This window comes from Roseixanthobacter psychrophilus, from assembly GCF_043195195.1.
In the GTDB taxonomy this organism is placed as follows: Bacteria; Pseudomonadota; Alphaproteobacteria; order Rhizobiales; family Xanthobacteraceae; genus NCEH01.
In genome coordinates, this window is sequence record NZ_JBAFWT010000034.1 from 1 (window position 1) to 51,196 (window position 51,196).

The window sequence follows — 51,196 nt, forward strand, 5'->3', positions numbered from 1 at the left end:
AGGGTATGTTGAGCGTGAGCCAGGCCGCCCTCGCGGTCGCGGCAAATGCCCAGACCATGCGGTACGGCGACGCCACACCCGCGCTGACCTATGCCATCAGCGGCGGCAGCCTGTTCGGCAGCGATACGCTGGTCGGCGCGCTGGCCACCTCGGCCACGTCGGCCTCCGGCGTCGGCTCCTATGCCATCACCCAGGGCAGCCTCGCGGCCTCGTCCAACTATGCTCTGACCTATGTGGGATCAAGCCTCACGGTCACGGCGCGCCCCCTCAGCGTGGCGGCGAACAGCCAGACGATGGTCTATGGCGACGGGGTTGCGGCGCCTACCTATACGGTCAGCGGCGCGGGCCTGGTGAATGGCGATACGCTGACCGGCGCGCTGGCCACCACCGCCACCTCGGCTTCCGGGATCGGCTCCTATGCCATCACCCAGGGCAGCCTCGCGGCCTCGTCCAATTATGCGCTGACCTATGTGGGCGGCAGCGTCCTGGTGACGCCGCGGCCGCTGATCGTCACCGCGGACGACCAGAGCCGGGCGGTGGGGGCAGGCAATCCCGCTCTCACCTATCGGATCGGCGGCCGTGGCCTCGTCAATGGCGACCAACTCGCCGGTGCCCTGAGCACGACGGCCAATGCCGCCTCGCCGGCCGGGCGCTATCCCATCCTCCAGGGGACGCTGGCGGCCTCGGCCAATTATGCACTGACCTATGAGGCCGGCTTGCTGACGGTGATCGGCGCCAGCCAGCCGGTGCAGACCCAGGTCAATTTCGTGGAGACGAGCGTACCCGACCAGTTCGTCATGACGCTGGAGACTAAGGGCCTCATCGCCGTCCTGCGCGAACCTGCCGCCCAGACGCAGCCTGCACCGACCCAGTGCGGCGGCACCTCCTCTGGCGGGCAGTGCGCCTTCCTTCCCGTGGCCAACAACCTGCCGGCCGGCCAGTGGCTGAGCTTCCGGAGCCAGTGATCCATGCGTGGCCATAAGCGGGTTTTTACCATCGCCACCGGGATGGGCCGGATATCGGGCAAGGCGTTGTTCGCTGGGCTCCTCGCCGCTACGGCCGCCTGCGGCCCGGCCTTGGCCCAGGTGCGTGCGCCAGTGGAGCGCAACCTGCCGCCGGTGGTCACGGGGCAGGGGCGGCTCGTCATCGGGCCGCAGGATCTCGCCGGCAGCCCGGACGAGACCCCGCTCGGCGTCACCCTCTCCGGCATCGCACTGATCGGCGCCAAGGAGAGTGTGGCGCGGGCGGCGGCGCGCGGCATCCGCATCGGCGACATCGGCGACATTTCCCACGCCGCCATCGCGCAGGAGCTCGGCGCCTTCCTCAGCCGGCCGCTGTCGCGCAAGCTCATCGGCGACATCCAGGCCGCCATCGCCAAGGTCTACCGCGCGGAGGGCTATCCCTTCGTGTCCATCACCTTGCCGCCGCAGGAGGTCACGGGCGGCGTGCTCACCCTGCGCGTGGTGGAGTTCCGCACCGGTGGGGTGAAAGTGAGCGGCGCCGCTCCGGGCACGGAAGGCGACCTCGCCGCCCGGGTGCGCGCCGCGCCGGGCGGGCGCATCGCCGCCGACGCGCTGGAGGAGGACCTCGCCTGGCTCAACCGCTATCCCTACCATGCGGTCAATGGCGTGTTCACACCGGGCGATGAACTGGGTCTCAGCACGCTCACCCTGGAGGTGACGCCCCAGAAGCCCTGGCAGGTGTACGCCGGCTGGTCCAACACCGGCACCCACACCACCGGTTTCGACCGCTATTACGCCGGCTTCGGCGCTGCGCTCCTCGGGGTGCCGGAGAGCTTCCTGTCCTACCAGATCACCGGCAGCCCGAACTTCTGGAGCGATCCCGGCAGCGTCGGCACCGGCCCGGAGCAGCCGAGCTATTACAGCCAGGCGGCACGCCTGGTGATCTCCACTGGCGTGCGGCAGAGCCTCGAGATCGCGCCCAATTACGTGGCCACCCGGCAAAATGCCACGCTCACCGACTTCAGCTCTGGCGCCGACTTCACCTATGACAATGCGACGCTGGAAATTCCGGTTATCTACCGCACGGCGCTCTCCAATCTTGTACCGGGCCTTTATGCGGGCGACCTGATCTTTGGCGCCACCGGCAAGACGGTGGCGCGCACCAGCTATTTCACCGGGCAGGACATCGGCGGGGCGAGCGCGGACCTGTTCGAGCTGATCGCCGGCTGGTCGGTATCGCGCGCCGACCCTTACGGCACGACCAGCCTGGACGTGCGGCTCATCGGCAATCCGGGCGGGGTGATCGGCGGCAACACGGCCGCGCAATGGAACACCTATAGCGGCGGCCGGATCACCGACGTGAGCTATGTCTACGGCCTTGCGGACGCTGTGCGGATTACGCGGCTTCCGGCGGGCTTCAACTGGGTGAGCCAACTCACCGGCCTTGCGGCGGGCCAGCCCTTGCCGGACACTGAGCAATTGAGCTTGGGCGGGCTCTATGCGACGCGCGGCTACACGCTGGACGACGCCACGGTGGACACCGGCCTCGTGTGGCGTAACGAGCTGCGCACACCGACCTTCCCGCTTCTATCTTCCTTCGGAGTGGCGGGCGTTTCCGACCAGCTGTCCCCATATGCCTTCCTCGACCTGGGCTGGGGGCGCAGCTATGGCTATCAGGGCCTTCTAGGCGCGGTGCCACGCAACGACAGTTCGTTGGCCGGCGTCGGGCTCGGGCTCGACTACACGCTTAATCGCAACCTGACCGCCACCTTCGTCGCGGGCTACGCCCTGACCGACGCCATCTATACCCAGGCCGGCGACTTCAACGTCCAGGGGCGGATCTATGTGAGTTATTGAGGCGAGGAGTGCCGGTCGATGCCGGCACGTCGCTCCGGAGTTCGAGCTCCCTTCCCCGGATGGATAGCCGCCGGGACGCTCCGCGCCGGTCAATTCAGCGCCGCGGTGTGGATTTCTCTGACCGGGCCGGCGGTCACGGCATCATTGGCGCAGACCTCGCTGCGCAGGCGCGCGAAATCGCTGTAACTGCGTGCAAACTGGCGGAACGACCGATTCGTACGGACCGGCCTGCTGGGGGCTGGCTTTGCACCGCTGGCAGCGCGAGGGCGTCTGGGAGCGCGTCCACCACACCCTGGTCATGGCCGAACGCAGCGTCGCCGGGGCGGTCGTCGCAGCGATGAAGGCGAACGGTGCGAGGCGCGTCATCGTCATCAGCTCGTTCGGCGTCGGCGACTCGGCCGAGGCGGTGCGAAAACTACCACTTGGCGAGACCAACATGCCGAAAATAGCCATCCAGCGCTTCAAGATTGCGATCGGTCACGATAGCGCCCACGTAGCCATCGGGACGCACCAGCACCCAATTGCCGGCAGACAATGCATAGGCGTCCTGGAAATGGCCACCGTCGTCGAGTACGTCGCCGCGCTGACCGAATGTGTGGATATGCAGTCCGCGCCGCGGTGCCAGAGTTGGGCGCTCGACCTGATAGCCGAGCAGCGTCCAGTGCGGACCCTTGAATAGTTCGAACAAGCGCGTCGATTGACCGGCAATGCCCCGAACCGGCGCATCAGGCGCCCGGTCGCCTGCAAGCAGGCCGCCGCTTCGATGCGGCTTCTCCAGCGCGAGCGAGGATTCCGGATACCTGATATCGAGTTGACGCACTTCGCGACCACGCCGCATCTCGCCACGCTTCGCGGCATCGAGCAGCTTCGTGGCGAGGCCGAGCATGGCGGCAGCGACCGGGCGGCGCTCCGCCTCATAGCTGTCGAGCAACGTGTCCGGCGCGCCGGTTGCAACCGCCGCCAGTTTCCAGCCGAGATTATAGGCGTCCTGAACGCTGGTGTTGAGGCCCTGTCCTCCAGTCGGCGGATGGATGTGCGCGGCGTCGCCAACGAGGAAGACGCGGCCGACACGATAGCGGTCGGCAAGCCGGGCGTTCATGTGAAAGGCCGACGCCCAGGACACCGATTGGATACGGATGTCATCTCGCCCTGTTCGCTCTGCCACCAGAGCGGTCAGTCCGTCGGCGGAAAGATCGACATCGCCTTCCAGCGGAATCGGACCCTGGAGCTGGAACATGTCGGTGCCAGCCAGCGGACACAATGATATCTGCCGTTCCATGTCACCTTCCGCAAAGCGATGCCAGACATCCCGGCTCAGGCCGGTAGCCGTGACATCGGCCACGATGGCGCGGACACCGAGGGTCTTGCCGGGAAAACCAATACCCAGCGCATGACGCACGAAGCTGCGACCGCCATCGGCACCAACGAGCCAGCGTACCCGGATGGTCTCTTCGCCGCCCTTGCCAACCAGTTGCGCAGTCACGCCGCTGGCGCTCTGTTCGAATCCGACCAGTTCACAGCCGAACGCTGGCCGGTATCCAAGCTCAGCCAAGCGTTCACGCATCACAGCTTCGGTCAGGAATTGTGGCACCATCAGGGGCAGATGGTAAGGTTCCGCCGATGTCGGCTCTTCGTGCTCGACAACATCAGAATCGGCGAAGGTTCCGTCGGCGCGATACTCCCGCTGCTTCGGGTATACACCGCCGACCGCGACGACGCGGTCGAGAATGCCAAGATCCTCGAAAACTTCTTGCGTGCGCGGCTGGATGCCCTTGCCGCGCGAGCCACGGAACGGATCGTCCATTTTCTCGATCAACCGGAAGGAAATACCCCGGCGCGAGAGGTCGATCGCGAGCGTCAGGCCGGCCGCTCCCGCGCCGCAAATCAGCACGTCTGCCGTAAATTGCTCTGTCATTGCCGCCTCTATATGTGTATTATACACATAATAGGAGGCTTCGGCATGATGTCAACAAAGAAAGTGCAAACTACACATATCGGCGTGCAGATTCGCGAGCTTCACGGCGCGTTGATCGACATCGTCAGCGTCATGAACCGGCCCCACCGCGACGAGGCGATGGTTCGGGAGGCCGGCATATCGCTCGACCGGGCGCTGTTCCCCTTGCTGGTCATGGTGGAGCGGCTCGGCCCCATCGGCGTCGTCGATCTCGCCGATCGTGTCGGGCGCGACTATACGACCGTCAGCCGTCAAGTCGCCAAACTGGAAGGCCTCGGCCTGGTCGAGCGTCAGGGAAGCGCCGCCGACCGGCGCGTTCGTGAAGCGACGGTCACGCCGCAGGGTAAGGCAATGACTCAGCGTGTTGATCGAGCGCGGGAGAGAATGGGGCGCGCGATCTTTGCTGGTTGGGATGCGGCGGATATTGAGAATCTTGTGCGGCTCATGCGCAAGTTCGCGGACGATATCAACGGGGATACTCCCGCGGATCCGGAAGGTGGCCGATGACGCACATAGAAGGAGCCGATCGCCGTCAGGTCAGCCTGTTGCCCCCATGCGTGGAAGACTATGTCGGACCCGAGTCATTAGTCCGCGTCGTCGACGCCTTCGTCGACAGTCTCGACCTCTACGAGTTGGGATTTGCGCGTAGCGTGGCGGCTACCACAGGGCGCCCGGGATATCATCCTGGCGATATGCTTCGTCTCGGCGCTGGGCAGCTTGGTCGGAAATACCGTGCGCACGATCAGGCCGTCGCGTTCCAGCGCGTAGTTGTCGTCGGCTTCGTTCGCAAGCTGGGCCGATGGTTAAGAGGATGGCGCGCGCCCACTTCGCTTGCGGATGGCTTCCGCAGTTCTTGGGACGAGAAACGCAATACCGAAGCTCACTGCGTCCGCTTGCGCTTGCTCAATGAAGGGCCGAAAGCTCTCGTTGTATTCTTGGAACGCCAATTCACGGTCACCGCCGCATTTCTCGAACGCGTCGGCCAAGGCAGCCGCCCCGTCTATCGCCAGTGACCCACCCATCCCTGCGGCGGGTGACGCGCAGTAGGCAGCATCGCCCACCAAGGCCACCCTGCCTTTTGTCCAGGACGGCATTTTTATCTGGGACAGCACATCGAAATAAAAATTGTCCGATTGCTTTATTTCTTGGAGAATTTCTTGGGTTCGCCAACCCACCTTGGAAAATTGTTCGACAATAATGCTTCGTTTCTCCTCTTCATCACGATAATCGTAGGAAATTTCATTCTCGGAGAAAAATATTAAAATGATATCGGTTTTGTTGTTGTAAGCACTCAACATAACCGCCTTGCCAGGTTCGTTATAGACCTGTGACGTGTTCTCTTGAATCAATAACTTGTCTACAATCGAAACAGAACCGTAGGCTTCGAGAAAATGAGAAAATTCTCCCTCAGCGCCGAACCAATGCATCCTGGTGGTGGAATGGATACCGTCGCATCCGAAAACCAGATTAAATGATCGCCGCGCCATTTTTGTGAAAGAGACGTCGATACCATCTTTATTCTCTTTCAGCGATGCGATGCTGTCACCGAAGACAAATTCAACATCGTCTTTAACGGCATCGAACATCAAACTGAGCAGTACATCTCGTTCGATTTCATACTCTTCGTCTGCTGGCCGGTCGGTATCCTCATTCTCGCGATCCGACCGTTCAGCAACGCCATCCGAATTCACCAACTCGGTCGGCTCCATATGCAGCTTGTTCGATTCGATCTGCTCGAACAGGCCCATACGCTTCACGATGTCGATGGTATTGCCGCGGATATTGACAGGCGTACCCCCTCTCTTGAGACCTTCAGCGATCTCAACGACGGTTACGTCGTAGCCCAACCTTTTCATCCAGAAGGCGGTTGCGAGCCCGGCGAAGCTCGCTCCGGAGACGAGTACATTTCTGCGGCTGTTCATGCGCGTCGGCTCCGGCTTCGGGCCTTATGTGCAAGCCCGCTATTATGTACTTAGTACGCTATGGTACTTAGTACATAATAGCGCTTAGGTTGGACGTCAACGCTTATCAACCGCCGGTCCGGTCCCGTTCGCACGCCGATACGGGTCGGCGTCCAAGATGCTGCGCAAGCGCCTGAAAGGAGTTGGCGGGTCTGTCGAGCGGGTTGCACCGAAGCTGATGTCTCGCCACTTAGAGATTCTGCGGATTGGATCACAATCTTCGGGCTCCATGAGAGCAGGCGGAAGGCGACCGCTCAGGCGTAAGGCGTGCCTGCCATTGCGGCTTTTAAGCCGATGGTTGCCTTATCAACGATCGCGAGGAAGGCGACCTTCGCTTCAGCTTCGTCTCGGTTTTGTCGAAAGACCTCGTGACCCTGAATGAACGCCACAGTCCACGTAGCGAGGAGCAGGCCAGCCGCCAAATGGGCGTCAGGATCGGTAGGCTTCCTGCCCACGCATTCGGATAGCGCCACCGCCACGACTTGTGCGAACTCGTCGCGTACTGCCCTGGCCCGAGCCTTGAGGGTCTCGCTGCGCTCGATTGTCTCTTTGAAGCTCTGAGTCGTCGCAGAGAATTCAACAAAGCGGCTCTGTTCGGAAACCAACCGATGAGCAAGCAGACGCAGCGCCTCGATCGGAGCGACGCGGTGATCCCGCTCCCGCAAGGCTTCGCGCAGCAGCTCCATCCCCTCCTCGTTGCGATCGAAGAACATGTCCTCTTTGCGGGGGAAATGATTGAACACGGTCATCCGTCCGACGTCTGCCGCATCCGCGATCTCGTCCACCGTTACACGGTCGAAGCCGTGCTCGTGAAACAGGCGCGTGGCGGCGTCGGAGATGGCTTGTCGCGTGGCAAGGCGCTTGCGGGATCGCCGGTCGGGAGGTGCTGACATAGCCCGATAAATAGCGCAGAAACGGTACTTGGTACAGATTGGTATTGACTCAAGCGATTCAACATCTCTGTACCCGGTACGCCCTACCGTACGGTCGCGATGGACCGACGGAACAGCACCAAACTCACCGTGAGAAACGTCACTCCCATTACCAGGACCGTCACGAACTCTTTCCAGACGATGTCGAGGCCCGCGCCTCGATAAACGATCGCCTGCATGAAGCTCACATAGTGCCGTGACGGGAAAAACCACGTCACGTACTGGACCCATTGTGGCTGGCTCTCGATCGGTGACATACCGCCCGACAGCATCATCATCGGCATCACGGCCATCATCATCAGAAGGGCGAATTGCGCCATGGTGCGGGCAAGCGTGCCGAGGAAGATACCGATCGCCGCCGCAGCGAAGACGTAAATGACGGTTCCGAGCAGCAAGAGACCTCGCGAGCCGGCAATTGGAACGTCGAGGAGACCTTCGATCACGAATAAAAGCGAGAGGATGAAGGCGACAATGATGACCAACCCGTTCGACCACACCTTGGCGAGCGCAATCTCGAAGGCCGTCAGTGGCATCACCAGCAAGTGCTCGATCGTACCGTGCTCCCGCTCGCGCAAGAGCGCCGCGCCGGTCAGGATAATGATCAGCATCGACAGTTGATCGGCAAGGCCGACGATCGCGCGGAACCAGGATTGCGTGCCGTTGGGATTGAAGGCGCGGCGGATGACGAGATCGGAGGAAAGCCCGGTGGTTTGCTTCGGCTCCTGTCGGTAGCGAGCGACCTCGTCGGTCACTATGCTCTGGATATACCCCGCGCCCAAGGCTGCCTGCTGGACCGCGGTGGCGTCCACGTTGACCTGAACTTCGATATCGCGGCCCTTGCGCACATCGGCTTCAAAGCGCGGAGGGATGACGATGACGAAGGTGTAAAGACCTTCGTCCATGGCGCGATCAATAGCGGCGGCGCTGATCGTTTTGGCCGTCTGGAAGTACGGGGGATAGAAAAGTCCGGCGATCGATCGTGAAAGACTGGAATGGTCCTCGTCAACGATCGCCACGGAAACGTTGTTGACGGTTTCGCCGCCTCCGGTCGATTGCATATAGATGCTGATGCCGAAGGAATAAATGATGAAGAGGATCATCATCAGGTCCTTCGACAAAGTGCGCAGTTCCTTGGTGCCAAGCCAGAATATGTTGGAGAGGCTCCGCACGTTATTTCTCCTGTTTGCGCAAGAGGAGCGCGGACAGCAACAGGAAGGCCGGACAAAACAGGGTCAGCGCCAGCAGATCGGTAGCCATGTCGCTGAAGCCAAGGCCCTTGGTGAACGCTCCGACGCTCATATGCATGTAGTAGCTCGTGGGCCAGAAATACCCCATGAGGCGCGCGCCGCCCTCCAGCGTCGAGACGGGCTGCATCATGCCGGAGAACTGCATGGTGGGCAGCAATGACAGCACCGCTCCGGCGAACACCGCGGCGACCTGGCTCGACGTGAAGGTCGATATGAAAAGTCCGTAGCCGGTAGCTGCCGCCACATAGAGAAACGCACCAAGGGCCAGCGTGAAACCGGCGCCCTTGAGCGGGACCTCGAAGAGAAACACCACGGTCGCGGTCATGATGAGGAAGTTGATCATGCCGACGCCGATATAGGGCAGTTGCTTGCCGATCAGGAACTCCAGCCGGGTGGTGGGCGTGGCGTAGAAGTTCGTGATCGTACCGATCTCCTTTTCGCGGGCGATGCTGACGGCCGTCAGAATGGCAAGAAACATCATGAGCAGCATCGCCGGCACGGCCGGCCCGATCGAGTAGATGCTCTCGGCCGTCGGGTTGTAACGGTAGCGAACCGCGACGCTGGTCGTCGGATCTGAGTTCGCCGGGGCGCTGGACTCGCGGAGTCTCTGTTCGGAAAAGACATTGTGTGCCTGCTGGACATAGCCCTCAATGGTGCCGGCGCGCGACGTGTTGGCGCCGTCGATCCAGGCCGATACCTGCCAATCCGAGCCGCGCTTTACCTGGCGGCCGAAGTTCGGCGGAATCTCGATAGCAAGCGTGATGTCGTTTGACTTCAGTCGCTGTTGCATTTCATCGACGCTGCGGATCGGCGTCTTTTCGGTGAAGGATCGAGAACTCGAGTAGTTTGTGAGATAGGCCCGGCTCTCCGGCGTGTTGTCTTGGTCAAACGCCGCGTAGGTGAGATTGGTCACGTCGCTGGAAACGCCGAAACCGAAGATCAACAGCATGATGAAGGAGCCGAGGAAGGCGAAGGCGAGCCGCACCGGATCGCGCATAAGCGACAGCGTCTCGCACTTGGCATAGGCGAGGAGGCGTCGCAGCGGCATGAAGATCGAGCGACCGGGTGACGAAGCCTCGACTTTCTGCAGGGTCTCCGCCTGGGGCGCCGCCGCTTTTGGTGCGGACGAAGAGGCTTCTGCGTCCTCGATATACGCGATGAACGCCTCTTCGAGATCCGCGCTGCCTTTGGAGGCGATGACGTTTTGCGGGGTATCGCAAACCAGGACGCGCCCCGCATGCATCAATGAGATGCGATCGCAACGCATCGCCTCGCTCATGAAATGCGTCGAGACGAAGATCGTGACATTGCGGCTTCGCGAGAGATCGCCGAGCAGACGCCAGAATTCGTCGCGCGCCTGCGGATCGACACCCGACGTGGGCTCGTCCAGGATCAACAGCTCGGGATCGTGCACGATTGCCACGGCCAGGGAGAGGCGTTGCCGCATGCCGAGCGGCAGTGAGTTGGCTTCAGCGTCGACATAGTCGACAAGACCGACATCGATTAGGAGCTTGGCGATACGGTCCTTCACGTGGTCCGCGGCCAGATGAAAAAGGCGGGCGTGAAGAAGGAGGTTCTGCCGCACGGTGAGTTCGCCATAGAGCGAGAAAGATTGCGACATGAAGCCGACGCGCCGGCGGATCGACAGGTCGTTGGCATCGACCGGCTTTCCGCACACCTCGGCCTCCCCGTCGCTCGGCGCCAGCAGTCCTGTCAGCATCTTCATGGTCGTGGTCTTGCCGCTGCCGTTCGAGCCGAGAAAGCCGAAGATTTCTCCCCGCTCGATGGCAAAGCTGACGCGGTCGACCGCGGTGAAACTGCCGAAACGGCATGTCAAATTCTTCGCGACAATGACCGGAGCCTCTGTGCTCGGTTTGCGTGGCGGAATGACCAAGCGCTGAGACGCCGATTTTTGTCCCGGCTGCAGGGCGACGAAGACAGCTTCGAGGTCCTGTTCGCCGGTCTTCGTGCGCAGCTCATCGGCCGTGCCGGAGGCAAGCACTCGTGCGCGATCCATCACGATGAGCCAATCGCAATGGCTTGCCTCATCCATATAGGCTGTGGAGACAACGACACTCATCGTCGGCCGCTCGCGCCGCAGATCCCCGATCAGGTTCCAGAATTGTCGGCGCGACAGTGGATCGACCCCGGTCGTCGGCTCGTCGAGAATGAGAAGGTCGGGGTCGTGAATGAGCGCGCAGCACAGGCCGAGCTTCTGCTTCATGCCGCCCGACAGCTTTCCGGCAGGCCGATCGAGAAAGGGGAGCAGACCGGTCGCGGCCGCCAGGCGGCGCGTGCGTGCGTCACGCTCCGACGCGGACAGACCGAAGAGGGTTGCGAAGAAAGTAAGGTTCTCGCGGACGCTGATATCCTGGTAGAGGTTCTTGCCGAGCCCTTGCGGCATATAGGCAATGCGCGTGCATACGGAACGGCGATGCGGGGCATTTCCCATGTCGCCGCCGAGGACCGCGACCGATCCGGTCTGTATCTTTCGCGCTCCGGCGATCAGGCCGAGAAGCGTGGACTTTCCGGCACCATCAGGACCGATGACGCCTGCCATCCGGCCGCTCGGCAGTTCGAGCGATACATTATCGAGCGCTCGAACCTTGCCATAGAAATGCGTGGCGCCGGAAACCTCGGCGATCAGCGAGGTGGAAGCCACCATCGTCAATCCTCGGCATCGACAGGGTCGCCCTGAACGCGCTTTTGCAGGAAGTCCGGCCACTCCGGCGGGTTCGGGTCGAGGCGCACATAGCCGGTGCCACGGGTGCCCGTTTTCACCTGGTCGAGGTGACGTTCGATGAGGCTCGGCGGCAGGCGTAGCTTGACCCGGAACATCAGCTTGTCGCGCTCGCTACGCGTTTCGACCTGCTTGGGCGTGAACTGAGCGTCCGGCGACACAAAGCTCACTTTGGCCGGGACGGCGAAATCGGCACCGTCGAACACAATTCGCGCTGGCGACCCGATCGGTATGCGCATGGCCTGCCCGGAGGGGAGATAGATCTCCATATAGATCTCGGACAGGTTGACGATCGTCAGGACCTTGCCGCCCGCCGAAACGACTTCCCCGGGGTTGGCGAGACGATAAAGAACACGGCCCTGCACCGGCGCCATAAGGATGGTATCCGCGATCTGGGCGTCGATCTGATCAACGAGAGCTTTGCGCGGCCACGACCGACCGCTCGCGCGCGGTCACGATCCTCCCTGCAGCTTCAAGAACGGCGCGCGCGGAATCGTGTTCGCTCTGCGCCTCATCGCGGCTCCCCTCGCTGACGGCCCCGGTTACGACAAGCTTAAGGGCCCGGCGAAGCTTTGCTTCCTTGAGAGTCAATTCCGCTTGCCGTTGCATGATGGTCGCCTTTGCCTCGAGCACCGAGGCTTGTTCGTAAGCCACGTCGGCGGCATATTTGGCGCGTTGCGCCTGCAACTCCGTGGTATCAATGCGGGCGAGCACCTGTCCCGCGGCGACGAGATCGCCTTCTTGGGCCAGCACCTCGCGGACACGTCCGGCCGACTTCGCGGCGATGTCTACCTGGTCGGATTCGATGCGCCCGTTCCCCGATACAAGCCCCTCGGGCAGCTTGCTCTGCTGGCTCTGCCACCAGTACCAAGCGCCGCCGGCACCGGCTGCCAAAGCTATGACAAGGATTAGAAGGATCCTTGCGGCAGTACGCTGCCATGACGACTTTGAGTCGTTACTCGGGATGGTCGTCACGATCGGATCCTTGAACGTGGGGTGGGGACGTGAAGCGTAAATTGGGCCGCAAACACGCACCTGCCGGGTTGCGAGAAGGAAACCGGATCGCGCTCCTTCATCAGCTAGCTATGTCCTGTGAGAGGATTGCGAATTATTATACCAATGAACCGCCACGTACAGCGTTGATCTCAATCAATGCCGGGACCGGGAAAGCGCGGCGCCTATAAGAAACACTCCGCCGTTCAATGAGATGCGATATGAAAACTGTTCTGACTGCGCTTCTGATTGGGTTCGTTCTTTAGCCCATTGCCTACGAAGTGCTTTTGTCAATAGATGCGGTCCCCGTGGGGAGGCTTGTCGGGGGCGGTCTGGCTACGCGCGGATACAAACGCAATTGCTCAGCGAACCGACCGCGGCGTCGCTGCCAGCAGCGCGCTTCCAGGTGTTTGGCCGCCAATCACGATTGACGGCGAGAGATACATGGATGGTGGCGTCAGAAGCATGCTCAACGCCGATTTAGCATCGGGCCATACCGCCGTAATCATCGTGTCTTGCTTTACCCTGGCCCTGCCGGAAGGCCTTAAGAACGAAGACCACGAAACGCTGAAAGCGCGGCTCAATGCCGAGATCGCCTCCCTTCGGGAGTCGGGTGCCCGTGTCGATGTCATAACGCCGAGCGAAGGTTTTCTGGGCCTCACACAGTTTGGGGCCAGGATGCTTGACCCCAGCCTTGTCCCGCCGCCGTGCAATTGGGACACCAGCAGGCGCTCATGGAAGCGATTCATCTTGATCGTATTTGGTATCGAAATTGAATCCTGACGGAGTGGAAAATTGGCTGGCCGCCTGAAAGCGACCGGCATCCCTTACCGGAACGTGTGATCCCGGCGATGCCCTTCTTGAAGTTTCAAACGGTCTCTTACGTGGCAAGACGTACCGGGTCGACCTTCAGGGTAACCACGACGCCGTCCTCGGCCCAATCGTAGCTGATCGAGCCGCGCAGATGCCCGGTGACGCTTCGCTCTACCAGCTTGCTCCCATAGCCCGGCAGGCCGGTCGGGGCCTTGACTCTCGGCCCTCCGCGTTCGGTCCAAACCACCGTGACAGCTTCGCCTTGTGCCGAGCATGAGACATCGAGTGTGCCCGTATCGACGGACAAGGCGCCGTATTTCAGGGAGTTTGTTGCGAGTTCGTGAACAATCAACGCAAGGATGGTCGTGGTCGATTCGCCGACGCTCATCCGGGGCACGGATACCCGGATACGCCCGCTAAAGGCCCCGAGATCGTCATAGGGCGCGAGCAGCACGGTCAGCAAATCACCAAGGAGCACCGAGGGGTCCTCCGTTTGTCCCGGGATCGGCCGGACGAGATCGTGAGCCCGGCCCAGGGCCGTCAGCCGGAGCGTCAATTCACGAGCCATATCGTGGACGGTCGTCGTCGATCGCGACGTGATGGCTGTAAGGCCGGAGGCAATGGCGAGAAGGTTCTTGACCCGGTGGCTCATCTCGCCCGCCAGGAGTTCGCGGCCCTCCTCGGCCTGCTTCCGGCCCGTGACGTCGATGAAAATGCCGAACATGATCCGCTTGACCATCCCGGCGTCGTCGCCTTGCCCGCGTGCGGAGATCCACTTCAGCTCATCACCGATCATGATGCGAAAATCGATCTCATACGCGCCGATGATCGCACGTGTCGCGGTGAACGCCGCCCGGACCCTGTCGCGATCGGCCGGGTGAATGTGTGCGGAGAGATCTTCGAAGGTGACGTCTATGCCTCGTGGAATACCCCACAGGTCATAGGAATGGTCATCCATAGCAAGGGCGTCAGTGTCGACATTCCAAGACCAGAGTGTAACGCCCGCCGCCTCGATCGCGCGCACCAAATTCTTGTGCTCCCACAGAAGCGGCTTGAGTGTCTCGGGTGTCGTTGTCATCAATACTCCAGAGTAGTGCCTGCGTAATAAAAGTGAATAGCGCCCTATTCCTCCATTTTTAGCGGCCGGCTTCATCTATGGCAAGATTGGTTGTAAACGCTCGATTTTTGCCCGCGCCCGCCCCACAATTAAGTCGGCGTGGAAATCGCTGATCGCGATTGAAAAAGATCGCGCGCGAAATGGGGCGGAGTTTGCCGGCCTCGCCCCACTTCGGCCGATGGCGCTTGGGAGGCCGCATGCGCACCGCCCGCCGGGTGCGCCGGCTCGCTCGCTTACCCGCGGATCAGGCGCGGCAATTCGGAGAGCGAGGGAACGACGAAGTCGGGGGCCTCGGCATAGGTCTCCTCCTGCGTCCTCAGCGCCTTGAATAGGGTCAGGGGCGCGATGGCGCCGGATTGCAGTTCACCGGCCAATGTTTCGCCCGGCACGCGCGCGATGCGGGCGACGCGGAAGCCGAAACTCTTCGCTCCACCGACATCGAAGCCGTTGGCGGATACGAACAGCACCGCATCGGGCGTCACGCCGAGCACGTCCTCGACGAGTTGATAGGCCTGCGGATGGGGCTTGAACACGCCCTTTGCGTCCACGCTCATCACGGCCTCGAAGCGGTCCTGCAGGCCGGCATTCGCCACGAGCCGCCGCAGCATGTCGGGAGTGCCGTTGGAAAGGATCGCGAGCCGCAGCGGCGCGAGTTCCTTCAGGCACTGCGCCGCGTCGGGATAGGGTCGCAGCCGATTGTAGGCCTCGCCCATCTCGGCGAGGAAGGCCTCGTCCGGCTCCCGGCCGAGCGTCTTGAGCGTATAGGCCAAGGCATCGCGGGTGACGCTCCAGAAATCCTCATAACGTCCCATCAGCGAACGCAGCCAGCTGTATTCAAGCTGCTTCTGTCGCCAGACCTGGGTGATGTAATCACCATGTCCGGGATAGGCCCGCTCGGTGGCCTCGGCCACGGATTGCACGTCGAAGAGCGTCCCGTAAGCGTCGAAAACCACAGCTTTGATCATGTCATCGACCTCTTTTCGAAGGGGCGGAGCGGTGCCGACAGGGGAGCGGCGCCGCGCGCCGGCTTCCCCTCGATAGTCATGATTGGCCTGCGGCCAGCTTGTCCTGTGTCTTGGTGTCGAAGTCGGCCGCATCATGGCGTTCGTGAAGCTGGCTGGACGGCTCGCCCACCGTGCGGTTGACCTTGCGGCCGCGCATCACGGCGGGCCGCGCGAAGATCTGGTCCGCCCAGCGCACGACATTCTTGTAGTCCTGGACCGAGAGAAACTCGGCCGCCCCGTACTGCCAGCCCTTCACCAGCCCGCCGTACCAGGGCCAGATCGCCATGTCGGCGATGGTGTAGGTGTCGCCCGCGACGAATGCGTTTGTCGCAAGCTGGCGATCGAGCACGTCCAGTTGCCGCTTCACCTCCATGGCGTAGCGATTGATCGGGTATTCGAGCTTCATCGGCGCATAGGCGTAGAAATGGCCGAAGCCGCCACCGAGGAAGGGTGCGGAGCCCATCTGCCAGAACAGCCAGGAGAGCGTCTCGGCGCGGGCGGGTTGCTCCGTGGGAAGGAAGGCGCCGAACTTCTCCGCCAGATAGGTGAGGATCGCGCCGGATTCGAACACCCGGATCGGCGTCGCGCCGCTGCGATCCATCAGCGCCGGGATCTTCGAGTTGGGGTTGATCTCGACGAAGCCGGAGCCGAACTGGTCGCCCTCGCCGATCCTGATCAGCCAGGCGTCGTATTCGGCGCCCGCGTGGCCGAGCGCCAGCAGTTCCTCCAGCATGATGGTGACCTTCTGGCCGTTCGGCGTCCCCATCGAATAGAGCTGCAGCGGATGCGTGCCGACGGGCAGTTCCTTCTCATGGGTGGCCCCGGCGATCGGCCGGTTGATATTGGCGAACTGGCCGCCGCTGGCGCTGTCCCAGGTCCAGACCTTTGGCGGCGTGTATTCGGACGTGTCGGTCATGTTGCGCTCTCCGGGAGCTTACGCTGCGGGCGGATAGTTCGACGGGAAGAGCGCGTGCCTGGTCTCCTCGTCATTCACCTTCTTGAACGGATGGTCTTTGCCGACCCCGCGCGCGCGGGCGGCGGCAGGGCGAGCGTCGACGGTCTCGAACAGGCGCTTGAGATTGGGGAACGACGCCAGCGGATCTTCGGCGCCCTTTAGCACGCGCGACGCGCGGTCGAGCCAGCCCCAGGCCGAGATATCGGCGATGGAATAGGTTTCTCCGACAATGAAGCTGCGCCCCGCCAAGTGATCGTCCAGCACCTGATAGTGGCGCTCCGCCTCGCGCCGGTAGCGATTGACCGCATAATCCAGGCCCTCGGGCGCGGCGAACTGAAAGTGCACGGCCTGCCCGGAGAATGGGCCAAGGCCGGTGGCGATGAACATGAGCCAGGAGAGCAGTTCCGGCCGCTCCGTCGCGGGGCCCAGGAACAGGCCGGTCTTCTCGGCGAGGTAGAGCAGGATTGCGGTGGAATCGAAAACCCGGGCCTCGGTGCCGCCCGGCCCGTCGGTATCGACGATCGCGGGCACCTTGCCGTTGGGATTGATCGCCCGGAAAGCCGGCGTGTGCTGCTCGCCCTTGCTGGTGTCGACCGGGATCGTCTCATAGGGCAGGCCGGCTTCCTCGAGGAACAGCGCGACCTTCGCGGGGTTGGGCGTCGGATGGAAATAGAAGCGGATCATGTCATCCTCAGTCGGGTTCGCGACCTGTGAAGTGTGGCTTGGGCCTGCCGGAAGCCAACGGGACACCGGCGCCGATGACGGCAGTGCGACGAACTGAACTGGTGACGGCGAGCCTCATGGCAAAGGTCCTTCCCGATGCGGTCTCGCGATCCGACTCGCACGGCACCTTGTTTTTTAGTTCGATCGTTCTAGAATGCAACAGACGGCCTTTGATGGCAAGGTGTCGGCTTTCGGAACATCAGCGAGTAACGAAATGGCGAGACCGCGCGAATTCGACGAGGAGGCCGTGCTCAATGCCGCAGTCCAGTGCTTCTGGAGCCACGGCTATGAGGCGACGTCGATCCGCGACCTGATCGAGAAGACCGGCTTGACGGGCGCCAGCCTCTACAATGCGTTTGGCGACAAGCGCGCCTTCTTTCAGCGGGCCCTCGACCATTATGTCGAGGGAACCATCGCGAATCGCATTCGTCGCTGCGAGGCGATGGCGCCGCGCGAGGCGATCGGCGCCTTCTTCAGCGAGATCCTCAAACGGTCGCTCGACGACCGGGAACACAAGGGCTGCATGCTGGTGAACACGGCGCTCGACGTGGCGCCGCATGACCCAAAGTTCCGGGATGTCGTCGTCGAAGTGCTGGCCCGGATCGAAGCATTCTTCCACGGGTGTGTGTGCGCGGGGCAGGCGGACGGGTCGATCAATTCTTCCCTTTCGGCCGATGACCTCGCACGGCACTTGCTCGGCGTGCTGATGGGCGTGCGTGTTTTGGCCCGCGTTCGGCCGGACCGCGCACTGCTCGAAGGCGTCGTGGCACCGGCGCTCGCGCTCCTCGAACCCGGCCGGGCCGAGGCGCACGCGCGACAATGAAATCGTTCGCCGAGATTTTCGCGTGCGCAGCCGACCGACCCGCGCACGGACAAGGACCCGGTTGAGCATCTCGACGCGTGTTCGGGACGGAAGCCCGAGGCCCCGGAAGGAGAGACCTCAGATGACCCCGCCATTGGCACGCAGCACCTGGCCGTTGATCCAGCCGCCGTCGGCGCCGACGAGCATGGCGACGGTGTTGGCGATGTCTTCCGGTTGGCCGAGCCGTTCGAGCGGGGCGAGCTTGGTCAATTGGTCGATCACCGCCTGCGGCTTACCGTCGAGGAACAGCGCCGTCGCGGTCGGTCCGGGCGCCACCGCGTTCACCGTGATGTTGCGGCCCCGCAACTCCTTCGAGAGCACATGGGTCATCGCCTCGATGCCCGCCTTGGTGGCGGCATAGACGCCGTAGGTCGGCTGGTAGAGCCCGACCACGCTCGACGAGAGATTGACGATCCGCCCGCCATCGCGCAGCCGCCGGGCGGCCAGCCGCATCGTGTTGATCGGCCCCTTGAGGTTGACCGCGATCTGGCGGTCGACCAGGGCATCGTCGCCATCGGCCAGCGTCGCCAGCTTCATGATGCCGGCATTGTTGACCAGAACATCGACGCCGCCGAATGCCGTCTCCGCCGCATCCCACATCCGCGCCACCGCCTTGGGATCGCTGATATCGGCCTGCGCGGTCAGGGCCTTGCCCCCGGCCCGTTCGATCTTCGCCGCGACCGCCTCGGCTTCGTCCGCCCGGCCGGAATAATTGATCACCACCATATAGCCGTCGCGCGCGAGACGCTCGGCGATGGCCGCGCCGATGCCGCGCGACGCGCCGGTCACGAGCGCGACCTTGGGGCTGTCCATGTTCATGATGTCCTCCATTGCGACGCCGCCACGGTGGCGGCAGACCTAATTTGACACTTGAACGTACAGGAATAATCACTCAGCTTTTGGCATCACTGTCCAACATCTGCGAACAATGAGGATCGAATGGATCGCTTCGACGCGATGCGCCTGTTCATTCGGATCGTGGAGCGCCGGAGCTTCACAGAAGCCGCGCACGACACCGGCGTCCCACGTTCAACCGTCACCACAGTGATCCAGCAGATGGAGGAGCGACTGGGCGTGCGCCTGCTCCAGCGCACCACGCGGTCGGTGCGGCCGACGCTCGACGGCGAAGCCTATTACCGCCGCTGCCTCGCCATCCTCGACGACATCGAAGATGCGGAGGGCGCTTTAAGCGGCGCCGAACCGCACGGGCTCTTGCGCATCGACGTGCAGGGAACGCTGGCGCGCCATTTCCTGATGCCTGGCCTGCCGGACTTCTTCGCGCGCTACCCCGGTATCGAGCTGTCGATGAGCGAAAACGACCGCTGGGTCGACCCTGTTCAGGAAGGTGTCGACTGCGTGCTGCGCTTCGGCCAGTTGCCCGACAGCGAGCTCGTGGCGCGCCGGGTGGCCACCCTCCGGCGCGTGACGTGCGCGACACCGCGCTATCTCGAACGCTTCGGCGTGCCCGCTTCGATCGACACGCTCGAGGGTCATCGGATCGTCGGCATTCGATCGCTCACCACGGGCCATTTGCGCCCGCTGGCCTTCGTGGTCGACGGCAAGGAACGCCACGTCGCCGTACCGGCAACCCTCTCGGTGACCGGCCCGGAGAGCTATCGCAAAGGCCTTCTTCTCGGCTTGGGGCTGGCGCAGGTGCCTTGCTTCCATGTGGAGGACGAGCTTGCCGAGGGGGCGTTGGTCGAGGTGCTGGCGCAGACGCCGCCCCCCATGGCTCCGGTCTCGCTGCTTTATCCAAGAAGCCGGCAACTTTCGCCGCGGGTGCGGGTCTTCCTCGATTGGGCGGCACAGGAATTTGCCGCAAGGAACCGCCCAGCGGCGCCCGATGGCGCCTAAAGCGTCTCATGGAGCGCCCTGACCGCCACGGGTGATCGACCCGCCGCCCGAAGCAGCGGCCAAGCTGGCCAAGCGCGCCGGCCGCTCCTATAACGCCCGCGCGTGGCGCATGCTGTGCTGCCTCCCGTGGAGCATTCCGCAGTGTTCATGAATGATTATGTCCAGCGTATCCTGTCGGCCCGCGTCTATGATGTCGCCATCGAAAGCCCGCTTGATCTTATGCCGCGCCTCTCCGAGCGCCTGGGCGCGCAGGTGCATCTCAAGCGCGAGGATCTGCAGCCGGTGTTCTCGTTCAAGCTGCGCGGCGCCTACAACAAGCTGGTGAAGTTGCCGCGCGAGGTGCTGGACCGCGGTGTAATCTGCGCTTCGGCGGGCAACCACGCCCAGGGCGTCGCGCTGTCGGCCAGGCGGCTTGGCGTCAACGCCATCATCGTGATGCCGCGCACCACCCCCAGCATCAAGGTGGAGGCCGTCAAGCGGCTTGGCGGGACCGTCGTGCTGCACGGCGACGCGTTCGATGAAGCCCAGCTCAAGGCCAAGGAAATTCAGGCCGAGCGCAATCTCACCTTCATCCACCCGTTCGACGACCCGGACGTGATCGCCGGCCAGGGAACGCTGGGCATGGAGATCCTGCGCCAACATCCCGATCCCATCGCGGCGATCTTCGTGCCGATCGGCGGCGGCGGGCTCGCGGCGGGCGTCGCGGCCTTTGTGAAATTCCTCAGCCCGTCCACCAAGGTGATCGGCGTCGAGGCGAACGATTCCGCCAGCATGAGCGCGGCACTCGCGGCCGGCGAACGGGTCATTCTCGATCAGGTCGGCCTGTTCGCCGATGGCGTTGCGGTGCGTCAGGTGGGGGAGGAGACGTTCCGCCTGTGCCAAGCCTATCTCGATGAGGTCATCACGGTCGACACCGACGCCATCTGTGCCGCCATCAAGGATATCTTCGACGATACGCGGATGATCGCCGAACCCTCGGGCGCGCTGAGCCTTGCCGGCCTCAAGGCCTATGTGGAGCGCGGCGACGCGCGCACCGGCAGCCTCATCGCCATCAACAGCGGCGCCAATCTCAACTTCGATCGCCTGCGCACCATCGCCGAGCGGGCGGAAGTGGGCGAGCATCGCGAAGCGCTGCTGGCTGTCACCATACCGGAGCGGCCCGGCAGCTACCGGCAGTTCATCCGGGTGCTCGGCCCACGCTCCATCACCGAGTTCAACTATCGCCTCGCCGGGGCGGATGCCCCTGCCCGCATCTTCGTCGGCATCGCCCTCGCGCGCGGCGAAAAGGAAAAGCTGGAGGTGATCGCCCTGCTGCGTGAGGCGGGTTACGCGGTGGTGGACCTCAGCGACAATGAGATGGCGAAGGTTCACGTGCGCTACATGGTTGGCGGGCGCGTGCCGGGACTGGACAATGAATTGCTCTATCGCTTCGAGTTTCCCGAGCGGCCCGGCGCGTTGTCGCGCTTCCTGGAGAGCCTGGCGCCGGAATGGAACATCTCGCTGTTCCATTATCGCAATCACGGCGCCGATCATGGCCGGGTGCTTGCGGGAATCCAGGTGCCCCCGGAGGGCTCCGCCCGCTTCCGCCAATGGCTGGAGACGCTCGGCTATCCCTATTGGGATGAGACCGCCAATCCCGCCTATCGCCAGTTCCTCGCGGGCTAGAGCGCGCCCCGGGCCACAGATCGCCCTCCGCCAGTTCCGACGGAGGGCCAGCCCGGCGGGGCCGCGCAACGCCCATCGCAGGCCGTGGAAGCGAACGTGCGACAGTTTGCCCGTCGCTTATATATTCAAATATCTTAATTTATATTTTAGGAATGTCTAAATGTCCGGACGCCATATGACGTGACGGGAGCGGACGCCGTGGCCCGCCCGACCCCGTGGTTCGGGCCGGCCCCAATATGTGGGAGCGAACCATGAGAGCATGCTCACTTCGGGATCGGGTCTGGTCGCCTTATGTGGCGGGCATCCTGATCGGCCTTCTCCAGGTGCCGGCCTTCCTCTTGATCGACACCGCGCTCGGTGCCTCGTCCTCCTATGTGACCGTGGGCGGCTCCCTTGCCGCGCTGATCGATCCGGCGGTGACGCAGATCGCCTATGTCGCCAAGCACATCACGCCCACCGCGAAGAATTGGTGGCAGGTCGCCCTGGTCGTCGGCATCGCGCTTGGGGCGATGATTTCCATGTTGCTGTCCGGCGCAAGGCGCAAAGCCATCTCGCCGATCTGGACGCGGGCGCTTGGAACCTCAAGCCCGACGGTGCGCTACCTCGTCGCTTTCGGAGCCGGTTTTCTCATGCTGTTCGGCGCGCGCCTCGCCGATGGCTGCACCTCGGGACACGGCATCTCGGGCATGGCCCAGCTTGCGGTTTCCTCCACCATTGCGGTGGCCTTCATGTTCGTCGGCGGCATCGCCACCGCTTTCCTCCTCCTGCGCCGCATCTGACGCGCCACGGATAGGATCAGCCATGTCCCTCCTTCAAGCCATTCTCATCGGCCTTGCCATGGGCATCGTATTCGGCGTCGCGCTGGAGAAGTCCCGGGTGTTCGAGCCGGGGATGATCGTCGGCCAGATGCAATTGCGTAATTTCATCATGCTGAAGGTCTTCCTCACCGCGGTCGCCACCGGCGCCGTGGTCCTGGCGGCGCTGCACGGCTTCGGCCTCATCAAGCTGGCGCCGAAGGCCACCTTCTTCGCCGCCGACGTGCTGGGCGGGATCGTCCTCGGCGCCGGCATCGCGCTGGCCGGGGCCTGCCCGGGCACGGTCCTCGCCCAGGTGGGCGTCGGCTATCGCGACGCGATCTTCACCCTCGTGGGCGGCCTGTTCGGGGCGATGGCCTTCAGCTATGCCGAGCCGACCCTGGCGCCGCTGCTGCTGTCGGGCGGACCCGGCAAGCTCACCTTGATGAGCTTCATCGACGTGCCCTATTGGATGCTGGCGCTCGGGTTCGCCGCGCTCCTGGTGGTGGCTTTGGTCGGCTTGGAAAAATGGCGCCCGTGGCGGGCCGATCTCGGCGCCGACGTGGACGGGGATTTTTCCCCCGCACGGCGCGCGTCGGATGCGTCGGGCTCACGCTTCAAGCCGGCGGAATGAACCCGATGCCGCCGGTCCAGCCCGCCCGCATCTCCATCCTCGGGTCCGGCTTCGCCGCCCTCACCGCGGTTCGCGAGCTGCGGCGCCAGGGCGTCACCGCGCCGATAACGGTGATATCCCCCGACGATGCGCTCACCTATCTGCCGAGCCTGATCTGGATTCCCTCCGGATTGCGGGCCGGGGCAGACCTGCGGGTGCCGCTGGGCGGCTTTTTCGCCAAGCATGGCGTCATTCACCATCGGGCGCGGGTGGAAGGCGTGAGCGATGGCGGGCGCACCGTGCACACCAGCGCCGGGCCGGTGGCCAACGACATGCTGCTGATCGCCAGCGGCGGGCGTTATATCCGCAAGCTGCCGGGCATCGATCATGCCGCCATCCCTTGCGAAGGCGTGGCGGCGGCGGAAGGCATCCGCGACCGGCTCGCGGCCTTGAAGGGCGGCACCATCGCCGTGGGCTTCGCCGCCAATCCGCAGGAGCCCTCGGCGGTGCGCGGCGGCCCGATGTTCGAATTCCTGTTCGGGATCGATACGCTGCTGCGCCGCCAGGGACGGCGCGCGGCTTTCGATCTCGTCTTCTTCAATCCCTCGCAGTCGCCGGGCCAGCGCCTTGGCGCGCGGGCGGTAAGCGGCTTGCTCAAGGAGATGGAAAAGCGCGCCATCCGCACCCACCTCGGGCACAAGATGGTGCGTTTCGAGGCCGATCGGGTGGTCACCGAGGGCGGGGAAATTCCCGCCGATCTCATCCTCTTCATGCCAGGACTGACGGGGCCCGCGTGGCTCGAAGCCAGCGACCTGCCCCGCTCACACGGCGGCTTCGTCACCGCCGGCGCAACCTGCACCGTCCCGGGGCTGGCGCGGGTCTATGTGGCGGGCGACGCGGGCAGTTTCCCCGGCCCGGACTGGATGCCGAAGCAAGCCCATCAGGCGGATCTGCAGGCTGTCGCCGCCGCCCGCAACATGGCGGCCGAGTTGAAGGGGCAGCCGGCCACCTTCTCCTTCAAGCCGGAACTGGTGTGCATCGTCGATACCCTGGATGCCGGCATGCTGGTGTTCCGCGATGCGCGATTCACGCTCGCCCTGCCCCGCCTCGGCCTGTTCCATACGGCGAAGCGGATGTTCGAGCGGCATTATCTGAACGCGTTCCGCGCCGCCTGAGGCTAGTCGGCTAGAGGTGCCGGTCCGCCCGGTGCCCGAGGACCGCGCTCACCGCGCTGCGGGCGAAATCGGTGAGCGAGCCCTCCATCAGCAGGGCGATGCCGAGCCGCGCTCCCGCCGCCATGCCCAGCACCGCCAGCGGCCAAGACAGGGCCATGAGCGAGCCGGCGGTGATGCCCTGGCCGATGGTGCATCCCCCGCAGATGATTCCGCCCATCCCCATGAGCGCGGCGCCAAGCAGATGGCGCTTCATTTCCCGCGGATCGTCGAACGCTTCCCACCGGAATTCGTCGCCGGTCCGCGCCGCCGCCGCCGCGCCCAGCACGACCCCGGCGACGCTGGCGGCGCCGAATTCCGCAAGGCTCGCCTGATCGAACAGCATGCCGAACAAGGCGCGCGCGACCGGGGAGACGAAGGTGAGGCTTTGGGGTGCGCCGGGACGGGCGAATTCATCCATCAATTGGGTGGTGGCGAGCCATCCCGCCACCACGCCGAGGCCGAGCAGCACGCCGGCCGTCATCAGGCGGCGCGCGCGGCGCAGCCTTGCATCGAGAAAGGCGAAGCTGGAAAGCAGGACTGCGCCGGCCAGCGCCAGCCATCCCCGCGTATCGAACCCCATCAGGCGGTTGAACAAGGTGGGCAGATCGCCCTGCCCGCCCCCCGGCACTGGCACGATCAGCCGCTCGATCAGGTCCACGCGCACGGTGGCGAGGATGCCGCGCAAGGTCGCATAGGCCACCGCGCCGAACACCAGCAGCACCACGAGGCTGCGCAGGTCGCCGGCCCCAAGGCGCACCAGCGAGCCGAAGGCGCAGGTGCCCACCAGGGCCATTCCAAGGCCGAACAGAAGCCCGCCGAACGCAACGCCGAACCATGGCAGCGCCGCCGGCAGATAATTGGTCCGCTCGGGCGACAACAGCCCGGTCAGGATCAGCACTTGCGTGCCGGCAAGTGCCACGCCGAGCGCGAGGCCGAACACCTTCAGGCGGCGCATGTCGCCGCCCACCATGGCGTCCTCCAGGGCACCGAAGGTGCATAGCCGGGCGCGCCGCACGGCAAAACCCACCACGGCGCCGATCAGCAGACCTGCGAGCGCGCTCCACCACGGGCTTTCGATTTCCATGCGCCGATCCTCCCTGAAACGGCCGGAGCGGGGCTTATGGATGCCCCGTCGCCGGCCCGGCGCTGCGCGTCTTAAGTCTTCGGCGGGTCTACGGGCTCGCAGAAGATGTCGTAAATCACTGAAATCACGCGGCGCACGTCATCGCTGGCGAGGCTGTAGCAGATGGTCTTGCCATCGCGCCGCGTGGTGACGAGGCCATCCAGGCGCAGGCGCGCCAATTGCTGGGACACGGTCGGCTGGCGCAAGGAGAGGATGTTTTCCAGCTCCGTCACCGAGCGCTCGCGCTCCGCCAGCAGGCACAGCAGCAGCAGCCGGTTTTCATGCGAGAGAGCTTTCAGAAAGTCGCTCGCCTTGCGCGCGTTGCGCATCAACTGGTCCAGTTCGGCCGAGATCTCTGGGCCGTCGCGCAGTTCGTCCTCGATCCGCGATGAGACGATGGCCGACATATTTCCCGTATCCTCTTTCTGGCGGCGTCAGTGCGCCGCGCGCGGCGCGCCTATTGGCTTTGCGCCGGCTTGTGAATCAAGCTCCCGAGCATCCCCCAGAACACGTCATCCGACATATAGCCGGTTATGCGGCCAACTTCGCGTCCGTCCTCAACCAACACGAAGGTGGGTGCGAACCGCACCGGCGCCGCCAGCGCCAGATCGCCCGGCACGCCGGCCCGCATATTGACCCGCCGCAGAGGCGCCTGCCGCCCCTCGTCGGTCCGGTCGTAGACCGGTGACACTTCGGCATCGAAGCGCTGGCACCACGCGCAGCCGCTGCGTTCGAACATGACCAGTTCGCTCGCGCCGGACGGGCCGGCCAGCAGCAGAACGCAGAGCGCGGCGCATGCGCCAAAAGCGACGGCACGGCACGCACGGAAGGACAATGATGCCATGCCGAACCCTGATGGTGACAATGTTCCTTGGCACATATCATCGCATTCGAATATAAATGTAGCAAGAATGAAACCCGTGGCTTCGGCATGCGGGAAACGGGAGGGATCAATGTCCCTGGATATCAGCCTGCCCGGCGCCTTCCTGGCTGGCCTCCTCTCTTTTGCATCGCCCTGCGTGCTGCCGCTCGTGCCGGCCTATCTCGGCTTTCTCACGGGCGCGGCGGCGGAGACGGCGCCCGCCGGGAGCACGACACCAGAGGCCGCGCGCCCAGGAACTGCGCACCAAGGGGCTGCGCGCTTGGGACGCGGGCGGGTGATCGTGATCGCGGGCGCCTTCGTGCTCGGCTTTTCCACCATCTTCATCCTGCTCGGCGCCACCGCCTCCGGCATCGGCCAATGGCTGACGCGCTATGCCGATATCCTCGGCGTCGTCTCGGGCGCGGTGCTCATCCTATTCGGCCTGCATCTGCTGGGCCTTGTGAAGTTCTCCTGGCTCTACCGGCAGGCCAAGCTGGAAGTGTCGCAGAAGCCCGCCGGCCTGCTCGGAGCCTATCTGGTGGGCCTTGCCTTCGGCTTCGGCTGGTCGCCCTGCGTCGGCCCGGTACTGGCCGCAATCCTGATCGTCGCCGGCGCCGAGAGTTCGCTGTGGCGCGGCGCGCTGCTGCTGGCTTTCTATGCCGCCGGCATTGGCATTCCCTTTCTCGCAGCCGCCGCCTTCGCCGGTCCGTTCCTCATCTGGGCGCGGGCCGTGAAGACGCGGCTCGGCCTGATCGAGAAGGTTTCCGGTGCCCTGCTGGTGGCCACCGGACTGGTGTTCATGACGGGCCTGATGCCTGAAGTGTCGCAACTTTTGCTGGATGCAGTTCCCGCGCTCGGCACCATCGGCTGAGGCGCGCCAAACCGAGGAGGACGGGCCCATGGGACATGTTCAAATGAGCCGGCGCGTCATGCTCGCCGCCCTTCTTGCCGCCCCCGCCGCCCTGCCCCGGCCCGCGACGGCGGCGGCGCGCATCGGCGACGACGGCCTCTATACCGAGGACTGGTATGTGGAGAGCTTCCTCGATCTTGCGGAGGATCTCACCGCCGCCACCCAGAAGAACCGCCACTTCGCCCTGCAATGGAGCCAGCGCGGCTGCCCGCTGTGCAAGCGGCTGCATACGGTCTATTTCGCCGATCCGGCCATCGAGGCGCCCATCAAGGCGCAATTCGACATCGTTCATCTGGATCTGTTTGGCGCCCGTGAGGTCATAGCGTTCGACGGCGCCCGCCTGACCGAGAAGGCCTTCGGCGCCCGCGAGGGCATCCGCGCGACGCCGACGTTCCAATTCTTCGCGATCGAGAACGGCGCGGCGCGGGAAGTCGCGCGCATGCCCGGCCTGCTGGGACCGGAAGAGTTTTCCGCCATGTTCCGCTATGTCGCGGGCGGCGGCTATGCCGAGGGGTCGTTCGTGGAGTGGCTCGCACGCCAGAAGCCGCAGAAAAGCTGACGGCCGAGCGGGCTTGGACCAACGGCCCCGGTCCTTCGGACCGGAGCCGAGCGGGTTTCGCTCAAGCGCCGCGCGGGCTTGGACCAACGGCCGATGATCGAGCGCCATCGGCCGCGGGCCTCGGGGCTCATTTCGCCGGCTTGTTGACCGGCGATTCGGGATCGAACAGATAAGCGATCACGTCCTTCATCTGCTGCTCGCTCAGCACATTGTGCACGCCGAAGCGCGGCATGCTGGAGCAGGCGAACACCGCTTGGGGATCGAACACCCTGGCATAGGCCGTCTTCGCGTCTGCCGGGTCGAACTTGCGGTCTCGTCCGTAGTTCGTGAGGCTTGGCCCGAGCGTGCCATAGCTCACTTCCTTCGGGTCCATCTGGTGGCAGGCATAGCAATTGCCGCCGCTCACGGTGCCCGGCGGATCGGAGAACTGGCCGCCGCGTCCGTTCTGCGCGATTTTTGCGCCCTCTTTCCAATTCCCCATCACGCCATCGGCCGGGAATTTCACCCGCGCCGCCTCCCGCGCCAGGATCGCCTCCGCCTGGGCGGGCGAGGGCGTGTTGCGGGTTTGCGAACAGATCCGCATGGTTTCGTCCTGGGTCAGGCGCTCGGCCCAGCCTTCGGGAAGTTTGGTGAAGCTCTCCTTCACCACCGCATCGACGCGCGCGGCATCAACAACCGGCGGCTGCTGGGCGGCGGCGAGCTGGGGCAGCAGCAGCACTGCGGCGACGGCAATCAGATATCTCTTCATGGACCCTCTCCCCTCAGCGCTTGATGGAGGGGACATTGAGTTCGCCCCCCTTGGCCTGGGTATTGAGATAGACGGTCAGAGCGGTGATTGCCTCCGAGCCGTAGTCGGGCGCGGGCATGCGCATCTGGCGATAGCAGTCCCACAGGCGGTGCTGCATGGTGCGCAGGGCACTCTGCGAGACCCGGTAGGTGGGCCAGGATGCCATGGTCGCCTGGGCGTCCTTGCCCGGTGTGTCGAGCTGCGGCAGCCCCTGCAGGCGGATGCGCTTGCCGGCCTCGCCGTGGCAGGTGGAGCAAGAGAAATCCATGATCGAGGAGCGGCGGAAGAACAGCGCTTCGCCGATGGCATAAGCCTCTTTTTCCTTGGCATGGGAGAGTGGCACCGCAATCGGCATGCCGTTCGACTTATTGGCGATGAAGCCCACGAGATCCTCCATGTCGGAGGAGCGTCCCGGCCCCGAGAAGGGCTTGGCGACGATGCCCTTGGTGTCGAACCCCTGGATCTTCTCCATGCACCACAGGAGGCGCTGCTCCAGGTCCATCACCTTGTCGGCGTCGGCGAAATAGCGGGGCAGGCTCGCATAGGCCCCTTCCAGCTTGCCGGACCCCTCGCCGAGATCGCAGGTCTCCAGCGACACGTTCTTGGTGCCGCGCTTCTCGCTCCACAGCACCTCGCCCCGGTCGACATTGAGGTAGCCGGGATTGGCCATGGGATCTTCGATCATCTTGCGGTAGCGCTCGATCTCCTTCTCGCTGGCATCGTCCTGGGCCGTGGCGAAACTGCTCGCGAGGCACATCAGTGCGAGCGCGCAGAGGCCTGTGAGGATTGTCGCTTTTGGTGGCATAGGTCCTCCCCGATCTTGTTGCGCAGCAATCCCCGGCCGTCTTGAGAGGCCTTTACCGGAACCGCCGCGGCCAATGCTCCAGCGCTGCACTGCAGCGATGATCATCAGCTTGGAGCCACTTTACATTCAAAAAATTCGATATCACAATATGTGAAATTGATCGGCCGGGAAAAACCCGGTTCGAAACAAGAAAACAAATGACGCCAAAGTCCCGCCGCTCCTCGCGGGACTTTCAGGAGGAAACGGATGACGCCCAAGGGAAATGCCCCCGCATGGGGATTTGCCCCCACCCGACGCCAGGCGCTGCACTTCGCGGCGCTTTCGGCCTTTGCCGCCGTGCTCGCGCCGCGCCTGTCGTTCGCGACCGAGGCGCAGGTGGCTGACGAGCTGAAAAAGCTGTTCGGAAGCAAGCCGATGGGAGAGGGCAAGGTCAAGCTGGACCTGCCCGAAATCGCCGAGAACGGCCTCGTTGTGCCGATCAATCTCGACGTGGACAGCCCCATGACCGACGCCGATTACGTCAAGAGCGTCCATGTATTCGCCGACGGCAACCCGCTGCCGCAGGTGGTGTCCTATCACTTCACGCCGGCCAGCGGCCGGGCCGCCGCCTCCGCCCGCATGCGCCTCGCCCAGACCCAGAACGTCATCGCCGTGGCGGAGATGTCCAACGGCACGCTCTACACGACGAAGGCGCAGGTGAAGGTGACCATCGGCGGCTGCGGCGGCTGATCCCTTCAGGCAATACGGCGGCGACGAATCGGGAAGGACACATCATGGCCATCAAATCCGCACCTCGCGTGCGCGTTCCGGCGCAGGCGAAAGCCGGCGACATCATCGAGATCAAGACCCTCATCTCCCACGAGATGGAAAGCGGGCAGCGCAAGGATTCCGCCGGCAAGGCCGTGCCGCGCGACATCATCAATACGTTCACGGCCGCGTTCAACGGCAAGAAATTCTTTCAGGCGGACTGGTTTCCCGCTGTCTCGGCCAATCCCTACCAGTCGTTCTTCTTCAAGGCGAGCGAGAGCGGGGAATTCACCTTCACCTGGAAGGATGACGGCGGCGCCGAGCAGAAGGCCACCGCCAAGCTGACCGTGGGCTGACGGCGCCCGTTCCCGCTCCGGGACGCGCGTGCGTCCCGCCCTTGTCCGACGCGGCCCCGCATCCCTGAACCGGGAGGCGGAACGTCGCGCCATGTTCCGCAGGACGGTTGACGCTCATGATTTCGAGGCGCGATTTCCTCACCGCCGGCGTGGCCACGGCGGCCCTGCTCGCAGCCCACGGCCCCGCCGCCCTGGCGCAGGCGGTGCGGGGGCAGAAGCTGACGCAGGACGACCTGCTCCGGTTCGGCGCCCCCGGCACCGTGACCTTGCTCCATATGACCGATCTGCATGCCCAATTGATGCCGATCTATTTCCGCGAGCCCTCGGTCAATCTCGGCATCGGCGAGGCGAAGGGGCTACCGCCCCATCTGACCGAAGCGGCATTCCTCAAATACTTCAATATCCCCGCCGGAAGCGCCGATGCCTATGCGATGACCAGCGAGGACTTCGCCGCGCTTGCCAAGACCTATGGGCGCATGGGTGGCATGGACCGCATGGCGACCCTCATCAAGGCGATCCGCGGCGCGCGGGGCGACGACAAGGTGCTGCTGCTGGACGGCGGCGACGCCTTGCAGGGAAGCTGGACGTCGCTGCAGACCAAGGGCGAGGACATGGTCCGCGTCCTCTCGGCCCTCAAGCTCGACGCCCTGGTCGGCCATTTCGAATTCACCTACGGCACCGACCGGGTGCTGGAGATCAAGGAGAAGGCGCCGTTCGCCTTCCTCGCCCAGAATGTGCGCAGCGTCGAATGGCAGGAGCCGGTGTTCGAGGCGCGCAAGATGTTCGAGAAGGGCGGCGCGAAGATCGCGGTGATCGGCCAGGCCTTTCCGCGCACCCCCATTTCCAACCCGCGCTGGATGATCCCGGACTGGGAGTTCGGCATCCGCGAGGAGGATATGCAGAAGCAGGTGGACGCCGCCCGCGCCGAGGGCGCGGACGTGGTGGTCCTGCTCTCCCACAACGGCTTCGACGTGGACCGCAAGATGGCGTCCCGCGTTTCCGGCATCGACGTCATCTTCACCGCCCATACCCATGATGCCATGCCGGCGTCGGTGATCGTCGGCAAGACCGTGCTGATCGCCACCGGCTCGCACGGCAAGTTCCTCTCGCGCCTCGACCTCGACGTGACCGACAAGAAGGTGACGGGCTATCGCTTCCAGCTCATCCCGGTGTTCTCGGACGCCATCGCGCCCGACCCGGAGATGGCGAAGCTGGTGGCCGATATCCGCGCGCCGTTCGAAAAGGACCTGTCGCGCGAGATCGGCCGGGCGGAGAGCGTTCTCTACCGCCGGGGCAATTTCAACGGCACGCTGGACGACATGATCTGCGACGCCATGCTTCAGGAGCGCGATGTGGAAATCGCCCTCTCCCCTGGCTTCCGCTGGGGCGGGACGCTGCTGCCGGGCGATCCCATCACCTTCGACGCCATCGCCAACGCCACCGCCATCACCTATCCCGCCTGCTACCGCATGAACATGAGCGGCCAGCAGATCAAGGATGTGCTGGAGGACGTGGCGGACAACATCTTCCACCCCGATCCCTATTTCCAGGGCGGCGGCGACATGGTCCGCGTCGGCGGCATGGGCTATTCCATCGATGTGTCGAAAGGCGCGGGGCAGCGCATTTCCGGCCTCACGCACCTGAAGACCGGGGCGCCGATCGAAGCTGGAAAATCCTATTCCGTCGCCGGCTGGGCGAGCGTGAACCAGGGGGTCGAAGGCCCGCCGGTCTGGGAAATCGTGGAACGCTACGTGGCGCGCACCAAAGCCGTGCGGGTCGCGCCCAACACCTCCGTGAAGGTGACCGGCGCCTGAGAGGAAAGCAGCGCCGGGCGCCGGGACGTCCCAATCATATTCAAATCTGCGAATTAAAGAATGTATCGGAGGACATGATGTCCGATCACAACGCCAAAGCCCCACCCGCCGCCCTCAACCGGCGCCGCTTCCTTTCGGCGGCGGGCCTTGGGGCAGCGGGTCTTGGTGCCGGCGCCATGGCGCTTGGTGCCGATACCCTCGCTGCCAAGGCCGCCGCCGCCACGCCAGACCCCAATATCGTGCCGGTGCCCGACTGGACCAAGACGCTCGGCCAGGGCGTCAATGTAAATCCCTATGGCAAGCCCTCCGCGTTCGAGAAGGACGTGGTGCGCAGGGAGGTCGAATGGCTCACCGCCAGCCGCGAAAGCTCGGTGAGCTTCACGCCGCTCTATGCGCTGGACGGCATCATCACGCCCAACGGCCTGTGCTTCGTGCGCCACCACGGCGGCGAAGCGGAGATCGACCCGGACAAGTACCGCTTCATGGTCCACGGCATGGTGGACAAGCCGCTGGTCTTCACGCTGGACGACATCAAGCGCATGCCGGGGCGGGTGAACCGCACCTATTTTCTGGAATGCGCCGCCAATTCCGGCATGGAATGGCGCGGGGCCCAGCTCAACGGCTGCCAGTTCACCCACGGCATGATCCACAATGTGATCTATACCGGCGTGCCGCTCAAAGCCTTCCTGGATGCGGCGGGCGTGAAGCCCAAGGGCAAATGGCTGCTCGCCGAGGGCGCGGATTCCGCCGCCATGACCCGCTCCATTCCCATGGAAAAGGCGATGAAGGATTGCCTCGTGGCCTTCGCCATGAACGGCGAGGCGCTGCGCCCCGAGCAGGGCTATCCGGTGCGCCTCGTGGTGCCGGGCTGGGAAGGCAATATGTGGATCAAATGGCTGCGCCGGATCGAGGTGGGCGACGAGCCCTGGGAGCAGCGCGAGGAAACCTCGAAATATACCGACCTGCTGGCCGACGGCCGCTCGCGCCGCTTCACCTTCGTGATGGACGCGAAATCCGTCGTCACCAGCCCGAGCCCGCAGGCGCCGCTGCGCCACAAGGGCGCCAATGTAATTTCCGGCATCGCCTGGTCGGGGCGCGGCACCATCAAGCGGGTGGACGTCTCGCTCGACGGTGGGCGCAACTGGACCACGGCGCGCCTGGAGGGCGCCGCTTTGCCCATGTCCATGGCGCGCTTCTATCTGGATTTCGACTGGAACGGGCAGGAACTCATGGTCCAGTCGCGGGCCATGGACGAGACCGGCTATGTGCAGCCCACCAAGACCGCCCTGCGGGCGATCCGCGGCGAGAATTCCATCTATCATAACAATGGCATCCAGACGTGGCTGGTGCGGCCGACCGGGGAGACGGAAAATGTCGAAGTCGGCTGAAGCGCTCCTGCTGGCCATCGCGCTCGCCGCCCTCCCCGCGCTTCCCGCGTTCGCGGGCCCTCCCGTGGCAGTTCCTCCAGTGGCGGCTCCCGCTGTAGCAGCTTCCGCCGGTGTCGGCCGGCCCGCGCTGCCGGAGGAGATTGCCGCCTGGGACATCGACGTGCGCCCCGATGGACAGGGCCTGCCGCCCGGCAAGGGCTCGGTGAAGGAAGGCGAGGAGATCTTTTTGCAGAATTGCGCCGTGTGCCACGGCGAGTTCGGCGAGGGGGCCGGCCGCTGGCCCGTTCTAGCAGGCGGACAGGGCTCGCTGAAATCCGAGCGGCCGGAAAAAACCATTGGCTCCTTCTGGCCTTATGCCTCCACCGCCTATGATTACATCCATCGGGCCATGCCGTTCGGCAATGCCCAATCCCTGGAGCCGAACCAGGTCTATGCCATCGTCGCCTATCTCTTGAACCTGAACGACGTGGTCAAAGATGATTTCGTCTTGAGCCGGGAGAATTTTCCAAAGGTGACGCTGCCCAACGTGGGCGCCTTCTATGATGACGACCGCGAAACGGCCGAAAAAGCCTTCTGGAACGCCAATCCCTGCATGAAGGACTGCTCCGGCGAGGTGAAGGTGACCGGACACGCCCGCATTCTCAACGTGACGCCGAAGGAAGGCGAGGAACCGAAAGGCAATCTTGAGTGAAACTACGCCCGGCCCAGGCAAGGAGGGAGCAAGAACGCACCCGCCAAGCGCGCACCCGACATGCACGGCGCGCGGGCTGGGTGATGGCGATCCTCTGCGTCTCGGGCTGGCCGGCGCAGGCCGAGGGAGATCGTGAATATGGCGCCTATCTCGCGTCCTCGTGCGTCACCTGCCATCAGGCGACGGGCAAGAGTGCCGGCGGCGTGCCGGCGATCATCGGCTGGGCGCCGGACCAGTTCGCCGCGGTGATGATGGCGTACCGCCACAAGGAGCGCGACAACGAGGTGATGCGCACCGTGGCGGCCGCCTTGTCGGATGAGGAGATTGCCGCGCTCGCCGCCTATTTCGGGGATTTGAAGGCCGCTGGCGGGCCATAAACACAGTCGCAAGATTCAACGAGGCGCCGGAACAGGCGCCCGTCATCAGGGGAGAAGCCCATGGCCATTTTCGATCGCCGCGCCTTTCTTGGAAGCCTGGCGCTTGCCGGGGCGGCGCCGGTGGCGGCCTCCGCCGCGCAAAGCCTGCAATTGAAAGACATCGCCAAGGAGGCGGACAGTGCCTGCCTCTATCATTGCGATTTCGGCGAGCCGCCCCGCTTCGTGCAGACGCTGACCAATATCTCTAACCATTATTCGGCGTACGGCGCGGACCCGTTCGCCATCCAGATCGCGCTGGTCGCGCACGGACCGGGGGTGAAATTCTTTCTCGAATCCCTCGATGACACCACTTGGCGCGACGAAATCATGGTGCCGCAGATCTTCGAGAAGGTGGAGGGCGTCGCCAAGAACGGGCTCAAGGTCTATCTGTGCTCGATCACCTTCGAACGGCTGAAGCTTAATCGCGACAAGGTGCGCAAGGCCGATTTCATCGCCTTCGTGCCCTCGGGCGTCGCAACCGTGGCCGCGCTCCAGAACAAGGGCTTCGCCTATATCAAGATCGGCTGAGCAAACCAGGCCGGCGCGGGAGGGACAAACCATGCCCATCAATCGCAGAGACTTCATGATCGGCTCGGGTGCGGCGGCGCTCGCCGTTCCGCTCGGCGCCCCCGCCGTGCTTGGCCAGGCCAAGCCCCGCCTGGTGGTGGTGGGCGGCGGCGCGGGCGGGGCGACGGCGGCGCGCTATGTGGCAAAGGACAGTGCCGGCGCGATCGAGGTGATCCTGGTGGAGCCGAACCGCCAGTATGTCACCTGCTTCCATTCGAACCTGTATCTCGGCGGCTATCGCACCTTCGATTCCCTCGTGCAGAGCTACGACAAGCTGACGGCGCAGGGCGTGACGCTGAACCATCAGGCTGCAACCGGCATCGATCGCGAGAAGAAGCAGGTGCGGCTCGCCGATGGTTCGAGCCTCTCCTATGATCGCCTCGTCCTCTCCCCCGGCATCGATCTGAACTATCAATCCGTGCCCGGCTGGAGCGAAGCTGCGGCCGAACTCATGCCCCATGCCTGGAAGGCCGGGCCGCAAACCAGATTGCTCAAGCAGAAGCTGGATGCGGTGCCCGACGGAGGCCTGATCGTCATCATCGCCCCGCCCAATCCCTATCGCTGCCCGCCGGGGCCCTATGAGCGCGCCTCCATGATGGCCCATGTGCTGAAGACCACGGGACGCGGCAAGGCCAAGATCATCATCGTCGATCCCAAGGAGAAATTCTCCAAGATGGGCCTGTTCGAGGCCGGCTGGGAAACCCACTATCCCGGCATGGTCGAATGGATCGGGCCCACCATCAATGACGGGCTGAAATCCGTGGACCCCGCCACCGGGACGGTCGTCACGGGCTTCGAGACCTATAAGAACGCGGCCCTGGTGAATGTCATTCCCGCCCAGATGGCGGGACGCATCGCCCGCGACGCCGGGCTCGCCAATGCCACCGGCTATTGCCCGATCGATCCGCAAACCATGGCGTCGGCGATGGACGCCACCATCTTCATCGTGGGGGATGCCGCCATTCCCGGCGACATGCCGAAATCCGCCTTCGCCGCCAACAGCCAGGCGAAGGTGGCGGCCATGGCGGTGCGCGCCCAATTGACCGGCGCCCGCGCCTTTCCCGCGCGATACGCCAATACGTGCTGGAGCCTCATCGACACCGACGACGCGGTGAAAGTGGGTGGACGTTATGCCCCTGCGGAAGGCCGCATCAAGGAAATCGAGGGCTTCGTCTCCAAGACCGACGAAAGCGCCGACCTGCGCAAGCAGACCGAGGCCGAGAACATCGGCTGGTACGCCGCAATCACCGCCGACATCTTCGGATGATCGCCGCCGCTGCTGCCTTTCGGGCGAAGCAGCCGCTCTTCCCTTGCCGCGTCACACGCGGACGCCACAATGATCGAGGTCTTTAAAGATGCGCTTCAACACTCGCGTTCTTCTGCTCTCCCTCGCCACGCTGAGCGCGGCGCCCGCCGTGGCGCAGGATATTTCCGCAGGCGAGCGGGTCTGGAACAAATGCCGCGCCTGCCATCAGGTGGGGGAGACCGCGAAGAACGCCGTCGGCCCGACGCTGAACGGCGTGTTCGGGCGCCCGGCGGGCACGGCGCCCGGCTATAATTATTCCGAAGCCAACAAGCATTCGGGGATCACCTGGGACGAGACGGTATTCGCCGAATACATCAAGGATCCGCGCGCGAAGATCCCGGGAACGAAGATGGCCTTCCAGGGCATCAAGAATGAACAGGAGATCAAGGATCTCACCGCGTTCCTGGCGCAGTTCGGCGCCGACGGCAAGAAACACTAGCAGCAAGAAACACTAGCGCACCCCGGAAGCTGCGAAGGAGCACGGAGGATGCAGCATCGCGCATCCCCCGCCCATTCCTTGCCCCGCCCATTCCTTGCCCCCTCGCAGGCCCTGCCCTAGCGGCCGAGGGCCTTCTTCTTCTGGGCCTCGTCCTCCATCAATTCGAACCACATGGCGTTGAGTACGGCGAAGGCGGCTGCGAGAGGCAGGCCCAGCATCCAGGCGAAGTACCACATAGCTGTCTCTCCTCAGTAAGCGTGGCCGCCCTTGTCGGTGACCATGGTTTCGTCCACCTTGCCCCAGAGCACCCGGTACACCCAGGTGGTATAGGCAAGGATCATCGGCAGGAAGATCACCGTCACCACCAGCATGATGAACAAGGTCAGGTGGCTCGACGAGGAATCCCACACGGTGAGGCTCGACTGGGGGTTGATCGAGGACGGCAGGATGAAGGGGAACATGGACACCCCGACGGTCGAGATGATGCCGAAGATCCCCAATGCGGATGCCAGGAAGGTCGGCACCTCCAGGCGGGCGCGCAGGCCGAGGAAGGCACCGAACACGCCCAGGAAGCCGAGCGCCGGGGCGATCAGCAGCACGGGATAGGTCCGGTAATTGGCGAACCACACGCCGCTTTCCACCGCCACCGACTTCAGCAGCGGATTGGACGGGCCGAACGGGTCGATCACGCTGGTGATGCGGAAGCCCTGCACGAACAGGTACAAGGCGATGCCGCCGAGGGCGAACAGCACGAGCGAGGCAAGCGCGCTGATGCTGCCGATGGCCCGAGCCCGCGCCGCCACGGGGCCTTCCGCCTTCACCATCAGCCAAGCGGCCCCGTGCGTGACCAGCATGGCGACCGAGAGCAGGCCGCACAGCAAGGCGAACGGGTTCAACAGGCCGAAGAAGGTGCCCTCGTAGAAGATGTGCAGTTCGCTGTCTAAGCGGAACGGCACGCCCTGGAGCACGTTGCCCACGGCCACGCCGAAGATCAGCGCCGGCACGAAGCCGCCGATGAACAAGGCCCAATCCCAGGCCGAGCGCCACGCCGGGCTCTCGCGCTTGCTGCGATAGGTGAAGCCCACCGGCCGCAGGATGAGGGCGGCGAGGATCGCGAACATGGCGAGATAGAAGCCCGAGAACGAGACCGCATAGAGCTGCGGCCAGGCGGCGAAGATGGCGCCGCCGCCAAGCACCAGCCACACCTGGTTGCCTTCCCAGACCGGGCCGATGGTGTTGATGGCGATCCGCCGTTCCACGTCGGTGCGGCCGACGAACGGCAGCAGGGCGGCAACGCCGAGATCAAATCCGTCGGTAATGGCGAAGCCGATGAGCAGCACGCCCAGGAGCACCCACCAGATGAGCCGCAGGATTTCGTAATTGATGAGTTCGCTGAGGATCATGGCGCATCACTCCGCAGGGGCCAGACGGGGGTTGAGCAGGCCCGCCTCGGGTTCGATGTCGGGCTTGGGACCCTTGCCGATGGCGCGGATCATGAGGCCCATCTCGATGATGAACAGAACGGTGTAGATCGCAGCGAAGCCCACGATGGTGAACAGCACCGTGGTCGCGCCGAGGTTGGACACGCCGGCGGCGGTGGGCAGCATGCCTTCGATCATCCAGGGCTGGCGGCCGTATTCCGCCACCACCCAGCCGAATTCCGCCGCGATCCAGGGCAGCGGGATCGACAGCACGGCGATGCGCAGCAGGATCGGGTAGCGGTCCAGCATGCGGCGCGCCGAGAGGACGAACATCAGCGTCATGAAGGCGATGAAGTAGAAGCCGAGGCCCACCATCACGCGGAACGACCAGAACATGGGCGCGACGCCGGGCACGGTGTCCCAGGCGGCCTTGTCGATCTGCTCCGGCGTCGCCTGGCGGGGGTCGTCCACATAGCGCTTGAGGAGCAGCGCGTAGCCCAGGTTTCGGCCGTTGTCCTCGAACGCCTTCTGCACGTCGGGGGCGACCGCGGCGGTGCCGTTGGCACGGATCTTCTGGAGGGCGTCATAAGCAATGATGCCCTGCTGGATCCGGTCCTTGGCATGGCCGACCAGTTCCTCGATGCCGGGGATGACGGTGGTCAGCGAGCGGGTGCCGATCAGGCCCATCACCCAGGGAATGCGCACCGCATAATGGGTCTCGCGCGCCTCCTGGTCGGGAATGCCGAACAAGGTGAAGGAGGCGGGCGCCGGCTCGGTCTCCCACATGGCCTCGATGGCCGCGAGCTTCATCTTCTGATGCTCGGTGTCGAGATAGCCGCTCTCGTCGCCCAGCACCACCACCGACAGGGAGGCCGCGAGCCCGAACGAGGCCGCCACCGTCATGGAGCGCTTGGCAAGGTCGATATGGCGCCCCTTCAGCAGATACCAGGCCGAGACGCCGAGCACGAAGAAGGACGCCGTCACATAACCGGCGGACACCGTGTGCACGAACTTCGCCTGGGCGACGGGATTGAACAGCACCGCGTAGAAGTCGGTCACCTCCATGCGCATGGTCTGCGGGTTGAAGGCGGATCCGGTCGGGTTCTGCATCCAGCCGTTGGCGATCAGGATCCAGAGCGCGGAGAAGTTGGAGCCGATCGCCACCGCCCAGGTGGTCACCAGATGCCCCACCTTGGACATCTTGTCCCAACCGAAGAAGAACAGACCGACGAAGGTGGCTTCCAGGAAGAAGGCCATAAGCCCTTCGATGGCCAGCGGCGCTCCGAAGATGTCGCCGACGTAATGGCTGTAATAGCTCCAGTTCATGCCGAACTGAAACTCCATGACGATGCCGGTGGCGACCCCGAGGACGAAGTTGATCCCGAACAGGATGCCCCAGAATTTCGTCATCTGGCGCCAGATGGGGCGCCCGGTCATCACATAGACGGTCTCCATGATCGCCAGGAGCACGGAGAGCCCGAGCGTGAGCGGCACGAAGAGGAAGTGGTAGAGCGCCGTCATCGCGAATTGCAGGCGCGATAGACTTACGATGTCGAATTCCATTGCTCACTCCGGGGTGCGCCCGGCCTCCTGTCGTAATTCCCGGCGCCGAGGCGCCATCCGTTCGCGTGGTGCGGCGCCTGGTCAGTCCGGGCGGAGCGCGGCGAGCGCGGCATCGAAGGCCGGCGCGCCGCGTTCCGCCCGGGCGACGATGCGTCCGCGGTCGATGATCAACAGGCGATCGGCGATCTCCGCCTCGCGCCTGATGTGGGTGGCGACGATGAGCGCGCGCCCGGCTGCCTGGTCTGCCAGCCGGCCGAGCACGTCCCGTGCGGTGATCGCGTCGAGCCCCTCGGTCGGCTCGTCGAGCAGCCACAGGGGCGTGTCGCGCAGCAGCAGCCGGGCCAGCGCCAGCCGGCGGCCCTGACCGCCGGACAGGCCGAGCCCGCCCTCGCCGAGCAAGGTGTCGAGCCCGCGCGGCAGCGCGCGGGCATCGTCCGCGAGGCCCGCCGCCGCGAGCGCGTCCCACAGCCGGTCATCGTCGGCATCGGGAGCGGCGAGGCGCAGATTCTCGCGCAGGCTGTCCTGAAACAATTCGGTGCGCTGGGTCAAAAGGGTGCAGCCGAGCGCTTCCACCACACCCGATTGCGGCGCCATCTCGCCGCTGACGAGGGCCAGCAAAGTCGATTTGCCGGCGCCGCTCGCGCCGATCACCGCCACCCGCTCACCGACGGCGATATCGAGCGTGAGATCGCGCACCGCCGGCCGGCTGGCGCCGCCATGGCGGGCGGTGAGCGCGCGCATCCGCAGCGCAAGCCCGGTCGGCGGCGCAAGGGGACGGGACGCCGGCGCCTGCGGGCGCAGGCGCGGCCCGATGCGGCGCACCGCCAGCCAGGTGCGGCCAAGTTCCAGCGCGCCACGCCGCAGGCCTGCGAAAGGCTCCGCCGCCGCGAGCGCGACCAGCAGCCCGAGGGCCGCCACGGGCGTGTCGATGACGCCCTGGTCCGCCAGCAGGCCAACCCCGATCAAGGTGCCCGCGAGCACCGCCGTGCCGGTGATCGCAAAGCCCGTGGTCACGCGGGTCTCGATGGCGTCGAGCGCATCGTCGGCCTGCGAAAGGGTCGCGTCGGCGGACGCCAGCGCGTCGCGCTGGGCGGCGAGGCGCCCGGCCATGGCCAATTCGGTCTGGCCGGCGATCAGATCGATGGCGTCCGCGCGCAAAGCTTCCAGCGCATGGGCGCGACGGCGCGCGGGGCGGCGGGCGGCGCGCGCCGCGAGAACCGGCAGGCCGAAGCCGGCCGCGATCAATGCGGCCGCGACCGCGGCGCCGAGCCAAAGCTGCATCAGGCCGAGCGCGACGCCGGCGGCAAGCGCGGTCGCGAGCATCGCCCCCGCCGGCACCAGCACCCGCAGGTAAAGGGAATCGAGCGCATCGATATCGGCCGTGAGCCGAAACAGCAGTCGCGCCGGCCGCGCCAGCAAGTCCCGCGCCGCGCCCGGCTCGGCCCAGCCGCGGAACAGCCGCTCGCGCAAGCCGGCGAGAATGGAGAGGGCGGCGTCATGGGTCGTCAGCCGCTCGCCATAGCGCGAGGCGGTGCGCGCCAGGGCGAGGAAGCGGATGGCGGCGGCGGGGGCGAACACGTCGAAGGTCAAGGCGGCGGCGGACAGCCCGGCGATCGCGGTCGCCGAGATGAACCAGCCGGAGAGCCCGAGCAGGGCGAGGCCGGCCAGCACCGTGGTGGCGGCGAGCACCAAGCCCGCCAGCAGCATGCCGCGCTGTTCCTGGACAAACAGACCGAGGACCGGCCACAGGTCGTTGCGGTGTCTCATGGCCGCGGCTCCAGCAGAACCTGCCGGTCCATGCGCGCGATCAGCACCGGATCATGGGTGGCGACGATCAGCGTGCGGCCCTCGGCGAGCGTCAGCAGGGCTTCGGTGACCTCGCGGGCGGTGGCGGCGTCGAGATGGGCGGTGGGCTCGTCCGCCAGAATGAGATCGGCATGCCCGTTCGCTGCCGCACGGGCCAGCGCGAGCCGCAGCGCCTCGCCGCCGGAAAGCCCGGCGCCACCCTCGCCGATGGCCCGGCCATGACGATCCGCAGCGATCGGATCCAGCACGGCGAAGCGAAGGGCGGCGGCCACCGCGTCAGTGCCGATATCCGCCCGCCCGAGGGCGATGTTCGCCCGCAGGGAGCCGGCGAAGAAGTGCGGACTCTGCCCGATCCAGGCCATACGGGCGCGGTGCGCGGCGGCGGTCTCCCCGGTCAGCGGCCGGCCGCCGATGGTGATTTCGCCACCATCCGCCGGGGCCAGGCCGGCAATGAGGGCGAGCAGCGTGGACTTGCCCGCGCCGCTGGCGCCGGTCAATGCCACCCGCTCGCCGCCGGCCACATCGAGGTTGAATGCGGCGAGGACCGGCCCCGCGCTGCCCGCGTGGCGGAAATCGAGCCCGGTGATGCGGACCTCGGGCGCCGGACGTGGCGCTGTGGCCACTTGCGCGGCAGCTGGCGAGGGTATCTCGCCCGCGCCCGGCAAGGCCAATCCCGGCCGCGCGAGGCCCTCCAGCATCTCCATCGCCGCCTCGCCCGCCGCCCGGTCGTGCCACACCGCCGAGAGGTCTCGCAGCGGCTGGAAGAAGGCGGGCGCGAGCAGAAGGATGAACAGGCCCTCTCCGAGCGACAGCCGGCCGCCCCATGCGCCGAAGTCGAGCGGGCCGAGAAAATGGAAGCCGATATAGACCGCCACCATGGCCACCCCGAGGGCCGAGAACAGTTCCAGCACCGCCGAGGACAGGAAGGCGATGCGCAGCACCGCCATGGTGCGTGCCTTGAGGGAAAAGGCGTTCGCCCTCAGCCGGCGGGCCGTCAGGTCCACGGCATCGAGCGCGCGGATGGTGGCAAGGCCGCGCAGCCGATCCAGCAGGAAGGCGTTCATGCCGCCGACCTCGACCATCTGGGCGGCGCTGGCGGCCTTGGCGCGCCAGCCGACCAGGGCCATGAACAGGGGAATGAGCGGCGCGGCGACCAGCATCACCAGGGCCGCGACCCACGACAGGGGAAACACCGCACACAGGATAGCGAGGGGGACGAGGGTCGAGCGCTGGCGGGCAGGACGGTAGCGGGCAAGATAGGGCACGATGGCTTCCGCCTGCTCGGCCAGGGCGCTCGCGGCCGATCCCGAAGCGGGACGTTCGGCATCGAGCGGCGAACGGGCGGACAACGCCATCGCCGCACGGGCGCGTTGCTCCGACAGGATGGCCCGGGCGGACCTGAAAGCGAGCCGCGCCCCCGCGGCATCAAGCAGGGCCCGCAGCACCCCGAGGGCGAACACCAGCGCCGCCGCGAAAATCACCGGCCGCATGCCGCCGTGATCGGCGATGGACTGAACGGCAAAGGCCAGCAGCGCCGCCTGCGGCAGCCAGATCAGCGCGGCCGCGCTCTGCATGAGGCTGCCGAGGGCGACACCCCGGCTCGGCTTCACCGCCCGTTGCGTCTTGCGCGCGCCCTTGCTCCCACGCAGGCGGCGGAACACGGAGCTTCTCGCCGCCTTGCCGCGCCACGCGGCAGGCGCGCGCGGTGCCGCCGGCAGCGACTCGCGCGCCGTCTGCGGCGGGTCGGAAATGAGGGCGACGGGGAGCGACATGATTCACTCTTTTCCGCGCGGGCGGCGGGGACGGGCGAGCGAGACGACCTTGTCCTTGGCCTCCAGCAGGCGCGTCACCTTGGCGCCCATGGACAGTAGGGTCGCAAGGCGCGCCGTGTCGAGCTTCTTGACGTCGTCGTACCAATTGGTGAGCTGCTCGATCAGGCCGTGCATCTCGGCAAGGCGGACCTGCGCATGGCGCTCCTCCTCGGTGACCGGCTCCTGCATGAGGATTTCGCGCAGCACCGACAGGGTCGGGTCCACCTCGCGCTTCTTCCGCTCCTCGGCAAGCGTGCGCAGGATCATCCAAACGTCGTCGGGGGTGGTGTAAAAATCACGCCGGTCATCGGGCAAGTGCTTGAGGAGCACGAGATTCCAGGCCTGGAGTTCGCGCAGGCTCATGGAGACGTTGGAACGGGAGATGCCCAGGGCCTCGACGATCTGGTCGGCGCAGAGCGGCGTCGAAGACACGAACAGAAGCGCATAGATCTGCCCCACGGTGCGATTGATGCCCCAACGGCTGCCCATCTCGCCGAAATGCAGAACGAACGCCTGAATCGTCGAAGGCAGCTTCATCTTGGTTTCCGTAATGACAGTCATTTCAGAAAATTCTGAAATTCATATACGCCCGAGACATCTGGGCTGGCAAGCATGCGAGCGACACGCAGGTACCTCCCATGCGCCGGTCGCATGGCGGCCGCTGGCCTGAAGGAATCCTTGGCTTTGCGCCGGCCCACCAGCCGCGGCCCTCAGCACCGACCGCTCAGGCAACCCTACAGCCAATGTCCCCTTAATCTTCGGCGTCCGGGCGCGGGATTTCATTGATATCCCTCAAGCTAACGCCGTAAGGACACCTATTGGCGCTGTGCGGATTTACTGAATGCGCCACCCGCAGAGTTCCCCGGGGCACAAAAGCTCGATCTTGCCGGCTCCGGACCGCGTCATGATTTGGAGACAACTAAGCAATCCGAGGCGGATCGCGGCGCTTTTAATTGGGACGCCCCGTCAAATGGATTGCGCATCTCGATTCGTCTTCACTACACCGTGAAGAGATCGTGCCCCGCAGGAAGGGTCGCAGGATCGTGGGACCACGCCTCGCGGGGTGTCGGGGCGTCCGCGCGCCGCGAGAACATCTTCGGCGAACTTCGCCGGAATTTACGGTTTTCTCCGGCGAAGACCGCACTCTGACACGTTTGAATCCTCTGTTCTTCTTCGCCCGGCCGATGTTTCACATGAAACATTTCACGCGGGAACACCCCGTCCCGGCCGGCGCGCCCGCGGACCATAACTTACGCTCCTGCCTTGTCTTTTTCCCCCTGCCCGCCGCGCAGCACCACATAGATCGCCGGGATCACCAGCACCGTGAGCGCCGTGGACGAGGCAAGGCCGAACAGCAGCGAAATTGCCAATCCCTGGAATATCGGATCCGTCAAAATCACCGCCGCCCCGATCATGGCCGCCAGCGCCGTGAGGAGAATTGGCTTGAAACGTATGGCTCCGGCCTCCAGCAGCACATCGACCAAAGGCCGATCCGGCGTGCGGGCATGGCGGATGAAATCCACCAGCAGGATCGAATTGCGCACGATGATCCCCGCCAGGGCGATGAAGCCGATCATCGACGTGGCCGAGAACGGCGCCCCGAACATCCAATGGCCGAGCATGATGCCGATGAAGGTTAGCGGGATCGGCGTGAGAATGACCAGGGGCACCTTGAACGACCCGAACTGAGCCACAACAAGGATATAGATGCCAAGGATCGCCACGCCGAAGGCCGCCCCCATGTCGCGGAAGGTGACCCAGGTGACCTCCCATTCGCCGTCCCACAGCAAGGTGGGATGGCTCTCGTCATCGGGCTGGCCGTGGAGGGCGATCACGGGCTTGGGCACATCCCCCCAATCGGCCTTCTCGATGGCATCGGCCACCGCCATCATGCCATAGACCGGCGCCTCGAACTGACCGGCGAGTTCGCCCGTGATCATTTCGGCGGCCCGCCCATTGTGGCGGAAGATCGGGTAGGAAGCCGGCTCGCGCGTCACCGTCACCACATCGCCGAGTTCCACGACCCCGCGGGCCCCCGGCAGCGCATCGGCCGGCACGGGGGTCGTGAGCGTGCGTTCGTTCACGACCTCGGCGCTCTTGGGCAAGGCAATGCGGATCGGGATCGGCTGGCGGCCCTCCCCGCGGTGGGAATAACCAACCGTCGAACCGGCGTAGAAGGCGCGGATGGCATCGTACACATCGCCTTGTTCCACCTTGTAATATTCAAGCTTGTCCTGGTCGATGGCGATGCGCACGCGCTCGGGCTGGATGCCGTAGCTGTCGTCCACATCGACGATGAAGGGCACGCTCTCAAAGGTCTCCCGCACCTTGGCCGCCACCGCCCGCCGGGTGGCGGGGTCGGGGCCATAGATTTCGGCAAGCAACGTCCCGAGCACCGGAGGCCCCGGTGGTGGCTCGATCACCTTCACGGCCGTGCCCGCCGGCAGATCAAGCCCCCTCAGGCGCTCGCGAATGTCGAGGGCGATGACATGGCTCGGCCGGTCCCGCTCGCCCTTGGGCAGCAGGTTGACCGTGACGTCGCCCTGCTGCGGCTGGGAGCGCAGATAATAGTGCCGCACCAAGCCGTTGAAATTGAACGGCGCGGACGTTCCCGCATAGGTCTGGAACGAGATCGTCTCCGGGATCGGGGCGAGCCGATCGACGATGCTCTGCAGGGCCCGGTTGGTATCCTCGACCGACGACCCCTTCGGCAGGTCGACCATCACCTGGAGTTCGGTCTTGTTGTCGAACGGCAGCAGTTTCACCGTGACGTGCTTGGTATAGATCAACCCCAGCGAGGCCAGCGTGAGGAAGCCGACGATCAGGAGAAAAGTCCAGGCGCGGGCCTTGGTCTTGAGGATCGGTGAGGCGACCCGGACATAGGCTTGCCCGAGCCAGCCGCCATGGCCCTGGCCGGCCTCATGCCCATGGGCCGCCGCACCACCCTTGCGGCCCAGCTTCATCATGAGCCAGGGCGTCAGCACCACCGCGACGAAGAACGAGAACACCATCGCCGCCGAAGCATTGGCGGGGATTGGGCTCATATAAGGCCCCATCATGCCGGAGACGAACAGCATGGGTAGCAGCGCCGCCACCACCGTCAGCGTGGCGACGATGGTGGGATTGCCAACCTCCGCCACCGCCTCGATCGCCGCCTGCTCCCGCGCCCGGCCATCCCGCATGGCCCAGTGGCGGGCGATGTTCTCGATCACCACGATGGCATCATCGACCAGAATGCCGATGGAAAAAATGAGCGCGAACAGGCTGACGCGGTTGAGCGTGTAGCCCATGAGCCGCGAGGCGAACAGCGTGAGCAGAATGGTGGTGGGAATGACCACCGCCACCACCAGCGCCTCCCGCCACCCGATGGCAAAAGCGACCAGCACCACGATCGAGACCGTGGCAAGGCCCAGATGGAACAGGAGTTCGTTCGCCTTTTCGTTGGCGCTCTCGCCATAATTGCGAGTCACCGTCATCTCGATATCTTGCGGGACGATCTGCCCGCGCACCTGTTCCAGGCGCCCGGCGACAGCATCCGAGATGACGACCGCGTTGGTTCCCGGTCGCTTGGCGATGGCGAGGGACACGGCAGGCACGCGCTCAAGTCCGGCCGAGGTCCTGCGCACATCGGTAACGCGCGCTTCATTGGGCTCGGTGGCGAGCACTATGTTGGCGACATCACGCACATAGACCGGCCGGCCGTCGCGGGCGGTGAGGAACAGATTGCCGATTTCGGGCGCGGTCTGCAGGGTTTGACCGGCGACAAGGGTGCGCTGCTGCCCCTGTTCACGCACCTTGCCGATCTGGAACGAACGGTTGGCCCCCTCGATCTTGGCCGAAAGCTGCTGAAGCGTGATGCCGTAGAGCGAGAGCTTTTCCGGGTCGGGCTCGACCCGGATCTCCTCCGGCTGCTCGCCGACGATATAGGTCAGGCCGATATCCGGCAGCTTGGCCACTTCCACCTGAAGCTCGCGGGCAAGGCGGGTCAATCCGTTGGCGGTCCAGCGCGCGGCGGCCGCCGGCGCGGGGGCGAGCGTGACCACGACGATGGCCACATCATCGACGCCGCGCCCCACGATCAGGGGCTCGGGAATGCCGACGGGGATGCGGTTCAGATTTGCCCGCACCTTGTCGTGCACCCGCAGGATCGCGGCATCGGAGCTGGTGCCGACGAGAAACCGCACGGTCACCACAACACCGTCGTCCTCGGTCTGGGAATAGACGTGCTCGACGCCGTCAATGCTCTTGACGATGGTCTCAAGCGGCTCGGTGACCAGCTTGACCGCATCCTCCGCCTTGAGGCCGTTGGCCTCGACGCGAATGTCGACCATGGGCACCGAGATCTGAGGCTCCTCCTCGCGCGGCAGCGTCACGAGGGCGACGATGCCCAGCGCAAAGGCGGCGAGCAGGAACAGGGGCGTGAGCGGCGAGCCGATGAAGGCGCGCGTCAGGTTGCCGGCGATACCGAGCTTCATTTCGCGCTTCCCGGCAGGACGACGCGGTCGCCGTCCTTGAGCCCCGTCAGGATCTCCACCCGCGTTCCGCCGTTGTCGGCGAACGTCTCACCGAGGATCACCGCCACGTCGAGCGGGCCGTCTGGCGTGGCAATCCGGACATAGTCGATGCCATGACGCGTCGTCACCGCTTCGGACGGAACGGCAATCACCAAGCGTTTGCCGACCGGGATCCAGACCAGGGTGCGCTCGTTCACGAAATAATCGCCGAGCTCCGCCACCTCGACATCGGCGATGACACGGCCGTCCGATATCTCCGGATAGATCTTGGCGATGCGGCCCGGCCGCGCCGTCGTCATATCGCCGCTCTTGGCAGTGGACAGGCCGCGCTGTCCGATCAGGACGGTGTCGCCCTCCTTGATTTCCGCAGCGTGGCGTTCGGGAAGCGACAGGCGCAGATAATATTGGCCGCTTGCGATACGAGCGACGGTCTCTCCGGCGAGGACGACCGAACCAAGGGTCACCGGCACCGTCAGGACCCGCCCGCTCGCCGGCGCGACGATAGCCCCTTCGGTGGCCTTTTGCGCGACGACCGCCTTGTCCGCCTCCGCGGCGGCGACCTGGTTGGCGGCGACGTCGAACTGGGTCTGCATCTGGTCGAGCCGGCTCTGGCTGACGACGCCGCGCGTCAAGAGTTGCTGGTTGCGGTCCAGTTCGCTGCGGGCATTGGTGAGCTGGGACCGGAGTTCCTTTATCTTCGCTTCCGCGGCGTTGAGTTCGAGGGCAAGCTTGTCGTCCACCACCAGGGCGATGGCCTGCCCCTCCTTCACCTCGCTGCCTTCGGTAATGCCGATCTGGCGGATCGTGCCGCCGATGCGCGCGCGCGCCGGCACGACGGTGCGGCTTTCCACCTGGCCGAACACCGCCTTCATCTCCGGCACCACCGTGGCCGTGACTTTAAGCTCCGCAGCTACAGCGCAAGCCCGCCCGAAGCCCCCACATCCAACAAGGAGCAAGACCGACAAAAGGGTGAAAACGAAGACGGAGGTGCGTGACATAAAAGGCCCGGGAAACGAGGAATGCAGCGCGCAAACGGGTGGCACCCTTCGCCCGAAGGACGATGGGTCCAAGCCCCATGCGCCTATTTGAACGCGACACCGGGCTGGCAGCCCAGCTTCTTGAAGATGAGGGCCGCCGGGCAGAAGCCGGTGAGCGATGCCTGAACGAGGTTCACCCCGACGAACGCAGTCAAAATGTACCAGTAGGGCGAGACGTAAAAGCCGAGCGCCAGGGAGGCCAGGACCATAAATCCGGCAAACATGATAACAGCGCGATCAACGCTCATGGTGATCTCCTCTTTTGATCCTGGCTCTGCCTCCCGTGCGCTTGCCAAGCCCGCATCGGTGGCCGAGCCTTCCAATGGAAGTGTTCGGCTTTCTCTCTTGCAGGTAACATTAAAGGATATTAAATTCAAGATCATGAATGTCGTTGAAATGATCCCTGCCGCAGAAAACGCAGCCGAGCTGATGCGCAGCTTGTCGCATCCCCAACGGCTCCTAGTGCTTTGCGCTTTGGGGAAGGAAGAAAAGTCCGTCGCCCAGCTTCGTCAGGAGTTGGGAATTGAACAGGTCCCGATGTCGCAGCAATTGATGCGACTGCGGGCCGACGAACTGGTCGAGGCGCGGCGGGAAGGCACGACGCACTATTACCGCATCAGCCGGCCCGAAGTCCTGGTTGTGGTCGAGGCTCTGCACGCCGCCTTCTGCGCGGCACCCACAGGCCCAGCTTGCAGCGGTTCTGTCGCCAAAAGGAAGCGTGCCACATGAACCAACCGCTTTTGCGCCGGCTCGTCGCAGGCGTGCGCCAGATTCTCGGCATAACGGAGGGAGGCGGCACGCCGCGCCCTACCCCGATCGATGCTCTGGCAGCCAAGACGGAGGTCGATGAGGGGCGTGCGATCCTTGTGGATATCCGCGAGCCGGTGGAGGTCGCCGTCGAGCGCATTCCCGGAGCAGTCCTGCTGCCGCTCTCGCGCATCACGGCGGGGACGTCACTTGGAGAAGCAGGGGGGAAGGCGACGATCTTTCTGTGCCGCTCCGGTGGACGGACGAGCCTTCACGCCCGCCGGCTGCAGCAACTCTGTCCCGGTCAAGCCTATCTTCTTAAAGGCGGCATCGTGGCCTGGAGGGCCAAGGGCTTGCCCATGGCGAAAAGTCGGAGATGAGCGAAACACCGATCTGCACGTGCCGCGATGGGACCGTTCGCCTTGTATTGGCTGCCACCTGGGCTCGGCGGTGACAAACGCATCCCCGATAGCGCCTCCGCCGAACACCCGGGCAAAGCCATGGGGCGTGTTAGGCACTCGAGACGCTGATGATCGCTCATTGCCTCCCCCAGGGATGCACCTTGCATCACGCACAAAGCCGATCTGCAAATGTGCGGGGCCGCGACCTATTCCGCAGCATTGCGGTGAGGGGTGAAAGCCGAAGCGTCACCCTGGTGCGAAGCGGAGGCCGAGGGGGATACCAGGGTGGCGGGAGCAGCGTTGGACCGTTGGACACCGGAACTCTGGGGAATCAGACTTTCGTGACGGGAGACGATGTATTGCTGCTCGTTTTCCGGGCCGATTCCCGGGCCAGCGAAGGCGGTGGATGTCGCCATTGCGACGAGAGTGGAAGCAATGGCCAGGGCCTTGGTGATCGAAGTCATTCTCATTACTCCTACCTGTATCAAGACCGTCGGCCGATGATGCCGAAGGTCAATTTTTCTCATAAGCGCCGGTGGACCGGACTGGTCGGTCGCGTCAGCGTTACCGCTCCGCAAGATTAGCGAAGGCGGAACCCGCGGCGGGCCGAGACGCGCTGGAGCACGCGTCCCGGCATGGGGGTATCCCGCAAGAGCCGACGCACTGCGTATCAGTCGACGTCGGGATCGAAAGCCGGGCCAGAATGGGCGTCGAAATTGGCAGCCGGAGCGGCGTTCACCTGGGGAAGCTTGGCGGCGTGCGGCACCAGGGTCTCCTGGCCGGAAACGATGTACTGCTGCTCGTTCTCCGGGCCGACATAGGGACCGGCGAAGGCGGTGGAGGCCGCCATCACGACAAGGGTGGAG

Annotated in this window: 51 protein-coding genes and 1 pseudogene; 24 read left to right on the forward strand and 28 right to left on the reverse strand. The window is 64.8% G+C overall.

What is annotated here, in order from left to right; all coding sequences use genetic code 11:
• A partial coding sequence (locus V5F77_RS22270; RefSeq protein ID WP_429007543.1) for an MBG domain-containing protein occupies nucleotides 1–965 on the forward strand: 965 nt, incomplete at its 5' end.
• A 3-nt stretch (nucleotides 966–968) separates the two neighbouring features.
• Nucleotides 969–2,819: a ShlB/FhaC/HecB family hemolysin secretion/activation protein gene (locus V5F77_RS22275; protein WP_429007544.1), complete on the forward strand. Its 1,851-nt coding sequence runs from the start codon at nucleotides 969–971 to the stop codon at nucleotides 2,817–2,819.
• Nucleotides 2,820–3,234: 415 nt separating this feature from the next.
• Here V5F77_RS22275 and V5F77_RS22280 read toward each other — a convergent pair whose 3' ends face one another.
• Nucleotides 3,235–4,734, reverse strand: a complete 1,500-nt coding sequence (locus tag V5F77_RS22280) for an FAD-dependent oxidoreductase (protein WP_429007545.1) — start codon at nucleotides 4,732–4,734, stop codon at nucleotides 3,235–3,237.
• Nucleotides 4,735–4,779: 45 nt separating this feature from the next.
• Here V5F77_RS22280 and V5F77_RS22285 point away from each other — a divergent pair, with 45 nt between their 5' ends.
• Nucleotides 4,780–5,280: a MarR family winged helix-turn-helix transcriptional regulator gene (locus V5F77_RS22285; RefSeq protein WP_429007546.1), complete on the forward strand. Its 501-nt coding sequence runs from the start codon at nucleotides 4,780–4,782 to the stop codon at nucleotides 5,278–5,280.
• Nucleotides 5,277–5,477 (forward strand): annotated as a pseudogene (locus V5F77_RS22290) (transposase); the annotation flags it as partial. The gene V5F77_RS22285 and the pseudogene V5F77_RS22290, both read left to right, overlap by 4 nt.
• Before the next feature lie 99 nt (nucleotides 5,478–5,576).
• Here V5F77_RS22290 and V5F77_RS22295 read toward each other — a convergent pair.
• The 6 genes from V5F77_RS22295 to V5F77_RS22320 form a co-directional block, all read right to left on the reverse strand.
• The gene (locus V5F77_RS22295; RefSeq protein WP_429007547.1) at nucleotides 5,577–6,695 is read right to left on the reverse strand and encodes an FAD-dependent monooxygenase; all 1,119 of its coding nucleotides are present in this window, start codon (nucleotides 6,693–6,695) and stop codon (nucleotides 5,577–5,579) included.
• Between the two features lie 293 nt (nucleotides 6,696–6,988).
• Nucleotides 6,989–7,627 carry a TetR/AcrR family transcriptional regulator gene (locus V5F77_RS22300; protein ID WP_429007548.1) on the reverse strand — a complete coding sequence of 213 codons (639 nt, stop codon included), beginning with the start codon at nucleotides 7,625–7,627 and terminating at the stop codon, nucleotides 6,989–6,991.
• An 83-nt stretch (nucleotides 7,628–7,710) separates the two neighbouring features.
• The gene (locus tag V5F77_RS22305) at nucleotides 7,711–8,835 is read right to left on the reverse strand and encodes an ABC transporter permease (protein ID WP_429007549.1); all 1,125 of its coding nucleotides are present in this window, start codon (nucleotides 8,833–8,835) and stop codon (nucleotides 7,711–7,713) included.
• A 1-nt stretch (nucleotide 8,836) separates the two neighbouring features.
• Nucleotides 8,837–11,578: a ribosome-associated ATPase/putative transporter RbbA gene (gene rbbA, locus V5F77_RS22310; protein ID WP_429007550.1), complete on the reverse strand. Its 2,742-nt coding sequence runs from the start codon at nucleotides 11,576–11,578 to the stop codon at nucleotides 8,837–8,839.
• A gap of 2 nt (nucleotides 11,579–11,580) precedes the next feature.
• Entirely contained in the window at nucleotides 11,581–12,027 is a 447-nt protein-coding gene (locus tag V5F77_RS22315; RefSeq protein WP_429007551.1) for an HlyD family secretion protein, read from the reverse strand.
• Nucleotides 12,028–12,061: 34 nt separating this feature from the next.
• On the reverse strand, nucleotides 12,062–12,628 hold the full coding sequence (locus tag V5F77_RS22320; protein ID WP_429007552.1) for an HlyD family secretion protein: 567 nt from the start codon (nucleotides 12,626–12,628) through the stop codon (nucleotides 12,062–12,064).
• Nucleotides 12,629–12,943: 315 nt separating this feature from the next.
• On the opposite strand from V5F77_RS22320, the gene V5F77_RS22325 reads away from it, so the two are divergent.
• Nucleotides 12,944–13,429 (forward strand): patatin-like phospholipase family protein, encoded by a 486-nt coding sequence (locus tag V5F77_RS22325; RefSeq protein ID WP_429007553.1) that lies wholly within the window; start codon nucleotides 12,944–12,946, stop codon nucleotides 13,427–13,429.
• A 97-nt stretch (nucleotides 13,430–13,526) separates the two neighbouring features.
• Here V5F77_RS22325 and V5F77_RS22330 read toward each other — a convergent pair whose 3' ends face one another.
• The 4 genes from V5F77_RS22330 to V5F77_RS22345 all read right to left on the reverse strand — a co-directional run bounded on the left by V5F77_RS22330 (nucleotide 13,527) and on the right by V5F77_RS22345 (nucleotide 17,219).
• Nucleotides 13,527–14,537 (reverse strand): sensor histidine kinase, encoded by a 1,011-nt coding sequence (locus V5F77_RS22330; protein ID WP_429007554.1) that lies wholly within the window; start codon nucleotides 14,535–14,537, stop codon nucleotides 13,527–13,529.
• A gap of 272 nt (nucleotides 14,538–14,809) precedes the next feature.
• Nucleotides 14,810–15,541: a haloacid dehalogenase type II gene (locus tag V5F77_RS22335; RefSeq protein ID WP_429007555.1), complete on the reverse strand. Its 732-nt coding sequence runs from the start codon at nucleotides 15,539–15,541 to the stop codon at nucleotides 14,810–14,812.
• Nucleotides 15,542–15,617: 76 nt separating this feature from the next.
• Nucleotides 15,618–16,496 carry a glutathione-dependent disulfide-bond oxidoreductase gene (gene yghU / locus V5F77_RS22340; protein ID WP_429007556.1) on the reverse strand — a complete coding sequence of 293 codons (879 nt, stop codon included), beginning with the start codon at nucleotides 16,494–16,496 and terminating at the stop codon, nucleotides 15,618–15,620.
• A gap of 18 nt (nucleotides 16,497–16,514) precedes the next feature.
• On the reverse strand, nucleotides 16,515–17,219 hold the full coding sequence (locus V5F77_RS22345; protein WP_429007557.1) for a glutathione S-transferase family protein: 705 nt from the start codon (nucleotides 17,217–17,219) through the stop codon (nucleotides 16,515–16,517).
• A gap of 193 nt (nucleotides 17,220–17,412) precedes the next feature.
• Here V5F77_RS22345 and V5F77_RS22350 point away from each other — a divergent pair, with 193 nt between their 5' ends.
• Entirely contained in the window at nucleotides 17,413–18,081 is a 669-nt protein-coding gene (locus V5F77_RS22350) for a TetR/AcrR family transcriptional regulator (RefSeq protein ID WP_449317025.1), read from the forward strand.
• Nucleotides 18,082–18,198: 117 nt separating this feature from the next.
• Here the strand turns inward: V5F77_RS22350 and V5F77_RS22355 are convergent, their stop codons facing one another.
• Nucleotides 18,199–18,933, reverse strand: a complete 735-nt coding sequence (locus V5F77_RS22355; protein ID WP_429007589.1) for an SDR family oxidoreductase — start codon at nucleotides 18,931–18,933, stop codon at nucleotides 18,199–18,201.
• A 126-nt stretch (nucleotides 18,934–19,059) separates the two neighbouring features.
• On the opposite strand from V5F77_RS22355, the gene V5F77_RS22360 reads away from it, so the two are divergent.
• The 5 genes from V5F77_RS22360 (at nucleotide 19,060) to V5F77_RS22380 (ending at nucleotide 24,221) form a co-directional block, all read left to right on the forward strand.
• A complete protein-coding gene (locus V5F77_RS22360) occupies nucleotides 19,060–19,974 on the forward strand; it encodes a LysR family transcriptional regulator (RefSeq protein WP_429007558.1) in 915 nt (304 codons plus the stop codon).
• Nucleotides 19,975–20,121: 147 nt separating this feature from the next.
• A complete protein-coding gene (gene ilvA / locus V5F77_RS22365; RefSeq protein WP_429007559.1) occupies nucleotides 20,122–21,639 on the forward strand; it encodes a threonine ammonia-lyase, biosynthetic in 1,518 nt (505 codons plus the stop codon).
• A gap of 251 nt (nucleotides 21,640–21,890) precedes the next feature.
• Nucleotides 21,891–22,418, forward strand: coding sequence for a YeeE/YedE thiosulfate transporter family protein (locus V5F77_RS22370; RefSeq protein WP_429007560.1), 528 nt, complete (start codon nucleotides 21,891–21,893; stop codon nucleotides 22,416–22,418).
• 22 nt (nucleotides 22,419–22,440) lie between these two features.
• The gene (locus tag V5F77_RS22375; protein WP_429007561.1) at nucleotides 22,441–23,067 is read left to right on the forward strand and encodes a YeeE/YedE thiosulfate transporter family protein; all 627 of its coding nucleotides are present in this window, start codon (nucleotides 22,441–22,443) and stop codon (nucleotides 23,065–23,067) included.
• Between the two features lie 5 nt (nucleotides 23,068–23,072).
• Nucleotides 23,073–24,221: an NAD(P)/FAD-dependent oxidoreductase gene (locus tag V5F77_RS22380; RefSeq protein WP_429007562.1), complete on the forward strand. Its 1,149-nt coding sequence runs from the start codon at nucleotides 23,073–23,075 to the stop codon at nucleotides 24,219–24,221.
• Nucleotides 24,222–24,231: 10 nt separating this feature from the next.
• Here V5F77_RS22380 and V5F77_RS22385 read toward each other — a convergent pair whose 3' ends face one another.
• The 3 genes from V5F77_RS22385 to V5F77_RS22395 form a co-directional block, all read right to left on the reverse strand.
• Nucleotides 24,232–25,344: a YeeE/YedE family protein gene (locus V5F77_RS22385; RefSeq protein ID WP_429007563.1), complete on the reverse strand. Its 1,113-nt coding sequence runs from the start codon at nucleotides 25,342–25,344 to the stop codon at nucleotides 24,232–24,234.
• Nucleotides 25,345–25,415: 71 nt separating this feature from the next.
• The gene (locus tag V5F77_RS22390; RefSeq protein WP_394082297.1) at nucleotides 25,416–25,790 is read right to left on the reverse strand and encodes an ArsR/SmtB family transcription factor; all 375 of its coding nucleotides are present in this window, start codon (nucleotides 25,788–25,790) and stop codon (nucleotides 25,416–25,418) included.
• A 50-nt stretch (nucleotides 25,791–25,840) separates the two neighbouring features.
• Nucleotides 25,841–26,227, reverse strand: a complete 387-nt coding sequence (locus V5F77_RS22395; RefSeq protein WP_429007564.1) for a thioredoxin fold domain-containing protein — start codon at nucleotides 26,225–26,227, stop codon at nucleotides 25,841–25,843.
• Between the two features lie 109 nt (nucleotides 26,228–26,336).
• Between V5F77_RS22395 and V5F77_RS22400 the strand changes: the two genes are divergently transcribed.
• Both V5F77_RS22400 and V5F77_RS22405 read left to right on the forward strand, forming a co-directional pair.
• Entirely contained in the window at nucleotides 26,337–27,116 is a 780-nt protein-coding gene (locus tag V5F77_RS22400) for a cytochrome c biogenesis CcdA family protein (protein WP_429007565.1), read from the forward strand.
• A 28-nt stretch (nucleotides 27,117–27,144) separates the two neighbouring features.
• Complete coding sequence (locus tag V5F77_RS22405; RefSeq protein WP_429007566.1) at nucleotides 27,145–27,714, forward strand: thioredoxin family protein; 570 nt, start codon at nucleotides 27,145–27,147, stop codon at nucleotides 27,712–27,714.
• A gap of 127 nt (nucleotides 27,715–27,841) precedes the next feature.
• On the opposite strand, the gene soxX is transcribed toward V5F77_RS22405, so the two are convergent.
• A complete protein-coding gene (gene soxX / locus V5F77_RS22410) occupies nucleotides 27,842–28,462 on the reverse strand; it encodes a sulfur oxidation c-type cytochrome SoxX (RefSeq protein ID WP_429007567.1) in 621 nt (206 codons plus the stop codon).
• 13 nt (nucleotides 28,463–28,475) lie between these two features.
• Nucleotides 28,476–29,258, reverse strand: coding sequence for a sulfur oxidation c-type cytochrome SoxA (gene soxA, locus V5F77_RS22415; protein WP_429007590.1), 783 nt, complete (start codon nucleotides 29,256–29,258; stop codon nucleotides 28,476–28,478).
• A gap of 294 nt (nucleotides 29,259–29,552) precedes the next feature.
• Between soxA and soxY the strand changes: the two genes are divergently transcribed.
• The 9 genes from soxY (at nucleotide 29,553) to V5F77_RS22460 (ending at nucleotide 37,030) form a co-directional block, all read left to right on the forward strand.
• On the forward strand, nucleotides 29,553–30,035 hold the full coding sequence (gene soxY, locus V5F77_RS22420; protein ID WP_429007568.1) for a thiosulfate oxidation carrier protein SoxY: 483 nt from the start codon (nucleotides 29,553–29,555) through the stop codon (nucleotides 30,033–30,035).
• 44 nt (nucleotides 30,036–30,079) lie between these two features.
• Complete coding sequence (gene soxZ, locus V5F77_RS22425; protein WP_429007569.1) at nucleotides 30,080–30,409, forward strand: thiosulfate oxidation carrier complex protein SoxZ; 330 nt, start codon at nucleotides 30,080–30,082, stop codon at nucleotides 30,407–30,409.
• A gap of 116 nt (nucleotides 30,410–30,525) precedes the next feature.
• Nucleotides 30,526–32,223 carry a thiosulfohydrolase SoxB gene (gene soxB / locus V5F77_RS22430; RefSeq protein ID WP_429007570.1) on the forward strand — a complete coding sequence of 566 codons (1,698 nt, stop codon included), beginning with the start codon at nucleotides 30,526–30,528 and terminating at the stop codon, nucleotides 32,221–32,223.
• Between the two features lie 77 nt (nucleotides 32,224–32,300).
• A complete protein-coding gene (gene soxC, locus V5F77_RS22435; RefSeq protein WP_429007591.1) occupies nucleotides 32,301–33,611 on the forward strand; it encodes a sulfite dehydrogenase in 1,311 nt (436 codons plus the stop codon).
• Nucleotides 33,595–34,302, forward strand: a complete 708-nt coding sequence (locus V5F77_RS22440; RefSeq protein WP_429007571.1) for a c-type cytochrome — start codon at nucleotides 33,595–33,597, stop codon at nucleotides 34,300–34,302. Before soxC ends, V5F77_RS22440 begins: the two co-directional genes overlap by 17 nt.
• An 83-nt stretch (nucleotides 34,303–34,385) precedes the next feature.
• Nucleotides 34,386–34,679 carry a c-type cytochrome gene (locus tag V5F77_RS22445; protein WP_429007572.1) on the forward strand — a complete coding sequence of 98 codons (294 nt, stop codon included), beginning with the start codon at nucleotides 34,386–34,388 and terminating at the stop codon, nucleotides 34,677–34,679.
• Nucleotides 34,680–34,739: 60 nt separating this feature from the next.
• A complete protein-coding gene (locus V5F77_RS22450; RefSeq protein WP_429007573.1) occupies nucleotides 34,740–35,246 on the forward strand; it encodes a DsrE family protein in 507 nt (168 codons plus the stop codon).
• Nucleotides 35,247–35,277: 31 nt separating this feature from the next.
• Entirely contained in the window at nucleotides 35,278–36,552 is a 1,275-nt protein-coding gene (locus V5F77_RS22455) for an FCSD flavin-binding domain-containing protein (protein WP_429007574.1), read from the forward strand.
• A gap of 88 nt (nucleotides 36,553–36,640) precedes the next feature.
• Nucleotides 36,641–37,030: a c-type cytochrome gene (locus V5F77_RS22460; RefSeq protein WP_429007575.1), complete on the forward strand. Its 390-nt coding sequence runs from the start codon at nucleotides 36,641–36,643 to the stop codon at nucleotides 37,028–37,030.
• 116 nt (nucleotides 37,031–37,146) lie between these two features.
• Here V5F77_RS22460 and cydX read toward each other — a convergent pair whose 3' ends face one another.
• The 9 genes from cydX to V5F77_RS22505 all read right to left on the reverse strand — a co-directional run bounded on the left by cydX (nucleotide 37,147) and on the right by V5F77_RS22505 (nucleotide 49,430).
• On the reverse strand, nucleotides 37,147–37,266 hold the full coding sequence (gene cydX, locus V5F77_RS22465; RefSeq protein WP_394042495.1) for a cytochrome bd-I oxidase subunit CydX: 120 nt from the start codon (nucleotides 37,264–37,266) through the stop codon (nucleotides 37,147–37,149).
• A gap of 12 nt (nucleotides 37,267–37,278) precedes the next feature.
• Nucleotides 37,279–38,433, reverse strand: coding sequence for a cytochrome d ubiquinol oxidase subunit II (gene cydB, locus V5F77_RS22470; protein ID WP_429007576.1), 1,155 nt, complete (start codon nucleotides 38,431–38,433; stop codon nucleotides 37,279–37,281).
• Between the two features lie 6 nt (nucleotides 38,434–38,439).
• Nucleotides 38,440–40,014 carry a cytochrome ubiquinol oxidase subunit I gene (locus tag V5F77_RS22475; protein ID WP_429007577.1) on the reverse strand — a complete coding sequence of 525 codons (1,575 nt, stop codon included), beginning with the start codon at nucleotides 40,012–40,014 and terminating at the stop codon, nucleotides 38,440–38,442.
• Between the two features lie 81 nt (nucleotides 40,015–40,095).
• The gene (gene cydC, locus V5F77_RS22480) at nucleotides 40,096–41,781 is read right to left on the reverse strand and encodes a thiol reductant ABC exporter subunit CydC (RefSeq protein WP_429007578.1); all 1,686 of its coding nucleotides are present in this window, start codon (nucleotides 41,779–41,781) and stop codon (nucleotides 40,096–40,098) included.
• Complete coding sequence (cydD, locus tag V5F77_RS22485; protein ID WP_429007579.1) at nucleotides 41,778–43,592, reverse strand: thiol reductant ABC exporter subunit CydD; 1,815 nt, start codon at nucleotides 43,590–43,592, stop codon at nucleotides 41,778–41,780. The genes cydC and cydD overlap by 4 nt, the downstream gene beginning before the upstream one ends.
• A gap of 3 nt (nucleotides 43,593–43,595) precedes the next feature.
• A complete protein-coding gene (locus V5F77_RS22490) occupies nucleotides 43,596–44,168 on the reverse strand; it encodes a GbsR/MarR family transcriptional regulator (protein ID WP_429007580.1) in 573 nt (190 codons plus the stop codon).
• Between the two features lie 713 nt (nucleotides 44,169–44,881).
• Nucleotides 44,882–48,106 carry an efflux RND transporter permease subunit gene (locus tag V5F77_RS22495; RefSeq protein ID WP_429007581.1) on the reverse strand — a complete coding sequence of 1,075 codons (3,225 nt, stop codon included), beginning with the start codon at nucleotides 48,104–48,106 and terminating at the stop codon, nucleotides 44,882–44,884.
• A complete protein-coding gene (locus V5F77_RS22500; RefSeq protein WP_429007582.1) occupies nucleotides 48,103–49,017 on the reverse strand; it encodes an efflux RND transporter periplasmic adaptor subunit in 915 nt (304 codons plus the stop codon). Before V5F77_RS22500 ends, V5F77_RS22495 begins: the two co-directional genes overlap by 4 nt.
• 209 nt (nucleotides 49,018–49,226) lie before the next feature.
• Nucleotides 49,227–49,430, reverse strand: coding sequence for a YgaP family membrane protein (locus tag V5F77_RS22505; RefSeq protein WP_429007583.1), 204 nt, complete (start codon nucleotides 49,428–49,430; stop codon nucleotides 49,227–49,229).
• Between V5F77_RS22505 and V5F77_RS22510 the strand changes: the two genes are divergently transcribed.
• Together V5F77_RS22510 and V5F77_RS22515 are read left to right on the forward strand one after the other, a co-directional pair.
• The gene (locus V5F77_RS22510) at nucleotides 49,429–49,911 is read left to right on the forward strand and encodes an ArsR/SmtB family transcription factor (protein WP_429007584.1); all 483 of its coding nucleotides are present in this window, start codon (nucleotides 49,429–49,431) and stop codon (nucleotides 49,909–49,911) included. The two genes, V5F77_RS22505 and V5F77_RS22510, sit on opposite strands and share 2 nt — an antisense overlap.
• Nucleotides 49,908–50,309, forward strand: coding sequence for a rhodanese-like domain-containing protein (locus V5F77_RS22515; protein WP_429007585.1), 402 nt, complete (start codon nucleotides 49,908–49,910; stop codon nucleotides 50,307–50,309). Before V5F77_RS22510 ends, V5F77_RS22515 begins: the two co-directional genes overlap by 4 nt.
• Before the next feature lie 227 nt (nucleotides 50,310–50,536).
• On the opposite strand, the gene V5F77_RS22520 is transcribed toward V5F77_RS22515, so the two are convergent.
• Together V5F77_RS22520 and V5F77_RS22525 are read right to left on the reverse strand one after the other, a co-directional pair.
• Nucleotides 50,537–50,794: a hypothetical protein gene (locus V5F77_RS22520; RefSeq protein WP_429007586.1), complete on the reverse strand. Its 258-nt coding sequence runs from the start codon at nucleotides 50,792–50,794 to the stop codon at nucleotides 50,537–50,539.
• 206 nt (nucleotides 50,795–51,000) lie between these two features.
• Nucleotides 51,001–51,196 (reverse strand): hypothetical protein (locus V5F77_RS22525; RefSeq protein ID WP_429007587.1); only part of this gene is annotated, 196 nt, incomplete at its 5' end.

Excerpts from the sequence above, each read along its gene's own strand:
- V5F77_RS22275 (WP_429007544.1), top strand. The coding sequence starts at position 969 with ATGCGTGGCCATAAGCGGGTTTTTACCATCGCCACCGGGATGGGCCGG.
- V5F77_RS22280 (WP_429007545.1), bottom strand. The coding sequence starts at position 4,734 with ATGACAGAGCAATTTACGGCAGACGTGCTGATTTGCGGCGCGGGAGCG.
- V5F77_RS22285 (WP_429007546.1), top strand. The coding sequence starts at position 4,780 with ATGATGTCAACAAAGAAAGTGCAAACTACACATATCGGCGTGCAGATT.
- V5F77_RS22295 (WP_429007547.1), bottom strand. The coding sequence starts at position 6,695 with ATGAACAGCCGCAGAAATGTACTCGTCTCCGGAGCGAGCTTCGCCGGG.
- V5F77_RS22300 (WP_429007548.1), bottom strand. The coding sequence starts at position 7,627 with ATGTCAGCACCTCCCGACCGGCGATCCCGCAAGCGCCTTGCCACGCGA.
- rbbA (WP_429007550.1), bottom strand. The coding sequence starts at position 11,578 with ATGGTGGCTTCCACCTCGCTGATCGCCGAGGTTTCCGGCGCCACGCAT.
- V5F77_RS22315 (WP_429007551.1), bottom strand. The coding sequence starts at position 12,027 with ATGGCGCCGGTGCAGGGCCGTGTTCTTTATCGTCTCGCCAACCCCGGG.
- V5F77_RS22325 (WP_429007553.1), top strand. The coding sequence starts at position 12,944 with ATGCGGTCCCCGTGGGGAGGCTTGTCGGGGGCGGTCTGGCTACGCGCG.
- V5F77_RS22330 (WP_429007554.1), bottom strand. The coding sequence starts at position 14,537 with ATGACAACGACACCCGAGACACTCAAGCCGCTTCTGTGGGAGCACAAG.
- V5F77_RS22335 (WP_429007555.1), bottom strand. The coding sequence starts at position 15,541 with ATGATCAAAGCTGTGGTTTTCGACGCTTACGGGACGCTCTTCGACGTG.
- yghU (WP_429007556.1), bottom strand. The coding sequence starts at position 16,496 with ATGACCGACACGTCCGAATACACGCCGCCAAAGGTCTGGACCTGGGAC.
- V5F77_RS22345 (WP_429007557.1), bottom strand. The coding sequence starts at position 17,219 with ATGATCCGCTTCTATTTCCATCCGACGCCCAACCCCGCGAAGGTCGCG.
- V5F77_RS22350 (WP_449317025.1), top strand. The coding sequence starts at position 17,413 with ATGCAACAGACGGCCTTTGATGGCAAGGTGTCGGCTTTCGGAACATCA.
- V5F77_RS22355 (WP_429007589.1), bottom strand. The coding sequence starts at position 18,933 with ATGGACAGCCCCAAGGTCGCGCTCGTGACCGGCGCGTCGCGCGGCATC.
- V5F77_RS22360 (WP_429007558.1), top strand. The coding sequence starts at position 19,060 with ATGGATCGCTTCGACGCGATGCGCCTGTTCATTCGGATCGTGGAGCGC.
- ilvA (WP_429007559.1), top strand. The coding sequence starts at position 20,122 with ATGAATGATTATGTCCAGCGTATCCTGTCGGCCCGCGTCTATGATGTC.
- V5F77_RS22370 (WP_429007560.1), top strand. The coding sequence starts at position 21,891 with ATGAGAGCATGCTCACTTCGGGATCGGGTCTGGTCGCCTTATGTGGCG.
- V5F77_RS22375 (WP_429007561.1), top strand. The coding sequence starts at position 22,441 with ATGTCCCTCCTTCAAGCCATTCTCATCGGCCTTGCCATGGGCATCGTA.
- V5F77_RS22380 (WP_429007562.1), top strand. The coding sequence starts at position 23,073 with ATGCCGCCGGTCCAGCCCGCCCGCATCTCCATCCTCGGGTCCGGCTTC.
- V5F77_RS22385 (WP_429007563.1), bottom strand. The coding sequence starts at position 25,344 with ATGGAAATCGAAAGCCCGTGGTGGAGCGCGCTCGCAGGTCTGCTGATC.
- V5F77_RS22390 (WP_394082297.1), bottom strand. The coding sequence starts at position 25,790 with ATGTCGGCCATCGTCTCATCGCGGATCGAGGACGAACTGCGCGACGGC.
- V5F77_RS22395 (WP_429007564.1), bottom strand. The coding sequence starts at position 26,227 with ATGGCATCATTGTCCTTCCGTGCGTGCCGTGCCGTCGCTTTTGGCGCA.
- V5F77_RS22400 (WP_429007565.1), top strand. The coding sequence starts at position 26,337 with ATGTCCCTGGATATCAGCCTGCCCGGCGCCTTCCTGGCTGGCCTCCTC.
- V5F77_RS22405 (WP_429007566.1), top strand. The coding sequence starts at position 27,145 with ATGGGACATGTTCAAATGAGCCGGCGCGTCATGCTCGCCGCCCTTCTT.
- soxX (WP_429007567.1), bottom strand. The coding sequence starts at position 28,462 with ATGAAGAGATATCTGATTGCCGTCGCCGCAGTGCTGCTGCTGCCCCAG.
- soxA (WP_429007590.1), bottom strand. The coding sequence starts at position 29,258 with ATGTGCCTCGCGAGCAGTTTCGCCACGGCCCAGGACGATGCCAGCGAG.
- soxY (WP_429007568.1), top strand. The coding sequence starts at position 29,553 with ATGACGCCCAAGGGAAATGCCCCCGCATGGGGATTTGCCCCCACCCGA.
- soxZ (WP_429007569.1), top strand. The coding sequence starts at position 30,080 with ATGGCCATCAAATCCGCACCTCGCGTGCGCGTTCCGGCGCAGGCGAAA.
- soxB (WP_429007570.1), top strand. The coding sequence starts at position 30,526 with ATGATTTCGAGGCGCGATTTCCTCACCGCCGGCGTGGCCACGGCGGCC.
- soxC (WP_429007591.1), top strand. The coding sequence starts at position 32,301 with ATGTCCGATCACAACGCCAAAGCCCCACCCGCCGCCCTCAACCGGCGC.
- V5F77_RS22440 (WP_429007571.1), top strand. The coding sequence starts at position 33,595 with ATGTCGAAGTCGGCTGAAGCGCTCCTGCTGGCCATCGCGCTCGCCGCC.
- V5F77_RS22445 (WP_429007572.1), top strand. The coding sequence starts at position 34,386 with ATGGCGATCCTCTGCGTCTCGGGCTGGCCGGCGCAGGCCGAGGGAGAT.
- V5F77_RS22450 (WP_429007573.1), top strand. The coding sequence starts at position 34,740 with ATGGCCATTTTCGATCGCCGCGCCTTTCTTGGAAGCCTGGCGCTTGCC.
- V5F77_RS22455 (WP_429007574.1), top strand. The coding sequence starts at position 35,278 with ATGCCCATCAATCGCAGAGACTTCATGATCGGCTCGGGTGCGGCGGCG.
- V5F77_RS22460 (WP_429007575.1), top strand. The coding sequence starts at position 36,641 with ATGCGCTTCAACACTCGCGTTCTTCTGCTCTCCCTCGCCACGCTGAGC.
- cydX (WP_394042495.1), bottom strand. The coding sequence starts at position 37,266 with ATGTGGTACTTCGCCTGGATGCTGGGCCTGCCTCTCGCAGCCGCCTTC.
- cydB (WP_429007576.1), bottom strand. The coding sequence starts at position 38,433 with ATGATCCTCAGCGAACTCATCAATTACGAAATCCTGCGGCTCATCTGG.
- V5F77_RS22475 (WP_429007577.1), bottom strand. The coding sequence starts at position 40,014 with ATGGAATTCGACATCGTAAGTCTATCGCGCCTGCAATTCGCGATGACG.
- cydC (WP_429007578.1), bottom strand. The coding sequence starts at position 41,781 with ATGAGACACCGCAACGACCTGTGGCCGGTCCTCGGTCTGTTTGTCCAG.
- cydD (WP_429007579.1), bottom strand. The coding sequence starts at position 43,592 with ATGTCGCTCCCCGTCGCCCTCATTTCCGACCCGCCGCAGACGGCGCGC.
- V5F77_RS22490 (WP_429007580.1), bottom strand. The coding sequence starts at position 44,168 with ATGAAGCTGCCTTCGACGATTCAGGCGTTCGTTCTGCATTTCGGCGAG.
- V5F77_RS22495 (WP_429007581.1), bottom strand. The coding sequence starts at position 48,106 with ATGAAGCTCGGTATCGCCGGCAACCTGACGCGCGCCTTCATCGGCTCG.
- V5F77_RS22500 (WP_429007582.1), bottom strand. The coding sequence starts at position 49,017 with ATGAAGGCGGTGTTCGGCCAGGTGGAAAGCCGCACCGTCGTGCCGGCG.
- V5F77_RS22510 (WP_429007584.1), top strand. The coding sequence starts at position 49,429 with ATGGTGATCTCCTCTTTTGATCCTGGCTCTGCCTCCCGTGCGCTTGCC.
- V5F77_RS22505 (WP_429007583.1), bottom strand. The coding sequence starts at position 49,430 with ATGAGCGTTGATCGCGCTGTTATCATGTTTGCCGGATTTATGGTCCTG.
- V5F77_RS22515 (WP_429007585.1), top strand. The coding sequence starts at position 49,908 with ATGAACCAACCGCTTTTGCGCCGGCTCGTCGCAGGCGTGCGCCAGATT.
- V5F77_RS22520 (WP_429007586.1), bottom strand. The coding sequence starts at position 50,794 with ATGACTTCGATCACCAAGGCCCTGGCCATTGCTTCCACTCTCGTCGCA.